At 30.2% G+C, this 42,089-nt stretch carries 42 protein-coding genes and 2 pseudogenes; 6 read left to right on the forward strand and 38 right to left on the reverse strand.

Going from position 1 to position 42,089, the window contains the following annotated elements:
• Positions 1-616 precede the first annotated feature (616 nt).
• Complete coding sequence (locus AC6CH4_RS24795) at positions 617-2,107, forward strand: sensor histidine kinase (protein ID WP_498107813.1); 1,491 nt, start codon at positions 617-619, stop codon at positions 2,105-2,107.
• 397 nt (positions 2,108-2,504) lie between these two features.
• On the opposite strand, the gene AC6CH4_RS24800 is transcribed toward AC6CH4_RS24795, so the two are convergent.
• From AC6CH4_RS24800 to AC6CH4_RS24890, 19 genes are all read right to left on the reverse strand, one after another.
• Positions 2,505-3,137: a response regulator gene (locus AC6CH4_RS24800; protein WP_498107815.1), complete on the reverse strand. Its 633-nt coding sequence runs from the start codon at positions 3,135-3,137 to the stop codon at positions 2,505-2,507.
• Positions 3,138-3,268: 131 nt separating this feature from the next.
• On the reverse strand, positions 3,269-5,182 hold the full coding sequence (locus tag AC6CH4_RS24805; RefSeq protein ID WP_498107817.1) for a TraM recognition domain-containing protein: 1,914 nt from the start codon (positions 5,180-5,182) through the stop codon (positions 3,269-3,271).
• Positions 5,172-5,504 (reverse strand): hypothetical protein, encoded by a 333-nt coding sequence (locus AC6CH4_RS24810; protein ID WP_498107819.1) that lies wholly within the window; start codon positions 5,502-5,504, stop codon positions 5,172-5,174. The genes AC6CH4_RS24805 and AC6CH4_RS24810 overlap by 11 nt, the downstream gene beginning before the upstream one ends.
• Before the next feature lie 6 nt (positions 5,505-5,510).
• Entirely contained in the window at positions 5,511-6,368 is an 858-nt protein-coding gene (locus AC6CH4_RS24815; protein WP_498107821.1) for a hypothetical protein, read from the reverse strand.
• 6 nt (positions 6,369-6,374) lie between these two features.
• A complete protein-coding gene (locus AC6CH4_RS24820) occupies positions 6,375-6,971 on the reverse strand; it encodes a hypothetical protein (protein WP_498107823.1) in 597 nt (198 codons plus the stop codon).
• A 2-nt stretch (positions 6,972-6,973) separates the two neighbouring features.
• The gene (locus AC6CH4_RS24825; protein WP_498107825.1) at positions 6,974-7,480 is read right to left on the reverse strand and encodes a hypothetical protein; all 507 of its coding nucleotides are present in this window, start codon (positions 7,478-7,480) and stop codon (positions 6,974-6,976) included.
• A gap of 4 nt (positions 7,481-7,484) precedes the next feature.
• On the reverse strand, positions 7,485-8,018 hold the full coding sequence (locus tag AC6CH4_RS24830; protein WP_498107827.1) for a hypothetical protein: 534 nt from the start codon (positions 8,016-8,018) through the stop codon (positions 7,485-7,487).
• On the reverse strand, positions 8,015-8,629 hold the full coding sequence (locus AC6CH4_RS24835) for a hypothetical protein (protein WP_498107829.1): 615 nt from the start codon (positions 8,627-8,629) through the stop codon (positions 8,015-8,017). Before AC6CH4_RS24835 ends, AC6CH4_RS24830 begins: the two co-directional genes overlap by 4 nt.
• Before the next feature lie 7 nt (positions 8,630-8,636).
• Entirely contained in the window at positions 8,637-9,248 is a 612-nt protein-coding gene (locus AC6CH4_RS24840; RefSeq protein ID WP_498107830.1) for a hypothetical protein, read from the reverse strand.
• Between the two features lie 3 nt (positions 9,249-9,251).
• Entirely contained in the window at positions 9,252-9,734 is a 483-nt protein-coding gene (locus tag AC6CH4_RS24845; protein ID WP_498107832.1) for a hypothetical protein, read from the reverse strand.
• A 2-nt stretch (positions 9,735-9,736) separates the two neighbouring features.
• Positions 9,737-12,076, reverse strand: a complete 2,340-nt coding sequence (locus tag AC6CH4_RS24850; protein WP_498107834.1) for a TraG family conjugative transposon ATPase — start codon at positions 12,074-12,076, stop codon at positions 9,737-9,739.
• Between the two features lie 5 nt (positions 12,077-12,081).
• Complete coding sequence (locus AC6CH4_RS24855; protein WP_498107836.1) at positions 12,082-12,486, reverse strand: hypothetical protein; 405 nt, start codon at positions 12,484-12,486, stop codon at positions 12,082-12,084.
• Positions 12,487-12,625: 139 nt separating this feature from the next.
• Entirely contained in the window at positions 12,626-13,468 is an 843-nt protein-coding gene (locus AC6CH4_RS24860) for a DUF4138 domain-containing protein (RefSeq protein WP_498107838.1), read from the reverse strand.
• Between the two features lie 3 nt (positions 13,469-13,471).
• A complete protein-coding gene (traM, locus tag AC6CH4_RS24865; protein WP_498107840.1) occupies positions 13,472-14,428 on the reverse strand; it encodes a conjugative transposon protein TraM in 957 nt (318 codons plus the stop codon).
• A 211-nt stretch (positions 14,429-14,639) separates the two neighbouring features.
• Positions 14,640-15,263 carry a VirB8/TrbF family protein gene (locus tag AC6CH4_RS24870; RefSeq protein WP_498107842.1) on the reverse strand — a complete coding sequence of 208 codons (624 nt, stop codon included), beginning with the start codon at positions 15,261-15,263 and terminating at the stop codon, positions 14,640-14,642.
• A gap of 594 nt (positions 15,264-15,857) precedes the next feature.
• A complete protein-coding gene (locus AC6CH4_RS24875; protein ID WP_498107844.1) occupies positions 15,858-16,955 on the reverse strand; it encodes a hypothetical protein in 1,098 nt (365 codons plus the stop codon).
• A 172-nt stretch (positions 16,956-17,127) separates the two neighbouring features.
• Positions 17,128-18,075: a tetratricopeptide repeat protein gene (locus AC6CH4_RS24880; protein WP_498107846.1), complete on the reverse strand. Its 948-nt coding sequence runs from the start codon at positions 18,073-18,075 to the stop codon at positions 17,128-17,130.
• Between the two features lie 397 nt (positions 18,076-18,472).
• Positions 18,473-20,035 (reverse strand): hypothetical protein, encoded by a 1,563-nt coding sequence (locus tag AC6CH4_RS24885; RefSeq protein WP_498107848.1) that lies wholly within the window; start codon positions 20,033-20,035, stop codon positions 18,473-18,475.
• Positions 20,036-20,232: 197 nt separating this feature from the next.
• Complete coding sequence (locus tag AC6CH4_RS24890) at positions 20,233-20,481, reverse strand: hypothetical protein (RefSeq protein ID WP_498107850.1); 249 nt, start codon at positions 20,479-20,481, stop codon at positions 20,233-20,235.
• Between the two features lie 222 nt (positions 20,482-20,703).
• On the opposite strand from AC6CH4_RS24890, the pseudogene AC6CH4_RS24895 reads away from it, so the two are divergent.
• Positions 20,704-21,503: pseudogene (locus AC6CH4_RS24895) on the forward strand (IS982 family transposase).
• A gap of 316 nt (positions 21,504-21,819) precedes the next feature.
• Here the strand turns inward: AC6CH4_RS24895 and AC6CH4_RS24900 are convergent.
• The 15 genes from AC6CH4_RS24900 to AC6CH4_RS24970 all read right to left on the reverse strand — a co-directional run bounded on the left by AC6CH4_RS24900 (position 21,820) and on the right by AC6CH4_RS24970 (position 34,916).
• The gene (locus AC6CH4_RS24900) at positions 21,820-23,616 is read right to left on the reverse strand and encodes a leucine-rich repeat domain-containing protein (protein WP_498107852.1); all 1,797 of its coding nucleotides are present in this window, start codon (positions 23,614-23,616) and stop codon (positions 21,820-21,822) included.
• Positions 23,617-25,101: 1,485 nt separating this feature from the next.
• Positions 25,102-25,494 (reverse strand): MepB family protein, encoded by a 393-nt coding sequence (locus AC6CH4_RS24905; RefSeq protein WP_498107854.1) that lies wholly within the window; start codon positions 25,492-25,494, stop codon positions 25,102-25,104.
• An 867-nt stretch (positions 25,495-26,361) separates the two neighbouring features.
• Positions 26,362-27,039: a hypothetical protein gene (locus AC6CH4_RS24910; protein WP_498107856.1), complete on the reverse strand. Its 678-nt coding sequence runs from the start codon at positions 27,037-27,039 to the stop codon at positions 26,362-26,364.
• A gap of 180 nt (positions 27,040-27,219) precedes the next feature.
• Positions 27,220-28,194: a toxin-antitoxin system YwqK family antitoxin gene (locus AC6CH4_RS24915; protein ID WP_498107858.1), complete on the reverse strand. Its 975-nt coding sequence runs from the start codon at positions 28,192-28,194 to the stop codon at positions 27,220-27,222.
• Positions 28,195-29,018: 824 nt separating this feature from the next.
• Positions 29,019-29,408, reverse strand: a complete 390-nt coding sequence (locus tag AC6CH4_RS24920; protein ID WP_498107860.1) for a hypothetical protein — start codon at positions 29,406-29,408, stop codon at positions 29,019-29,021.
• Between the two features lie 171 nt (positions 29,409-29,579).
• Positions 29,580-29,999, reverse strand: a complete 420-nt coding sequence (locus AC6CH4_RS24925) for a recombinase family protein (RefSeq protein ID WP_498107861.1) — start codon at positions 29,997-29,999, stop codon at positions 29,580-29,582.
• Positions 30,000-30,152: 153 nt separating this feature from the next.
• Complete coding sequence (locus tag AC6CH4_RS24930; RefSeq protein WP_498107863.1) at positions 30,153-30,380, reverse strand: hypothetical protein; 228 nt, start codon at positions 30,378-30,380, stop codon at positions 30,153-30,155.
• 107 nt (positions 30,381-30,487) lie between these two features.
• A complete protein-coding gene (locus tag AC6CH4_RS24935) occupies positions 30,488-30,715 on the reverse strand; it encodes a hypothetical protein (protein WP_498107864.1) in 228 nt (75 codons plus the stop codon).
• A 23-nt stretch (positions 30,716-30,738) separates the two neighbouring features.
• A complete protein-coding gene (locus tag AC6CH4_RS24940) occupies positions 30,739-31,026 on the reverse strand; it encodes a hypothetical protein (protein WP_498107866.1) in 288 nt (95 codons plus the stop codon).
• A gap of 353 nt (positions 31,027-31,379) precedes the next feature.
• A complete protein-coding gene (locus AC6CH4_RS24945; RefSeq protein WP_498107867.1) occupies positions 31,380-31,964 on the reverse strand; it encodes a hypothetical protein in 585 nt (194 codons plus the stop codon).
• Positions 31,965-31,974: 10 nt separating this feature from the next.
• Complete coding sequence (locus AC6CH4_RS24950) at positions 31,975-32,484, reverse strand: hypothetical protein (RefSeq protein WP_498107868.1); 510 nt, start codon at positions 32,482-32,484, stop codon at positions 31,975-31,977.
• Between the two features lie 792 nt (positions 32,485-33,276).
• The gene (locus AC6CH4_RS24955) at positions 33,277-33,741 is read right to left on the reverse strand and encodes a hypothetical protein (RefSeq protein WP_498107870.1); all 465 of its coding nucleotides are present in this window, start codon (positions 33,739-33,741) and stop codon (positions 33,277-33,279) included.
• Positions 33,742-33,908: 167 nt separating this feature from the next.
• Positions 33,909-34,232, reverse strand: a complete 324-nt coding sequence (locus AC6CH4_RS24960) for a hypothetical protein (protein WP_498107872.1) — start codon at positions 34,230-34,232, stop codon at positions 33,909-33,911.
• Positions 34,233-34,563: 331 nt separating this feature from the next.
• Positions 34,564-34,716, reverse strand: coding sequence for a hypothetical protein (locus AC6CH4_RS24965; protein WP_498107874.1), 153 nt, complete (start codon positions 34,714-34,716; stop codon positions 34,564-34,566).
• 44 nt (positions 34,717-34,760) lie between these two features.
• Positions 34,761-34,916 (reverse strand): hypothetical protein, encoded by a 156-nt coding sequence (locus tag AC6CH4_RS24970; RefSeq protein WP_498107876.1) that lies wholly within the window; start codon positions 34,914-34,916, stop codon positions 34,761-34,763.
• Positions 34,917-35,570: 654 nt separating this feature from the next.
• Between AC6CH4_RS24970 and AC6CH4_RS24975 the strand changes: the two genes are divergently transcribed.
• The gene (locus tag AC6CH4_RS24975) at positions 35,571-35,837 is read left to right on the forward strand and encodes a hypothetical protein (RefSeq protein ID WP_498107878.1); all 267 of its coding nucleotides are present in this window, start codon (positions 35,571-35,573) and stop codon (positions 35,835-35,837) included.
• Here AC6CH4_RS24975 and AC6CH4_RS24980 read toward each other — a convergent pair.
• Positions 35,778-36,419 (reverse strand): PKD domain-containing protein, encoded by a 642-nt coding sequence (locus tag AC6CH4_RS24980; protein WP_498107880.1) that lies wholly within the window; start codon positions 36,417-36,419, stop codon positions 35,778-35,780. The two genes, AC6CH4_RS24975 and AC6CH4_RS24980, sit on opposite strands and share 60 nt — an antisense overlap.
• 745 nt (positions 36,420-37,164) lie before the next feature.
• Between AC6CH4_RS24980 and AC6CH4_RS24985 the strand changes: the two genes are divergently transcribed.
• A complete protein-coding gene (locus tag AC6CH4_RS24985; RefSeq protein ID WP_498107882.1) occupies positions 37,165-37,314 on the forward strand; it encodes a hypothetical protein in 150 nt (49 codons plus the stop codon).
• 830 nt (positions 37,315-38,144) lie between these two features.
• On the opposite strand, the gene AC6CH4_RS24990 is transcribed toward AC6CH4_RS24985, so the two are convergent.
• Both AC6CH4_RS24990 and AC6CH4_RS24995 read right to left on the reverse strand, forming a co-directional pair.
• Entirely contained in the window at positions 38,145-38,951 is an 807-nt protein-coding gene (locus AC6CH4_RS24990) for a rolling circle replication-associated protein (RefSeq protein ID WP_498107888.1), read from the reverse strand.
• Positions 38,952-39,070: 119 nt separating this feature from the next.
• On the reverse strand, positions 39,071-39,316 hold the full coding sequence (locus AC6CH4_RS24995; protein ID WP_498107884.1) for a hypothetical protein: 246 nt from the start codon (positions 39,314-39,316) through the stop codon (positions 39,071-39,073).
• 1,318 nt (positions 39,317-40,634) lie between these two features.
• Here AC6CH4_RS24995 and AC6CH4_RS25000 point away from each other — a divergent pair.
• Together AC6CH4_RS25000 and AC6CH4_RS25005 are read left to right on the forward strand one after the other, a co-directional pair.
• A complete protein-coding gene (locus AC6CH4_RS25000) occupies positions 40,635-40,718 on the forward strand; it encodes a hypothetical protein (RefSeq protein WP_498107890.1) in 84 nt (27 codons plus the stop codon).
• A 17-nt stretch (positions 40,719-40,735) separates the two neighbouring features.
• Positions 40,736-40,888, forward strand: coding sequence for a relaxase/mobilization nuclease domain-containing protein (locus tag AC6CH4_RS25005; protein ID WP_498107886.1), 153 nt, complete (start codon positions 40,736-40,738; stop codon positions 40,886-40,888).
• 1,015 nt (positions 40,889-41,903) lie between these two features.
• Here AC6CH4_RS25005 and AC6CH4_RS25010 read toward each other — a convergent pair.
• Positions 41,904-42,089, reverse strand: a pseudogene (locus AC6CH4_RS25010) (hypothetical protein); the annotation flags it as partial.

Here is a 42,089-nt window from a genome sequence, read left to right on the forward strand (position 1 = left end):
GAAAATTTATATAATTAGGTTGCGTACAAGTGTGTGGTGTGTTTTTTATAAACAAATGTTTTATTCTTTTTATTTGCAATATATTAAAAGAAATAAACATGAAAAATTTTAAGAAAGACGAAATTTTGAGAGAAAAAATAACTGTAAGACTTCAGGAATATACAGAATTTAATTAGAAAGCGATAAAAGAAGAAAAATCCAAAAAAGAACTGCTCTTATAGAATTGCGCTTTACAGAGATTACAATAGGCAGACATCTTCCATATAAAATCAATCTTAAAGAACCAGCAAAGTTGGACCTGGAGATAATAATTTCCAAATGAAAATATTGACTACGATTAATAGAAATGAGCAATTATGTCTACCATTCGAATCAGAAGCTAAAAATCATACTTACGATAAAAAGTCCCACTTATAGCACATTAGCAGTTATAGCAGGGGAAAGCAAATTCAATCCTTCTATTTAGGTTCCTGCTAAACATATGAGTAAATTCCAATTGTAATTACATGATGGTTATTCTAGAGAAAGACACAAGACTAACAAGGTATTTTATAACCATAAGACCTTCGGATACCAATGCTAAAATTATTAAATAACAATTTTACAAAATAAATTAATGACCGATTCTTCGACAAAAATAAAAGAACTTGAACTTCAATTAATGCACTTCAAAGTTGCTTTTGACAATATAGATAGTTGTATCTTCATAAAAGATTGTAACGGAATATATACTTATGTTAACAAACTAGTTTGTGATTTATTTCAAACTCCAGCGGTGGATATAATTGGACATACGGACGAGGATTTCTTTGATTTGACAAAGTCGGACGAATTGAAGTATTACGACAAATTAGTAATCGAAAAAGGAATAAAAATTGAAATAACTGAAAACATTTTTTTTAAGGACATCTCAGAAAGTATAACTTTTAGGAGTTTGAAGACTCCTCTTTATAATAAAAATCGTGAAATTATCGGTTTGTGTGGTATTTCTAAAGATGTAAGCAATAAAACACAGGAAAAAAATAAATTAATACAAAATAACCAAATTCCAAAAAGTATTTTAGGTAATACCCAAGCTAGTGTTTTTGTTAAAGACAAGGATTTAAAATACTACCACGTAAATTCTAATTTCACACAAATTGGAAGTGTTGCTCTAAGTAAGAAAATTCACAAGGAGAGAAAAGAATTTCGTACAATGGAAGTTACTGGCAAACTCAAAAAAATTGACATGAAAGTTTTGTCAACAGGAAAGACAGTTCAGAAAAGAATATCTCGGATTGATAATTCGTGTAATTACAAGGATTACCTTGGTATAAAAATTCCCATGTTGAATGAGAATAAGAGTGAAGGTCTGTTAAATACAATTTATAATCTTTCTGAAATTACAGAAGTACAAAAAAAAATATTGAAACAAAATAGGGAGCTGAAATTGTCACTCCAACATCGTGATTTCTTTCTGAATATGGTAGTGCATGACCTACGAATACCAATTGGGTTCATAAAATTAATTTCTGAAATCCTTAAAAATAATGCCAGAAAAAAAGACATAGGTATGTTAAACTTTATTCATGATACCAGCATAGATATGATTGAACTAGTCAACAACCTTCTTGACATTTCTTTAATAGATTCAGGGACTTTGAATCTCAGAAAAACTGATGTAGATTATGTTTTATTTATTAAAGAAATAGTTAAAAAAAATCAATTTATTGCCAGGGAGAAAAACATTAAAATTAAAACCAATATTAAATACACAACAAAGTTTATAAAAATAGATGTCTTAAAAATTGAACAGGTACTCAACAATCTAATAAGTAATGCTCTTAAGTTTTCTTACTTCAATTCAACAATTACTATAAATTTTTTTGAGGAAAACAATAATATATTTACTCAGATTATTGATGAAGGTCAAGGGATCAAACCGGAGGACATTGATGATATTTTTCTGTGTTTTAAAAGATCTAATGCTATTTCTACCAACCAAGAAAAATCGCATGGATTAGGATTAAGTATTGCTAAAAAAATAATTAACGCTCATAATGGCCAGATTGATGTTAAAAGTGTTTTAAAAAAAGGATCCGTATTTACCTTTAATCTTCCTGTCTGATTGTTAGAATCCTAGTTATATTAGCTTGATGGATATGCAAATAAAAACTACACATTAAGTTCGATTACTATTTGTGATTTGAAGGTTAATTCTTCTATGTTTTTTTATTTAAAGCAGAAAAAACCGTAGCAAACTTCAACGTACACAAATATTTTGAGCTTAATTGCTCTTTAGAATTTTTCCATGATAAAATTCAGCTTTGAAGTATAAAAAAATCTTTCAGCTGCAGCATTATTCCAGCAATTTCTTTCTACGACTCTATTGGGGTTATTTTTTTATAGGAATCAAGAATATTTTTCAAACTTTTAGAAGCATACTAAATACCTGAGTCGAAATGAATCTCTTAAATTACTAACTTATAATTCCGATCACACAAACTTATAATAGTTGGCCTTGACTATTTATAGTAAACATTATATAAATTAATCAAAGCAGAAAGCGAATTGATCTCTAATTTTTCGAAAATTCTTTTCTTATATGTACTAACAGTGGATTTTTTTACGCTTAAAACGTCAGAAATTGACTTATTTCCACATCCTTCAACATATAATTTAGCAATCTCAATTTCTCTGTTGGATAATTTCTCAAATGGATTTGAGGGTTTTTGAAAGATCACCGCATCCAATATTTTATTTTGAATATCGTTGCTTATATATCTACCTGATATAAGTACATCATCTATAGCTTGTTTTAGCTCAGCCTCGGTACACAATTTATTTAAATATCCATTAGCACCAGCATTCAGATAACGTATAGCAAACATGTTTTCGTCAAAAGCAGAGAAAATCAAAATTTTTATCGTTGGTTGAAGCTTCTTGATTGTAGGTACAATAGAAAGGCTATTATCGTTCGGAAAATTTACATCTAGAATCAATAAATCAACTTTTGTAGAACTTACCAGTTTTAAAATCTCAATGTATGTAGATACTTTATTTATCGTGGAAAAGGGAAAAATACTTTTAATGAAAATAGCCAGTCCATCTCTAACTACTAGGTGATCGTCCGCTACTATAAAATTATATTTTGACATTAGTTTAAGTTTTTGAATTATATATTTTCGATGTGATGCAAAATTTTAATAGGCTAATGTTTACATTTTAAAGGTTTCATTATAAAATTCTAATGATATTTGAAGAAATAATGTTTTTTATAAAAAAAAAATTATTTTTCTTGGCTCTCTTCCTCTTGGTTTTCTTCAATTTCAGCCAATTCATTTTCAATAATAATACTTATTTCATCGGTGATTCTTTTAAAATTTAAACCAATATAAGTATCTAAATCTTCTGGTAGATCTCTATTTTTCGGTAATTCTTTCTTCTGAATATTTTGTCTTCCTTTATCAGGAACAATAGTTCCTCTAAATATTTTTCTATCTAATTCTTGTCCAAAATTATCTGCAAGTACACCAACAAATTCACCTTGTGATAATTGAGCAATTCTAGACTGTGGCAAGATATATTCAAACTGCTCGTTTATAGATATCGATGTTACATTTGTATCCATAGAAACATTTTTTATCTTTTGTTTTGACTTACCAAAAATTTCTTGCAATTCTTTGGCTGTATTACTTTTTACTGATCCACTAAAAACATTTCCAGCAATATTGAAAATGGTTTGAGCAGCTTTATCTCCATAATCTCTTTTTAATTGCTCCAAATCTTGAAAACCAAGAACTGTACACACCTTATTAGATCTTGCAGTTGCCATTAGATTATCTAAACCCATAAAATACAAAGTAGGTAATTCGTCTAAAATAAGTGAAGAAGGAGCTCTATTTTGTACATTTATTAATTTCATTAATTGTGTAACTATAAGCCCTAAGGCAGGTGCATTTGTTTTCTGTGTTTTTGGATCGTTTGCAAGAACTAGTATAGACTCTTGGTTTAATAGATTAATATTTATATCAATATTCATCTCTGGATAAACATTGTTTCCCATCACCCAAAAAAGTTCCTTAGTGGCAATTTGAGATAATGGAATACGAGCAGAGGCAGTTTGTCCAGACAATTGCTCATATGCTTTCTTTTCAAGTGCATCTTTAAATGGGGTTAAAAAAAAGGCTAATTCTGGTTCTGTTTCTAATAATTTAAAAACTTTCTCATCACTTTGCGAAGCTAATGCTATTGCATGAGGAAGTGTACAAAATTTACCACCTTGGTACAATTTTAAAAAATAGATACATGCTGCAAAATAAGAAATAGCAGATTGTGCAAAGAAATCTTTTTTTTCAATCCACTCTTTATTTAAGTTAAAAAGAACGGTTTGAGAAGCTTCAATAGCATCACTTGTTCTTCTAATTAAATCTGGTGCTATGGGATTTATGAATTGCGAATATTCAATCTCATCAAAATTGATAATCTTAAAATCATACTCACTTTTAGAATCTTTATAAAAATCATAAGATACTTGTGTCAAGGAAGGAAATTTAAAATCATAAATCATAAATGAAAATTTTTTTATCATTTGCTGTCTTATAAATTCTTCTATTATTGAATACGTTTTTCCGGAACCCGGGTTTCCCATAACAATAGAGCCTCGAAAAGGATTAATGACATTAATCCATCCTTCTTTCATTTTTATATTAACCGAGTATTCATTTACCATTTTCTTTTTTTCTTGCTTAAAAGATTCATTACTTTCATTAAATTGATCACTAGTATCAAAGTATGAAAAATAGCGTCTAAACATTATTATTGAAATAATAAAAAGTAAAGAAGAAAAAATAGTTATAAAAAAGTAAAAAAAAGGAAATATTGTAAAATAAGAACATATAAGATTTAGAGATAAGAGCATAAATATTAGTAAAAGACAGTAATGCTTATATTTCGATACTTTGGGAATCTTTTTTACATGAATTCCGGCAGAACAGATAAAAAAAATAGTAAGATACAGTATTTTAATATTAATTTTGTTTCTACATAAAATATCAAATTTTTGACAAATAAATTCTTGAGTTGATTTTAAATGTGGCATATCCAAATATAAAGTAACATCAAAAGCAACTAATAAAAAGCCAAATAAAAAACCAAAAAGAATTAAAGAATCCATTGAATATTTATCTGAACTATTTCCCATTTTTATTTTTATTTATTTGAATTAATGACTTAATAGTACAATTTACCCTAACACTTTTTTGCTTAGTAGTATAAAGTAATAAATATGCTATTGCTCCCCCTTCTTTTTTAAATTTTTTTTCCAATTTTAGATTTCCTATTGCAAGACCCATTATTGCTAACGCTACCCAAAGTGATTTGGCTATCATAATTAATGCCGTTAATGCAAAACCTAAAGTAATCACTGCTGTTTGTACACTCAATCCAAAAACTTCAGGACTAGCTTCTAAACATCTGGGGATGATGAATTTTTTTGTAATAGTAGTATTGTTGCTATTATTCATAATGATTTATTTTCTAGATGAAAGCATCGAATTTATAGAAGAGACTTTTGATGAAATTTTCGAAATTGCTGACCCAGCTCCCCCAGAATGAGGGGCCCCTAATGGGCTTCCGCCATTGATTAAAAATTCACAAAATCTAGGAATTTTAAAAAATAAAAAGATAGCTGATACCTGAACAGCAACTATAACAAAAAAGGAAGCGAAACCTTGCGTGTCTATTCTTGTTAGAATTATTAAATACTTTAAAATAAAAATAAACGGCTCCCATAAAAGAATTGCTAAAAAAGATAATGACCAATTCAAAAAAGACTTTTCATTTCCGGGAATAAGAGAAAACATTACAGAAAAATACCCCATAATATAATATATAGCGATAGTTAACGATTGTTTAATTAACATATATGTTGCTATAAAACTTCCTACAAAATAAATAAGCAAATGCAATAATTCCATGAATGGATTTACTTGTAAAACGTCATACAATCGGTCATCTGTCCGGGTCATAGAAGAATTAAATCTAGCATCAAAACCATTAATATCAATACCTGACAAATCAAGTATAGATTGTTGAATTATATCCGACAAAATCTTCATAGGTGTCAACATAAAAAGTTCAACAAGTGGGTTATATAAAATAAGTCCGGCTAAAACTAAGCAAGGCCGAACAATTATAAAAGGATCAAGACCTTTTTCAGGGTTGACCATATTCAATACAACTTTATAAACAACAAAAATTAACACTAAAATACCTGCAAATGTAGATAAATACATATGCAATCTATCGATGAGCAATTGAAACTGGTCAATAAAATCCGTTCGCATTTGAAGGATAAAATCGTTGGTAGACGCCTGTAAAAAAATCATATTTTTTTAATTTGAATTTAATTGAGAAAATAATACAATAAAAGCTAATAATTTTGTAATATTAAACTCTATCTTGCTTAGGTCAGCATAAACTTCCAGGTATTCAAGCGCTAATCTTTGAGAAGCCAATCTATAATATCCTTCGCCATCAATAAACAGAGCTCCAATACCTATCAAAGCAATTACTCTTTTTTCTAATCTTTCTGTTCGTTCTTTTAAAACCGAAAATGTTCTTACATCATGACGAAATCCAGGAGCATAATGAGCTGGTAATACTAAAACTCTTTTTGAGTCAATTTTATTTATAAGAACTCTCGAGGCAACTGCTAATGCATTTAAGCTATTGGCATTTCCAAATATAGACTTTCTCCACCTACCAATACGATCCTTCTCTTCTTTTATAATATCTGGAATTATCCTATTTGCCTCTTCATTTTTAAAAACGATAGCTGTGCTCACCATTCCTGGTATAACAATTCCACGAATTGCCCCCGCTTGCGGATCAAATACATGATTTATTATTTGTTGTCCCGTAGATTGATTCCAAATTGTTAGAAATAAAACTATAAGTACACTTTTTCTCATTTCTATATGTTTTTTCATTATTATATTGTAAGTTGTAATGCTCTATCAATAATATCTAAAAGAAGCACTTTTCTCTCACCTTCCGTCATATAATTATCTGTCTTAAACAAAGTCTTTAATTCTGTTTTTAAGGTTCTGATTTTATTCGTTTGAAAAAACTCTATTAACCGGCTCTTAGCTGCTAATTTTGATAACCCCGGTATATTGCCGGAAATGGAGCTCTTCGCTACGATATAGTTTATACATTCATCCAAAAAATCATCTGTCTCTTTTTCTTTTGATCTCATTGCTGAACTTATAGTTTCTAAACTTTTTTTATAATCAACAACAAACTTCCTTACTGTCTGAATTTCAGCAGCCATTGCTGCTACTTTAGGAAGCATTTTCTTATCTACAGAAGTAGCTCTTTTTTCCTGCGCCTGAGCCAAAGGATCAGGCAAACTAGTATAAATAGGCCCTATCGGTATCTGAATTTGTGAATGGACACTTAAGGTAAAAATTAAACATAAAAATAAATTGAATTTCATAAGCTTAAAATAAGTTAAAAACACGTTCTGAAATTATTAAATCTTCTAAGGTATCATCCAAATCTTTTTCTATTTTTTCTAATTCTGAAATAATTTCTAAAGATGTTTTTAGCAGATTTCCATTGTTAGAAAAATCATTACCAATACCATTATCCAGACTATTTAAGTAATCTGTATACATTATCCATCTACGCCTTTTTTGTTCTTTTTTTCTATTAAATAATAGAGGAACTCTATTGTTTATGCTATTAAGTCTCGATAATTTAGATCGTATATTTATAATTGAATTATTCTTTGTAAAAACAGCATTAAAAATGCTCATTAAACCATAATAAGGAGCCTGTTTTCTTATTTCGGCATTTAGTTTTGTCATTTCCTGTTTCACTTTTCTCTCAGCAGGTGTAATAAGAGCTAAAACTAAATTATTAGCAGTAGCAGAACCTTCTGCCTCCCATAAACGAACAATAATTTGGGCATGATTTGCTGTGCTTTGTAAAAATAAATAGACAAATAATATATACTTTAAATACAGTTTCATAGACCTAAACTTAATATTTCATTCAAATCACGTGAGGACAAGGTTGCTGTTTTTGCTAATAAGGATGTCAGAATAATAAATGCCGCGTTTCTTTGACCATTTTCATTTGTCCTTTTTAGTTTAGACAACATTTTTTGATCAAGAGAATACAATTCCTGCGTATTTGCATTTCTAATATTACCATTCCTTGTTAAAGCAATTTGAAAAGCAATCGCATCATTTATAGCCAGCTCTCTAATAAAATATTCATTTTTTGCTGCAGTATTGTAAAATGGTAATAAGGGACGTGTTGTTATTGCAGTTCCCAATAAAAGGTTGTTGAGTGCTAAATTCGAAGCTATTGGGACTTTCAAACTTCTGTCATGTTTATTTCTATCATATTCTCTAATTCTAGTCTCTATTTTGTCATTCTTTATATCCTTTAATCCTGTATATATAGCTGTTTGTCCTGCTAAAATAAGAGAATTAACAGCAGACTTTTCAGTTAGTATCCTTAACAAACCACTATCAGTATTAATGACAGTAACGTTTATTACAACAAATTGTGGAAATGCATGACGTGAAATAAGCATAAAAGCAGTACAAAAAAAAATTTTTTTATATCGTTTCATTGTTCTTTTACAAAGTAGTTTTAACATTTTTCATAGGCAAAGGGCTTCTTTTAGCAGTAGAAGGCTTATTTCTTCTCTTCATTGCGACGTCACTTATTTTTACACTTGATTCTATAAGACCTTTAAATTTTGAGGAATTAGATTGAAGTTCATTAGAAGTTGATTTGGCTCTATCTTTTGGAAGAACATCAATTCTTGAAGTATTTTCCCTAGTTGGCATTACTTTCAAAGCATCGGCACTCATCGCTAATGGTCTTGTTTTTTCTTTTTTTATCTTCTTTGATTTAACTTTTTTTATCTTCTTTGATTTAGCTTTTTTTATTTTCTTTCTAGCTGTTATCTTTTTTTTAACACTTTTGTAAGCTTTCTCAATCAACTTTACAATTGGCTTTTTAAATACAAACAGTAATGTAAAAACACCTAATACAATACCTATAGGCCCTAGAGTGAATAAGAGGGCTGCTGCCATAACAAGGGCTACTGTTACTCCAGCCTTTTTTAATTTTTCACCAAAAGATTTATCCTTTTTTGAATCCTTTTGGTCCTTTCCTAAATTTTCATCTTTTGTACTCTCTTGATCTTTTGAATTCTTTTGCTCCTTCTCTTTCAATGGCTTCATTTTTTATTTTCTTTTACTGAGATTTTGTTTTTCATCGGCTAGATTCAAAATATTATTTAAATTAGTTCCGAGCATTTTATTTAATGTTATTTCTTTTTCAGTTTCCCGAACTATTAAACCGTGTTTACTAATAAAATCTTGTAGATCCTCTAAAGAAAGCTGTGTGCTTCTTTTCTCTTCTAAAAATGCAGAAATACTTTTAAAATAATTGATCAACAAATCTGACTTTTTTATTTCTTTCTGATTGATTTTACTCAACAAAAAACAAAGCGCCGTTATATAAAAATCACCTTCTTCTAAAAAATCAATATTCTCCCCAAAAAGAATTATACCTATTAATTCCAGAACCTCTTGCTTTTCAGAATCTTCTAAAATAAAAAAAATAGATAAAAATAAAATAAAGCCTCCAGGAGTTGGGCAGGTTTTAAATCTTATAAGTATCAGTAAAATCTCTTTTTTTTCTCTTGTATTTAACCTATTGTTCATTTCTAATTCTTCTTATCTATAAAATTTTCAAATGCCATTTTAATATTTCCTGTTTTATTATATGTTTTGTAAATTGTTTCATTCTCATCCCCATTAGAAGAATAACAAGCATATCTTTGTGGAGAAACTTTTACTTTATAGACATTAGAAAGACTGCCCATTTTAATAAAAACCTCTCCTTTGTCTACAGCATATAATTTTGAAACATCAGATTCTGTAAAAGACAAATGCTGATAAAATTTATCTTTAAGAGATAGCTTCTTTTTATGAGAAAGCAATAGAAAAGTATCCGTATTATTAATCATGGCTGGACCAGCATCAGTACTAATAATATCATCAATATCTTGTGTAGCTATTGCTATTTCACCATAAAATTTACGAATTGTTTTATATAGATACTTAATAAAACTTACCATTTCTCCTTGTGAAAGGGGCTTCCAGCACTCATCAATAAATATTGATTTTTTAATACCTGGAAGATTCCTAATTTTATCCATTGTTGTTTCTATTAACAGCATAATTACCAGAGGAAACAATATTGGATGATCTTTTATATTATCTAATTCAAAAACAATAAATCTTTTGTGTAAAAAATCCAGTCTCACTTCAGCATTTAAAATAAAACCATAGTCCCCACCTTTATAAAAATCGACTGTAGAGAATAGAAAGCTCTTTTTGTTGAAAAATAAATTCCCTCCTACAATATCATTTTCTTCAATATATTCATAAAAAGTATTAAAACAGGGTCTAATGGTATCATCATCTTGCAAATTCTGGAAAAAATCATCTAAGTATTTTGACAAAACATTTTTTTCTTCTCTACTGGGCTTGTTATCTGAACCTTTCCATAAAAATAGAAGTAAAGAGATTAAAAACTCTTTTTTATCTATACTGTATTCTTCAAAATCAAAAGGGTTAAATTTTAAAGGATTTTCTATTTCATATTCTAGATATTCACCTCCAACAAGATGACACAACTTTTTATATGAATTTCCAATATCCATAATTATAATATGATGTCCCTGTTCATAATATTGACTTACGATGTGATTTACCAAAAAAGATTTCCCTGTTCCTGAAGGCCCAAAGATTAACCTATTTCTATTTACAATCAGTCCTTTTTTTAAAGGGCTGTCCCACAAATCTACCCTTACTGGCTCGTCATGTACAGTATCACAAAATAATACACCACTGGTAGATTTTGTTATTGTTGTTTCTAAATTTAAAAACGTACTAATGACATCTGTTGGAAGTATAAAGCGATGAACCTTATTGATATTAGAAGAATTTCCAGGGCAATTTCCTTGGAAAAAATCTTTGGACGAAGCTGTTAAATAGTTTAGGTGTATGTTTGCTTTTTGAAATTCTTTTCGCGCTAAATCAACATTATTGTCTAAATCTTTATATTGAGAATCCCACAAAAACATACTAAAATTTACTTTTGTATATGCTATTTTATTTTTTTCGCCTTCATCTAAATACTCATCTAAGGTTTCATTCGATATCTTGTTAAATCTGGAAAGACTTCTTAAACTTTTAAATTTACTGGATTTGTTTTCAATCTCTTTTTTAATATCCCCAAAATCATCAATATATACAATTTGATTATACAGATGATTACATGAAAGCCCAAAAATATAATTATGTGTAAATGGAATAAAGAAATCAGTTCTATCTGTAGAATATGATTTGTCTTTTATATATCTGGAAAAAGACTGAGGCAAATCAGTACAATTTTCCATTGAAAATATTTTCACAAAATTATCCTTAATACGAAATTCTTTGTCAAAAGATATTTCATAATCTTCATCTTCTTCAAATGATTCTGAACTAGACAAAGAGAAATAGGTATTTAAAAGCTTTATAATGTCATTTTCCTTTAATTGTTTAACCTCAAAAAAACTAGAAAGGTTTAATTTATTTACAAATGATTCACAACTTTTAATGAAGTTTATTATTTCTTTTTCTTTTGAAGATTGCTTCTTCTTAGTATTCGTTGCATTTAGTTTACTATAAGTTAAGATTAAATAGCATTCATGTTTTAAAATAGAGCTTTCATAGAAAAATTTATTATCAGATCTCGGAAGGTATTCTGTTGAAGTTGTTACCGGGCTTTTATTATCATCTTTAAAAAAATAATCTTGCTTTTGAAAAATAGTACCTGGCAACAAATTTTCAAGGCCATGGCTTATAATGTCAGAAATAGAATCTAAACTTGTTTTGTCTAATGAAAACACTTCTGACAGAGTTACTTCAAAAGCAAGACTAATATCCCCATCTTTTGAAACAATCATGTCATTATCAATCGTTAAAATAGGAAAAAAAGAAGCGAAATCAATCATATTATTTAGTTATTTAGTAATTCTTTATTTATATCTCTTAATATTGAGCCTGCTTTAAGTGTTATTCTGCTTTTTACGGCACTTACTGGATTATAGTCAGTTTTTGTTAATGGAATACTCCGAACTAATTTATCCGTTAATCTCAAAAAGGCAATTTTCTTACGACATCTGCTCAATTTTAAAGGCCCCCAATATTTAATGTTACTACATGGGTTTTTAGGGAAAGTGAACGAGAAAGAACTCGATCTGGTTTCTCCTATTTTTGTTGCCTGATAAAAAACTGCATTTTCAATAGCATATTCATTAAACTTGGGCAAACTCTTAGAAAGTTCTTTATTATATTGTTCCGCCAACACAATTTGTACTTCCCTTAAAACATAACTAACAGATACATCCGCTGTTTGAGACATAACTTTAGAAAGGCCTGTAATAAAAAATAAAAAAACAAAAAAACTATTCTTCATTATACTATATTAAAATACTACTATATCAAAATATCTTTTAGACTAAATGATTGGCATGGCATTATGTACAAGTTTTAAAACTCCATTAATATTTCAATAGAAAATCTTTTATTTTTAACACAATTTTCCCTCTTCTTCCGCCAGAATTATTTTCTGCAATATTTATTTCCAATACTTCACTGTCCGTAGGGACAAACCTATCAAATCCAAATAAAAATGTATTATCAGATTTTGCATCTATATCTTTTGTATTATTGCAAACAAAAGTTGCTCTTTTTTCATTGTATTGAATAGCAGTCTGTTTTTTCATAGATTTAAAAACATTGAATTTTTTTCTTGTCGTAAGCACAAACCTTATTGAATCTGTAGTGAAATTTATGTTAGATTCATTTTCAATTTTCAATCTTACAATAATCTTATCCCTATCATAAAATATACCATTGATTTGATACTTCATTTTATGATTTGAATATTCTCTAGAAAAATTAGAAGTTCTCGATGATAAAGAATTACAATTTTCTTTATTTAAAACATCAAAAGAGTTCAATTTAAAAGAGTCTTCAGGTTTGTATATATAGGTTTTAACTGTAGGATTTTGATTATAATCAACCCATAATGAGTAATAAAATCCATCTTTAGTCACCACTGTCAAATTCGTTCTATTAGTAACATTCCATTTTGCTAAATCAGTACATTTTATTTTAATAATATTTTTAATTTTATCAACAGAAAATGCATCAGACCCAATATCTATATAACTAATCTCACTTTTAAAAATTAAATGAGTGGTTAACTTATCCGATACATCTATAGATGAACTACTATAAGAGATACTATCTAATGTTTTTTTGCTTTGTGAATAAGAATCATTTATAGTAGATAAACCACTAAAAAAAATAGCAGTATATAAAAATTTAATATAATTCATAATTTATTTGCTTTTCTCTACTGACATCCATATTTTATAGCCACCAGCAATTTTTATTTTTAATCGATTTAAATATTCTAGAGTTTTTTCAGAACCGATTATTATAGCGGCCTCTTTTAAAGGAACTGCTCCGGAATCTCCTGTAAGGGAATTGGAATTTTTATAACTGTCTTTTACTAATTCTGTAAGCTCTCGAGCAGTATCAACAGGAATTGATCCTAATAGATTTGTTTCAATAAAAACACCTTCCAATCCATCAAAATCAAAAACAATTACCGGACGTAATAATCTCTTATCATTTTTAAAGACATTCGGGCTTATACTTATAAACATTCTTCCTGGTGAAAATTTTACAGTTCCATATAACACAGTGCTTTTAGGAATAAAAAAATCTTCTTCAAAAACTAAATCTTCTAATAAATTAATCATTACTAGCCCCCCATTTCCTATTATTTGGTTGGTGTAAATTTCTGCTTTAATTAGTTCTTTTTTTAATGATTTAGTATCTGAAATTACTCCATTAAAAACATTTTTATTTTTTGTAACTCCAAAAAAACCGTTTTTGGTTGAATTTTCCTCATTAGGTACCTTTTTGTATATGACTCTACCCGAAGTATTTTCACTTTTTTCAGTACTTTCACTTTTCTCAGGCATATATTTTTCCAGAACATCCTCAATAACCTTATCTGTTTTCTCAGGCATACCTTTCACAGATTGAAAATTATTTAAAGCAAATGGTTCCTTTCCTATATTATTTAAATATTTAGAATTTGTTTCCATAACATTTAATAATCTACTTAAATTTTCTTGGTTCTGAACCTTATTGTTATTTCCTGAAAGATCATTTTGATAATCGTTTTTATGTGAATCTCGCAAATCTTCCTGGAAGTCTTCTTTACTATAAAAACTTTCTTCTTCAGTAGCCTGCAAAGTCTCCCTAATAGAATCTTCTTTTGCCAATAAAAATGCTTTTTTAATGTTTTCTTGATCAATTTGATTGTTATAATAATCAAATTTTGAAGTAGGCGCTTCTTTTTTACTTGAAAATTTAGGAACTTCGAATTCAAACTTCGATTTTTGATCTTCTTTCGTTTCCTTAAAAAAAGTCATATAAATAAACCCCACCAAAATAGAAAAGCAAAACATAAATGCAGCAATTACTATTATTTTCTTATTCTTTTCCATGATATACAATATTGTAATTAGAGATTATCAATCCATGTGGGTTCTCCCTGGTTCTAGCAACATCGAAAAGATTACAACGAATCTGTATCTTTTTCTCTTGTTTATCCTTTTCGTTGTTTTCTTCTCCATATCTATATACTACTGTCTTCCCATAAACTGTAGCAGCATAAGGATATACCATTGAGTTTGTATTAATAGAATCTATTTCTATTTTTTGAACCAAATTATTCAGTTTTAATGAATTGTACCATCCTTCATTTACTAAAGTTTGATAATAATTTTTACCACTATTATCTATAAGATCTAATGCTTTTTCTATATTTTTTTGATAGTTATACTGATCAAGATCAAAAAAATATTTATGAAAAGTCATTAAATGATTATAAATTTCAGGCTCACGATATGTTAATTCATCTTTGATTATCTTAGCTGTATAGACCTCTCCATTTGCTCCATCTAATAAATAAACTTTTTCTTTTATTAAGGTTTTATTCAAATAAAAAGAATAAGCCAAGCTAGCAAAAACAGATAAAAATGTGACAACTAATGAAATAATTGTTATTGTTTTTGAAAATTTTAATAAACTATCTATTTTTAATAGGTTTTTCATTGATATCTTTTGTAAAATTTGAGAAGTTGTTATTAAGTTAAATTGCTACTAATTTGAAATAAATTAAATAACATAAATGGTCTTTTATTAAATTATTTAATGCAAAGGTTAGATATATAAAAGATTTTATGTGTAGAATTTTTCATTCATGTATGTAAAACTAATTCGAAGGCACGATATCATTTTACTAGAAAAAGGTTTGTCTTTTAATTAGTTTCTATCTAAAAAAAGAATTTTCCGTCAACCAACTAACTTATTCCTAAAGATAATACTCATTGTTGGATTTATTTTGTTATTCAAATATTTGGAATATATTAGAAATGTCATATTGAAATTGATTTACTTTCCTTTTTTCTTAAGCGTTTTTTAACTGTACCTGAGCTGTCATGAGGTTGATTATGTTAATCAAGATTTGAAAGCCATCTTAAGTATAATGATTAATTGGTTTATTTTCTCTGTTCTTGTATGGTTGGGATAAATTTGATATGGCAATTACTTTTGCTACTCAATCACTACATCTTCCTGAAAGATTGTATTTTCATAAAACAAAATATCCCTCTCTTTATCAAAAAGAAATAACATCACTATAAACGCTTACTTGAAAAAATGCCTCTTTAAAGAAGATATAACTCCTTCTTTTTTGCTGTCATTTTGTTTACTAACTGGAACCGTAGCTTTAGTCGTCAATTTATTTAATGGTTTAAAAAGAGCGTCAACATTACTAGCTGAAGGGGACGTAATTTTATTTAAGGAGTCTGGAATCTTAGAATCGGGAAAATGACGACTAAAAGACTTAATAACTCTTTCCACTCCCCAATCACTACTATCATCGCCAAGGCGAACTCCAGTATAGATGTTAAGTTCCAAAGGATAATTTGCAATTCCTCTTTTATCGACATATGTAATAGGAAAAATCCCTAATTTTGGATTAGCCCTAACTCCAGCCATTTTACTAAACTCTGTTATTACTTCATGATGATTTTCAGGATTTTCAGGAAAACAAACAACTCTTAAAGTGTTTCGATCGCTATGCTCATGTTCAACAAACCCATCATTTTTAGATAAAAATTCAATTATTTTTTGCGTATCCCTATGAATCCCCCTTCCAAAGGCCATACCTTTTCTTGCTTCTGAAAATTGCCTCATAGTTTCTTTATCGGAGATAAATGTGAATGTGAATTTTTCCACCGGGCTCGCTGCCATTTTATTTAATGGTTTAGTAAGAGCATCAACATTATTAGCTGAAGGCGAAGTAATTTTATTTGATGAGTCCGGAATCTTAAAATCGGGAAAATGGTCGCTAAAAGTCTTAATAAGCTTTTCCATTCCCCAACCCTCATCATCAATGAAAATTTCCCTATACCTCTTAAGTCCCGAAGGATAATCTTTTATTTCAAGATCATGAATAATAGTAATAATTCTTTTTTTCGAATTAACCATAGATCCACTCATTTTATCAAGCGCTTTTATTACTTCACCATGATTTTTAGGGTTTTTAGGAAAATAAATAACTTCTATAGTATCTACAGTAATACCCTCATTCATAACGAATTCTTCGCATTTAGAGAGGCTTTCAAAAACTTTTACTATTTCATCACTATCTTGATTTGTATTTACTTGAACTCTGCCTTCTCTAGTCTCTAAAAATCGCGTCATAGTATCGTTATCTGATATAAATGTAAATTTTGGCATAAGCTTGCGTATTTTATATATTTATTAAATTAGAAAGTATTTTTTAAGCAATCTAAATAATGCTTTTTTATTCTTCTTAGCCTTGTAATTTCTTTAAAAAGGGAACATGAAAATTTCGTAGGAAATAATATTTTAACACAACTCAAAAAACATATTTATTATTTAGAGTTACTTACTGGCAATTCTTTTTTATCAATTCATTCACTTCTGATCCATATTGTTCGGAAAAACTCAGTTCCTTAGCTATAGCAAAATTAACACATGCTTCCTTGGCTTTATTTATACTTAAATAAATTTTCCCCCTAATCATGTATGCATAAGAGTTGGACTGTAACAAATCTATCGATTTGTTAATATCTGAAATAGCTCCATCAATATTTGATATGCTCAATTTACTATAAGCTCTGTTAGAAAGTGCAATCGGATTGTCAGGATTTAATACCAAAGCTCTGTTAAAGCAAGAAATAGCGTCTTGGTGTTGTTGTTTTTTTTGATATACAAATCCAAGATTTATAATTAAAAAAACCTGTGAGGGATGTTCATTGACAATTTTATTTAAAAGCTGTTCAGCTTTTGTGTAATCTGAATGCTCTATATACAAAGAGGCTAACAAATTTAAAGCATCAATATTTGACGGGTCTTCTCTAAAAATCAATTGTAAAATAATAGCAACACCTTCAAAATCTCTAATTAAAAACTTAGTGCTTGCCAATTTTACATTATAGATCATTAATTCCTTATCTTTTACCAGTGTAACAATTTTTTGATAGTCCAAAACTGCTTTTTTATACATTTTAAGAGCGAAAAAAAATTCCGCTCTAGCATTAAGCAATAGTACCGAATTTGGCAAAATATAAAGGGCATCATTTAATGTTTGAATTGCCAGTTCAAATTTATTTAGTTTTATAAGGTATTCGTATTTATGAAAATAAAACAGTGGAGGAGCTTTAGTTCCTTCAAAATTGATAGCCTTGTTGATACTGCTCAAAGCTTCTTCTATATTTTTATTTGAAGCATAATCAATAGCTTTTTTATAATATTCATTATTTTTTTGCCCCATTGCATTTAAACAAAAAAATAATGTTAAAATACAAATATTATTTTTTAAAATCTTAATCATTTTAATTTTCCCGTTTTTGCCCTATCAGTATCTATATCTTTTAAAATTTTAAAAACCATAAATAATTTCTCCTGCCTGCCATGTAATTACTTTATTTTTTATCCTTTGTTATTTTACAATTTGCTCATATCTTTTAACAGCAGGAAAAGAAATCAATATTTAACAGTAGTAAATATTTATGTAAAACCTAATTTTATTTTCCAATATAAATACATTTAATCCAGTATATGAATTAATACCTCAATCGATATTTATAAATTCTAAGTGTAGAACATACTAATCTTTCGGTTAAATGGTAAAAGTTTCACAACTTTAATTCATTACATTTTGCACCCAAAATTTATAGGTCTATTTAATAAACTCAATGTCACTAACGTTGTTAACTTTAATCAAATATTTACCTTTTTAAGCCAGCTGGCTTAGATCTAACTTCATGTTTTTCAAGCGTTTCCTGTCCTGTACCGTTCGAATTCTGTGTATCCTTAGGTAAAGAAGGCCTTCTTCTTAATTCAACAGAAGGTACTTTGAGTGCAGTTATATCTGGTTGAACAGGTGCATGTCCATCATTTGGAAGATTAGACAAAGCTGTCTTCAACTCTGCCAAAAAAATTGGTTTATTATGATCTAATCGAGCAACATCACCTTCATTACTTTGAAGAGTAGGCGAACCCAACTCCATAGTAGGAGAATCTGGCTCCACTTGTGCAAAAAGATCTTGAGCAGTCATTCGTACTGATACTTCCTGACTTTTAATCCTCTTAATTGTAGCCATTCTTTCCACTCGTAATGCAGCTGATTGTTGTTGCACAACCTCGCTTTGTTTCGGGGTCTCTTTTGAAGTATTTTTAGTAGAAAAAAGACCCTTTGTAAGCTTCGTAATAAGGTTTGACTTAGCCGCAACCTTCTTAGGCACACTATCAGCCTGCGCTGGTTGCTCCAAGCTCTTCATATGTTTAGCAAGGGCAGCCTCCGCAGCCTTCAGATCCCCCTTCTTACCCGCTTTCTTTGCAGTATCCACAAGGAAATTAAGCTGTTCAGTCGTCGAGCGAAAGGCTTGTTTCTCAGACTTTTGGATAGGCAAATAAACATGTTCTGCCTCAGCTGCTGCTAAAGCTGCTGCGTCATTCGAATAAACTGGTTCTAACTTATCTCCAGTCGCAGTTCTATCCTTAGATCTAACCTCATGTCTATCCGAATAAATTAGATCTGCATCAAAATCAGCCGCAGCTCTCTCAGCCTCATCCGCAGCTAGAGCCTCCTCATTATTCACATAAATTGGTTCTTCAGTTACAACCTGTGCTTTTTTGTTGTATTCTAGTTCTGCCCTGTTAGCTTTTTTAACCACTTCGGCGTCTCCTACACCTAGCTTTGGATTTACAGGTATAGCTGTGGCAGATAACGGTCCATTTATCGAGTCAGCTCCATCTAATTCTGCAACTCCATTAACATTTTCTATTTTATCATCCAAAAACACGATACTTGTGTATCCTAATTCTTCAGCCAACATTTTAGCCTTATCTCTCTTTAATTCAGGAATAAGAGATGTTTCCCTATAGTCTACAGTAAATACATGACTTGGTGGAAGAAGATTTTGCAAACCTTCTATCTCTATCATATCATTAATTACTCCTTCATATCCAGATGAAGAAAGAATAATGGTGCTTCCACCCGCATTATCTGTATTAACAAGTGCTTGTACAAATTCTGGAGATTCGAAAAGCCTAACGTGCTTCTGTTTAAGGAGAGCTCTCACCCACTTTCTTGCTTCTGGCCCAAGAGGATTCTCTGTAAGTAAAGCAAGGGCCTGTTCAAAGTTATCAGTACCATCTGGAAAATCACCAACTCCATTTACGAATCCTTTTTTTACTCCGTCTACTCGTTTTAATTCTTTGCTAATTACATTGTGGTGATGTCCACGAGCTATTACGCCATCGAAATCATAAATTCTGAGTACTCCCATTTTTTTTAAATAAATAATTTGAGACTATCCGTTACTAATACCCGGTTGTTTCTAAAGCAACGATGATAAGTCTATTGGCTTTTTTATTCATTGTTACCAGTAACGACTAATCATTTAATAAAATGTGTTTTAAACTTTGTTTTTTTTATCCTGACTTCGGAGCCCCTTTAGGTGCTCCCTTGTTAAATTCCTTGTTTCTAAAAAACATCCGCGTCTGGAAGAAAAAATGTAACAATAACATTCACTAAACCTACAATAGCTAAACCTATTATAAATTTTATAAAATTCTTTTGTGCTTGATCATTTCCTTGCATGTACTGGAAAAACACTAAAAAACCACCAACTATTGCGAAAATTGCAGTAACAATGTTTAAAATTTTTCTAATTGCTCCTCCCCAAGTAATTAATTGAGCATCAATTGATTGTGCTAAAAAAATATGTAACATATTATTTGAATTAAATTAATAATACAAAGATCAATTATCTAAAATGTTTTATATGTAGAACTATGTGTGTTTAATTAGTAAAACTAATTCTACACAGATAAAGTAGTTTACTGTAAATGGTTATATATTTTTATTGAGTTATTAATTTTAATTCTGTAATTCAGTAGCTGTAAAACGGATTATGGAAGAATTTACATTAATAACTCAAAATAATTATTTTAAATTTTGGAAGTTATAAGTTCTTTTAATGTTGCTTTAAATACAGAAATTCGAGCTTGGAGAAAGCTTAAAATGTCTGATTAGACGTAGTTGCTTTAGGTTTAACATCGGAATTTATGTCTATTGACAGTGAAAATTCATTTTTTAATCTGTTACAAAATGAACAAATTTCTAATTTAATTGAAGGAAGTCAGTATAATAAGAGAAGGAAAAAATTGTTCCATTTTGCAGAAGAAATCAGGTAACATTTATATTCAAAGTTCACAGAATTTGAGAATTATTTTATAGTTGATAGTATGCCATTTGAGATTTGTAAAATGGCTCGTCATAATATGGTAAAAATCTGCAAGGATTATTTTCAGACTGCCCCAGACAAAAGTTTTTTGTGCATAGTAAAACTCTTGGTTCTATGGTTACAAACTTCATGAAATTTGTACTGTTTCTGTTTTATTTCAATCAATAGACATTACAAAAGCAAGTGTTCATTATTTACATTTATTAAAAGATTTAAAACATAAAATGTGTGATTGTATTCTGCTTACGAAAGGTTGTTTGTCTTCAACAAACAATTAGATTTGTTTGAAACAGCAATATATAATTAGAAACTCTAATGAGAATCAATCAAATTGGATATAAAAACAGCCCTACACATTTAGAAAATAAAGCAAAAGAATAGAAACATTATTCTATCAATTGTGTGATTCATTTATGGTTAGAAGAAATTATGCCAAATCTTTTCAAGGTTTTAAAACAAGAGTTTAGCAAAAATCCCTATAAATAATATTAAAACACAAATAATTTAATTGAACTTAACGGGTTATTCCATAAAAACAAGTACTCACGGACTATTTTTAAATGAGGAATACTTTTGTATTTTGACTTAAAAAATGGGAATAACTGCTTGATTTTAAAGAAGGCATCGAAAATTACATTTGAACAATTAAAAAATAATAAAAACAAATGAATTCAAATGCAGTAGGCTTCTAATGCGGATCTGGGTTCAACAATGATTTTTAATTTCCCATCTATTATTTCAAACTTGTTACTCCTCCAATCCTTTCACTCTAAAAAATCAAGACAATTTTATTAAAAACAGCTAGTTCTTTCGGCTGTAATGGCTTAGACTCTTCGCTGAGAAACATGTCGCACTTTTGACTCTCCCTGCCCTTCTGTATGATCTCGGTCAGGACTCTCCGACCGAGGCCTTTTCCTGGTAATTGTTGGGATTGCGAACTGACTCATAGGGTCTTTTTGAATCATGTCTTTTCTAAAGTCTATAAGGGCCGATTTCATTTCGGACACATATCTTTTGTATTCTTGCGCTATGTTTTCTTTCCCGGTTTTTTCGCCAAGCAACCTCTTAAGTTCTTTTTGCTGCTTAGATAGATCTCCCAGATCACGTTCGTTGGCTTCGGTTAAATACTCAGAGTATACTAAATCATTCATATTTTCTGTTTTCATAAACTCTTTCATCTCTTCCTCATATTTGGAGGTATGTTGATTCCGTACTAACTCATCGCCTGTACCTAAGTAATTCTCTTTTAGCTTTTTTATCTTTTCCTCATCCACTATATACTCACCATCAGCTGTCTGTACCAGCTTATTATCCTTAGTTTCACAAATCAAAGTAGCAAATTGCTCAATTAATTCAGGATTATCTTTTATCAAACTAAAACAAATCACTGGATAACTCGATATAGGAAGCAGATCTCTCTCTATCCCCCCAACAAACACTACATTGGGAGAAACCCTGTTCATTGCTATATGCGCCTGATCTACTTTTTCTTTGGAAAAAACTAAATTAACAAGTGCATTCACCTCTTCAATTCTATCACTCGATTTCAGACCGGGTAAACTACCTGCTTTCTCTAGAACGGCAAGTCTTTCTATCATGAACTCATCATGATTCGATAACCTGTTACCTTCCTTTCTTATCTCTCCTACATACTTTTGTTCCAGATAAGATTTAACTGGAGTACCACAGTCTCCCATAGAAATAGCCATTTCTAGCACGATAGTATTTGCTTCCTCAATCTTTGCTTTCTCCCCGGAAGCATATAGGTCTAGTATTTTCTCAAACAGCATTTTAGCCGTAGCGCCATACGAATTTCGCTCAAATTCGCTATCAACAAGAACTTTACCCAAAAACTTTTTCATCACATCTTGGGCAGATGTCACCTCTTGATCATCTCCCCCATAAGTAATGGTTGCAGGATCAAGGTCACAAGCTTCCAACCTACCTATCATCAGCGTTCGCTCCTGATAATCTGGATAAAACACCGTCAATACATCTTCATAGGATTGAACCCTATCAAGGGCTGCCAAATTAGTTCGAACAGTTACACCTTCTCGCTGTCCAATATGGTTCAAAAGGCTAATTGCTTCCGTTGAAAGAGGATTACTCTGAAATTCCAAGTTTTGAATACGTGGCAAATTAAGTAATGTTTCAGGCACCTCTGTGATTCTATTATTTGCTACTTCCAAACTGGTAAGATTCAATAGCCCGCTCAAGTGGTTAGGTAAACGCTCAACTCTACTTCCCGTTAGGTCAAGAACCTCAAGATTAGGTGGCCAACCTATAGAATCAGGCAGCTCCCGAATTTTAGTTCCAAATGCATATAATTCAGTAAGATTTGACAACAGGTACAGATCTTCAGGTAAATCAGTAATGTCGGTATCTCCTACAATCAGTCTGGTAAGGCTCGAGAGTTGACATAAGGAGTCTGGCAATTTCTTAATACCATAATTCATAAACACATTCAATTCAGTAAGATTAGGTATCATCAATATTTCAGGCATCAATACTTCTAAATCCTCCGAAGTCATCTTTGAGAAAGACAAATCTAAACTTGTTTCACCCGATGACCAGGCCCTTACTATTTTTGCGCTAACTTTTTCTAATTCTTCAAAATTCATGTATTTTTATTTAATTTTTGTATTATTGGTTTTTATAATCTGTATATCTTATTTTACGTTTTATTAACTCTTACCAAAGCTGAAAAATATTTTTAACGGAACAAACAATAAATCATTAAGATTACCCAAAATAGTGACAATAAATAGAGAACTTCTATTTGGTATATCACATAAAACAATGATCTTATTGTTTTATGTGATATACTCAGCATTTCAATTATACCCTTACAATCTACATCCAAAAATATTAAATTTGCTCTTTATTCATTGTAAAATTCTAATGTATCTAAAATTGGCTTATGTTCTTTCTTAAATATAATAATGTGATTTCCTGTCTTTACTGGTTTTCATACTCATTCGAATAGCTAAAAAAGCCACCTTTGATATTTATTATATTTTATGGCATTAATGCCTTTAAAAAGTATTGGTTCAGTTCTATATCATTACGTACAGGCAAAAAAAAATGTTAGTACATTTTTTTAACCTTAGTCACTTGATTATTTTTCTTTTCAAATTATATAACTATTTATAGATTAACAAAGTTTAAATAGTAGATATAAACATCAAATGATTTATGGAATTATATTTGTAATCTCAATATTAAAACTAGAAAACAAATAATATTATATAGAAAAAAACACTACGCAAGAGTACGCGTGTAAGCAATTTTTAACACAACTTGTTTGTCCTAAACTATTTAGCGTATTACTTTTATCTAAAAATGAGTAGTAAAAAATAGAAAATACTTGAAAAGTAACATGTTATTGATTTATTATTCAGTATTAATCCGAAAGAATTCTCTCTCCCCACTAAGCTCTGCAATTCCTTTGGCCAGTTCATACAGCTACAATAAGTTAGGAGAAAACGGTATTCTCCAGTCGGGAAAGAAGAGCCCTTAAAAAACCTTTGATCTCTGGATCATTTTTCTATAAGGCTCAGTTATAGTTACGGAAGGAACAGAACCACCGTCGCCTATCTTGCCACCTATCGCTTCGGAACTCGGTGGTGGAGACACTAGAAAGAAAAGAGTTTGAAAATGAAAGATGATGAAAAAAAGAGAAAATTCAAACAGGACAAGATACACACTTTAAATTGGAATGGGGTGGGAGTAAGGCCGATCTGAGCCCTTCGAACTATAATCAATATTTTTTTGCTCGATGAATTTTCCGTCTGTAGTGAAAATTTTCATCAAGTATTTAATTGAAGAGTCAATTGGTGGAATTTCTAATTTGCCCGTAAAAATTGGATTGGGAAAATGCTACAAATTTTGAATTCTTTATTTTTTTTTATTATATCATTGCTGTCCCTTTCTTCTGAATTATCTTATATTAGCGATTCATTATTTTCTCCGTTATCTCTTTTGCTTATGGTGTTAATAATTTGACTGGCCAAGTCAAGGTCTATAGATTGGCCATTTTTAATTGTGACAAAATATTTTGTCTGCCAATTTTTAGTTTTTTCTGCTTGTTTATTTGTCACAGTATCTCATGGCGAATAAACTCTAATTCCTCTTTTTCCATCTTTCCCGCTTGTTGAAATAATTCCTTTGTCGGCTAAAACTGATATCGGAAAAATAAACTGGCCTATATGCTCACTGTTCTTTGATGTTATTACTACAAAATCAATACTGTCTGAAATATTAAAAGGCTCTGTAATTCCATTTCTTCGTTTCCAAATGGTTACAAACTGTCCTGTTTTTGTCGGTGTAATTTTCGAAATTCTATGTTCAACTATTAGGCCATTAAGCTTAAATGAGCAAGCTCCATATTCAACACTCTCTCTATTTAGTATCAAATTTGTCAAGTTAAAACCACATTTGTCATATATCAATTCTTTTATAACCTTCAGATCCGTATAAAGTAAGTTTTCAGTTATCATAATTTACGTGTGTTTATTTCTGTTCGATTTGTTCTACAATGATCACCAGCCTCATCTACCGGCATCTATAATTCCTAGTAAATCTATAAAAATGTCTCTAAAAATGAAAATCTAATGTGTATGTGTTCTTAATTTTGGTATGGAGCTATAAATGTATTTCTGCTCAGAATTTCGAATTAGCATTGAAATTAATTATAATAATAAGTAGGGCCTTAAATGACATTCTGTTTCGTTTTGGTCAAATTGATGATTTTTTCACTACTGCATTTATTCATAAAGAATATTTCGAAGAATTGCAATTAAAATTAATAAAGCAACTAACAATCAAAAATAATTTAAAAATCTTAAAATATCTTTAAAGGATTCGAACTAATAAACTCGACAAAATAAGGGTTTATCAATCAAAAATAGCGAAGTTTTTACCAAACCACAAAAAGCCTGTAAAATCAACACCTTTATATAGCTAATTTACCATATAGATGCAAAAAAGACGTCCAAAATGGACGTCTTAACAAAAATAACAAAAATTTAAAATGTCTCGTAATGAATAAATCCAAGACGCCGTGCAAACGTATATTTCAAAAGCCGGAGCAAAAATAAGCCAAGAATTATTAGTTTAAAAATAAAACACTACGCAAATCTACACGTGTAAATAGGTTGTTTTTAACTTGCCCTGTGTGAAAAGCTTAGGCTAGTATTTGAATGTAATATGTGCGATTAAAAGGAGGGTTTTATTATTGACTAATTTTTAAAGGTATATGACCAAATTAAGCCCTATTTTCGGTTTTACCAAATAATCCCAAATACAAAACCAACATCCCATTAAGCTAATTAACCAAATCCGTTGTAGTAGCAGTTTGGTGTAGGTTATGATGATTTAAGTAAATTTTTAATTTGAGCTTCGTAAAGATCTACATCAATAACATTTGATTCAATTTTTGCCCCATTTACAATCACGCTAATTTTGAAAGGCACTTTAATATCACCATAAACTAAATCACTTATCGATAATTGAAATTCGATTTTATTCTTCGATTTCAGGGTTTCTTTGAAATAACTACTTCCACAATCTGACCTTCCATTTTTTTGAGCAGCAATCCACTTTCCATTTATGAAGAAATATGTTTGTACAAAATCAATAGTCGAATCTATTCGCGATATTTCAATATCCTCTAGAGCGCTATTTTCTAGATAACCTTTAGCATATTTATTTCCATTAACACCTTCGATATAAAAATTTTCTGCAAAATAAATACGAACGACTTCGTCTTTTTCTGTTACAGGTTTTGATGATTCATCTGGAACCCATAGACTGACGCTAAAGAAACCGCCTTTTCGTTGGGAACTATCACAATATTTTTCATTCTTGTCTAGCTCCACAGGTCTTTTGATTTGTGCAAAAGTCTGAACTGTTATCAAAAAAAAAGTAATAATTGACAAATATGATTTCATGTTTCTTAGATTATTGTTGATCAACTTGCACCTTGCTATTATCGAAACAATTAGATGAATTAATCCGGTCGTTCCACTTATTATATTTTCCATTTAATGTTTTTTTTTAATTTTCATTTATTTAATTATCTCAATACCACTGACAGTAAAAGCAAAAATGCAATTTGATAAATAATAAAAACACATCTTATTTCTAAGTGGAAAACCGTAGAACGATGGCTTTAGTTCTTATTTTTGCATTGTAATATTAAATGTTTTACACTATTCTGGTGATCATCTGATTAAATCAGAAAATTCAACAATTGTATTATCAGTTCTTATTGTTATAGGTAATGAAAAAATAGCCTCTGCTGGAATCCCTCGTTCAAATCCCGGATTCCATCTTTTTGCATTTTCTATCATGTTAATTATAACTACATCAATTCCAAAACCAAACTCTTGTACTGGTGGTAAATAAACTAATTTTCCTTCTGTATCTACTGTAAAAGAAATAGTAATTTTACCTGAAAGTTTGTTTCTCATATCTATTGGCATATTCCTGGAAATTGTATTTGAAACATATTTATAAAAGGAATTCATGCCTTTTATGGGTGAAGGATTTTGTTTTATAATAGTATAGGAATGCTCAACATTTAAATCATCAAGACTGACTCCGGAAATTAATTTACCTTCCTTATAATTTTCAATAAAAGTATATCTAAAACCTTTTCCTTTCCAGGTACCTTCTTTGAATCCGTCTTTTACTTTTCCTCCTTCCTGATATCCCTTATCTTCATATTCGTAATCACCATTTCCTACTTTTACCTTTTGCTCATTTTGAAAATTCCAATAATTAATAATTTTATAATTTGGTAATCCTTTTTCATTTTTAAAATATTCCAGTTCAGATTTTGCATTTCCATTTTCATACCAATTAAATTGTTTTCTAATTTTTATTCCATTCGAATAACTAACAGTGAGTTGTTTGTTTCCGTTTTCGTAGTAATAGATAAATTGTCCTTCTTCCTTTATATTATCCTTATCCAAAGTGGAACCGATCATTTGCAATACTTCTGACTTATAATAATCCTTAACAATATAAGTTTTTTGCTTTAAATAGTAGTTTTCAATAATTCTAATATACTTGTAATCTTCTGTTTTTCTTTCTGCCCACGTTGAATCTAAAAAAATAATTTTATGATTTGGATTTTGTGAAAATAACAATGCAGGATATGTAATTAATAACGTGAAAAGTTTTCGAAGTTTCATAAATAATACTTTTGTAAATTATTAAGAGCACTGAGTAGATTAGTTTAATGAGTTCCTAAAAACAGTAGTAAAATAATTGTGTTAAAATATAATCCTCCTGAATAATTAGCGCAATAAATTTTAAAATAAAGCTATTCTTTACCAATAATAAAAGTTCGTTTAATTTCACTCACTTTAGCTTGTTTGATAATAGTAAGCCTAGATCTCTTTAACGGATCTTTAAATTATTGACTATAATCATTTTACTCATTCAAGGTTATCACAACATTAAAAAAAAGCTCCAAAATCAATTACAGAGGACTTCCCTTGTAATATTTCTTATGATAACTATTTCAAAATTATAATTTCAACCGTACAGTATATAAATTCTAGCAAAAGTCACTTTATATTTTTATATCTAAAAAAAGTTTACTACATAGATATACATGTGTACTTAATTTATTTCTAGTTTATTTACTTATAATTCTTTACCTGATTAAAAGACGCAATTTGAGTGTCTTTATCAAACATTTATTTTGGAATTTTATTATTTAGGAACTTTAATTAAGAGAAATTTTAAAAAACATGAATTCTTTGTTCTTTAATTGTCAAAACAGCATAAATTATTTTATCAATCTTAAAAACTTCTTATCTAATATTAAAAACCCAATATATTTATTTTAATTTTTTTTATTATTCATAATGCTTTTTAAAACAAGTCTATTACAAAAATTGATAAAAAAATTACCAAAAAACAAAAAAAAACTTTTAGCACTATAAAAGGTTAATATTTAAATGGTCAACCCAACTCAATATTAATTAAAGTAATTTGTTATTCTGGGTACTTAACTAATCTTACCGCACACCTTAACAAAAGTTTCTTTTAAAATAATATTGTCGTTTACAGGAAGACTCAGTAAAAGCTCCAAATCTTGAGTAAAAAAGTTCGACATTTGTTCGGGCAGGTAACTACTTGGGACAAAGAAGAAATATTCTTCTTTGTCTCTTTTATTTAAGGCAATTTGCCTGTTAATATAGTAGATCAGCCACAAAACTTCGTTTATTCTAGTGGTTCGAAACTCATTTTCTGAAATCGTAAAATTCTCAGGATAAATCGAACCTATCAAATCTCTTGAATCAGCCCAATTGCCTGTATCGTAGTATTCATTGAGCTTCAGAAGGTTTTCTATCCCTGCTTTTAACAGTCCTTCAAATATCTTTGCTATCCGTTTCAATTGCTGATAATTTCAGATCCAATCTGTTGACCATATCTCCGTAATCTGATTTCATATCTCTGTAATCCCCTGCATCAATCTGTTGGGTAGCGAGCAAATCTCTGGCATGCGAAATTCTCTTTTCATAATCATTAATCTGAGCTATGATTCGATCTTTTCTTCAAAAACTTCTCATGTCTGCTCTTTATAACATTCCGACAAAACAGCTGTGTATATGTTTTTAATTTCAGGTATCGGGATATATTGCTTCAAATTCTTTATAAATATATCACTGGCTGTATCTGAATTTATTCTGTATCTACAGCCTGCACTACAGTGATAATATGGGTAGTATTTATAACGTCCTTTTGAAATGCTGGCCGTGAGTATTTTTCCACAATCTGGACAAAGGAAAAAACCTCTTAGCGGAAAGGGCTTAGTTGTAATTGCTTTTGGCAGATAAGTTTTGGATCTGCCATCTAATACATCTTGTACTTTATAAAATAATGATTCAGAAATTAAAGCCTCATGCTGTCCTCTGACATAACGAAGCTCTTTGTCTTTGTATTTAGGTACAACTATTTTTCCGCAATAAAGAGGATTACAGATCAATTTGACCCGCCTTTCCAATATGCCTCCTTATTGATGAAATATATCCAATATGAAATAATTATTAGTACTAGTACTGGAATCGCTATAATTAATACTGTTATTATTGCATCTTCTATTGTTGAATCTGTCATTGTCTATTTGTGTTTTTATTTTTCAAAAATTGGACTTGCCATTTTTCTCTATATATTTTTCATGTTCAGCTTTCATCGTTGTAATAACATAGTCTTCAAAGTTGATGCCTTTCAAATCAGCATTTAATTTTAGTCTTTTATAAACTTCAGAATCCGTTGCAAAACTTAAAACCCTTTCACCTGCAACCGTGGTAAATTTGACTCCTGGAAGAACTGCTTTTTCGTCTATGTTGTCTTTTGAATTTTTCATTTTTCTATTTAAATTATATGTTTTAAAATTAACCGTGAACTATATCTTGTTTTTTCATTATATTGTTTTAAGTTAAATTCTTTCGGACTATAGGGGCTTTTTATTGCTTAAAAATCGAAGTCAAATTCCTCATCTTCGACTGTTTCTTCTTCTATGTCCTTTTTTCTGAAACTATCGATTGTTTCTCTCAGGGCTTTGTATTCTTCGTTGTTTTTATTTAACTTACTCTTAATTCCGTGTTCTGTTTTCCAGAGATCGTTATTCATATCCATTTCAATACTTAAAGTAATAGGGATCAGAAATTCTGAATCAGTTGGTGTAATTGATTTTGTCATAATTAAGTTTTTAGAATTAAAAATTAGTAAAAAATGCTCTTTTGTTTCTTGTCTTTCACTTTAACAATGTCTACCAATTCAAATTCGTCATAATATTCCATTGTTTTATTGTCATGCTCTATAGGCATGTATATACTTAAAGTTTTGCCGATTAAAGGCTTGTAGTTTTGCTCAATATTTTTTTTGTGCGAAGTGACTCTATTTGGAATGTAGAAAAATGGTTTTTGACTCCATTCTAAATTTCGTGTTGGTCTACCTTTAAAATTATACGATGTAGTTTCAATTAATTTAATACCATCAATTGGCTGCACAACATCTTTTATAAGAGAACTTGGCGGTATTGTTGTGGTGGTTGGGAATTCGCTTTATCCGTAAACTTCGTGTTTTTATGAATGATTTTTTTGTGCCTCTCCGTCATTTACAAAAGAACAATCATCCTAAATAATTTTTAACGGCCTATTTGTTAAGTTTTTTACCGACAAATTAACATCAGAGCGATTCACAACAAACGTTGCATTGATTTATTCATTAAATTCCAGCTCTTTCGAGAGAGTTGGTTTTTTTAGCTCATACACATATTTTAACGAAGGTGAGCAAGAAACTAAAAATATTGACAACATTAGTGCTGATAAAATTTCCTTCATTTTTGGTTTATTTTAAATTATTAAAAGTTGCTACCTAAAGCATTATAGTATTGGATTGTTTCTTGAATAGATTCTATTTCTTTTGTAGTAATAAATCTGTAATCAACATATTGATTACCAATTAGTTTTATTTTTGCTGTCTGTGTATTACTAAGCGCCAGGAGTAATTCTCTGTAATTTCCACCAGATACATCAAACCATTCCGTAATTCCTGAGTCATTAACATCCCTTTCCATTTTATCAGGAGCGACATTAAAAGTTTTTCCATCTACAAAAAAAATAGCTTTTTTAATAAATAACCATTTGTTCTCATGGTATTGCAAAACAAATCTCATATTTGACTCTGAAAAATAGCAATATAATCCATCCGTATTCCTGTATTTCGGAGCACTTTTTGGGCTTATCCATGTGGTTCCGGTCAATTCATCTAGTTTGTAATTAAAATTTGGCTTTAATAACTTTATCGCAGTACTATCAATTTTAGGAATAGAGTCTACTTTTAAGGCAGATGAATCTACATCGATACTTGTAGTAGAAAATGGCTCTGAGTTTGATTGTTTACATGATGCTAATGATACAATTATCAGTGCTAAAATTTTCTTCATTATGCTTAATTTAGTTTTGTGAATTGATGCATTGTAACTTTGCTATAAAATCGGTTGCATATTTTTCAGTTATTTCTGTATCAACACGACTATCGCTAAAATCAAGTCTTATTTTTAATATTGGATTATCGATTAAAATTTTCACATCTTCTTTACTTAAAGTAACACCTATGAAACTTCTGCCACAATAAATACCTCCCTTGTATAGTAATTTTAGTTGGTCTCCATTTTTTAATATTAACTGAACTTGTGTCTTTTTTTCTATTACACAACCATCAGCTCCTCCATTAAAAATGCAATAAATAGATGATTCATTGTTTTTAATGTGGATGTTTTTATAAAGATTAAAACTCATTCCATATCCCTTAGTCAAAGCCCCAGTTGTCGAATAACTATCAATATTCTCAAAATCATCATGTTCGTAAGATAATTTACACTGATCACTTGAGGGTATCTTTTTAGATTGAGCATTAGTTAAAAAACTTAGTGCGATTGTAAAAGCTAATAAAATTTTCTTCATTTTTCTACTTTTCAAAATTTAATACTTTTTATTATTTATGAATTGAACAAAAAAAACGTCTAACAATTAAGTAGACGTTATAACCAAATTTTCCAAATTACTATTATCCTACAAGTATTGTGCAAATATCAGCAAGACACTCATATCTATAGACAACACAAAGACATTAAAACAACATAATAAGTCATAATTGATTTGTTTTGAAAAACTCTCTATCCCAATTTATTGAGCGGGTAAAGATTTTAAAAGGTATAACCAATTCTTATTAGCAGGTCCACAGCCGTATCCCAGTCGCCATAGTCAAAATAGTACCTCGGACCTATACCAATTCATAGTAAAAATTACTATTTGATATAGTTCTTTTTATTCCCCATTTTGGAATGATTGTAATTTGATTGGAAACTTGTGCATCTGGAACATTTGAAATAACAAACCAATCAGGGAGATAATGGATAACTAAAGCGACAAAATTAGCACTGTTGTTTTTAATAGTTTTTCCTTTATTGCCTCTTTTTTCAATGTTACAATACCATCTTGGGCTCTAAGCTTATTTCAGGTGTTAATGCATAAGTAGTTTCACAATCAGTACAGCCTCTAAACCCGACAATCATACCAAACTCGCTTCTTAAACTTATTTTATTTGATAAGCCTAATTCATTGTTTATCCAAAAAACTAAGACTCCTGTTTGACCTATAAATATAGATTTTTCTACGCCGTTATTTTGCGCAGTTGTTACGTGATGAGAAAAGCTAACATCACGATATAAAAAAATATTGTCGTTGTAATTGTATTTAATTAAAAATTAATCCTACTGAAAGATCAAAGCCTGTAATATTATATTTCTCATTTTTTTCGAATTCTTGTGTTTCAATTTCTTTCGTTTTTCTGAAAACATCAACAAAGAAGCACTTCCTTGGGTCTTTTTTTACAATCACACCTGCTCCTAATTTCGAAGCACTCCCATTGCCAGGAAAGGACTCTGATAATTTAATGTTTTTACCTGTCTGGATATTGGCAAATAAACTGTTCTCTTTGCTTCTACTAGAAAAAATACGAAAATCAATAATATATGATGGTATTGATAAAAAAGTTTTGTTGATGTTCCAATATACACTTACACCGGCAAAAAGAGAAAAGACTTCAAAAAACTTTACACTTTGTATAGTATTAAGATCAATTCCAAAACTTGCTCCTTTGTCATTTTCATATTTTGAAAAATGGTTGCCTTGATTACTTGTAATAGATATAGATGACATATTTGCATATTCAATTGTACGTCTTTTATCTTGTTTTTGCTCGTACAAATACAAAGAGAAACAAAAACAAAAGCATATACTAAGATTTCTTATTTCAATTTAATCGAGATTAACATTAAATTTACTGCCGTGCCAGCTAGTTCCTTTACGTGTAGTGCCAATGATTTTTACTCGAAAATTCTTGGCTGGACAAGAATGCTGCATCCAATATCCAGATTTATATTCCAACTATTAGAACTATCTCCTCCATTTATACAAAACTGAGCACCCCAATCAAAAGTTTTTTCCCTTACACCAAGATTTAATCCCGATATATTTAGTGATTTTTGAATAATCATTTTTCCATTTTGTGGAAATTTAGCCACGAAAGTCCTATTAGAAGGAGGTAGGGCCGAGCCTCCAAAAGCTCTCTGCAATTGTGATTTAGTTTCTGAATATAAACCATCATAAAACCATTCATTAGAATAAAAAAGATGCCCATTGCTGAGCATCTTTTTAAGAATGATTTTGAAAATACCCCATTATTATCATAACCATTTCAAATCTATGAAAGAAACAATAAAGTCGAACAAAAAACATTACGCAAGAATACACGTGTAATTGTAATAATGCTACACAATTAAAATTCAGTGTTTTACATCAATATTTTTGGTTTAATTGTGTATAAAAATGATCTTTCTTCGCGCTTTATAGCTTACTTTTTAAGCTTTATAATTTTGTATAAACAAAAAAGAGAGATTTTTACCGTTGTATGATAAAAATCTCTCTTTTAATCTATTTAATGTTTAGTTACTTTTTAAAAATCTCTTCAATCAGTTTTTCCTAAGTTTTTATAAAAACTTGCTGTTGATTAGTTAATTCTTGTTGCTTATCAATGATTTCTTGTTGTTGTTTCATCCTTTTTTGGTATCCATTTATTTTATAAACGACATATGCTGTACCAAAGCACACCGCGAGGATTAATACGGTTTTCATACTTCGGTTTTTTCTGGCTTTGTGTTTTCGGCCAATTCAACTAATCAATACCAATTCTTAATGCTCATAGACATTTCACTGTCTCCATGCGTAACGTTAATCCAACTTTCCTTTATATCAATTAAAACAGATTGTTCCAACAAACGAGTGGAATCATTCTTGAAAAGCTGTACTTTTTGAATGCTTGACTTCTGTAACATAATACTTGTGTTTTTGGGTTTGATTAATAATTGAGGCTAAATTTAAAACCCGGGCATGTAGATTTGTTTAATAGGCTATGTGTTTTTGTTAATTTGGATTATTGGTTGCTTTTATTCGGGCAATTTTTTCTTCTAATGCCTCAACTTTAAATTCCAGTCCTTCAATAATTTTATTTTTCATTTCAAGCTTTTCTTTTATTGCTTCTAATTCGGCAATTGCGGAATTTATTTAACGCAATTGATCAGGTATTTAAACGCCTGTGTGATTGAATTAGGAAAAGATATTTCCGAACTCCATAAAGAAAACTTAATAGATGGACGCCAGGGAATCCACGGTGTATTGATAATGAAAAAATCAAATAAAAATGAGCAGAGCAGGCAAAAAATACAGATTAATGATGCACTATCTCGACGGTCACGGATTAATGATCTCTATCGACAGGATCAGTAAACGGCAAATTACTTTAAATATAAAACAAAAAAAATGATAGCAAAAAAAATCCATGAAAAAGGTTTTCAGTTGGTAAACCTTGAACTTAAAGACATGCAAAAAATCGGCTCACCTAGTATGTGCGATTCGTGCACTAAACAAATGCAAAACGGCACTTTTATCTGTGTTTTAAATAAAATAATTTGTGAGACCTGTTTTCCGGAGTGGGAAAAAAGAGCCGTTACGATCAGGAAGTTGCTGTCGAAACCAGAAATACAGATCGACTATTGATCGAATTAAATAAAATGCTTTTAGTATTAAGGAAAAAGCCGGTTTTTCATCCTGAAAGATTAAAAGAGGCGACACCAGCAATTGAAGCGATGTTTAAAGAATTGCCAGACAGCTTTAAAAAAAGCAGAGGTGGAGGAATGTCATTTTTGAACATGTGTGTTGATAAAACAACATTTCTTAGACAAGTCTACATCAAGTAGCTGACCAACTTGTAATACCACACCACCCCTGCTGACACTCCAGGACCAGGAAACCGGGACATTGGTCGAGGTATCGGTAAAAGTTGCACTTCCTCCCGTTTTCACCGCTATTAAAGAAGCGGTAAAATCAGCTGCCGGAACAGCGGTAACCAGTATCGAATCCTTAATTATTTTGGTATGGCTGCCTTCGGCATTAGTTGCAGTAAGCTCAACACTGTACAGGCCGGCCTTAGTAAAAGTAAAATTTCGATTTTGTTTGTCCGGAGTCAATTTTACAACCTCATCCTTGCTGATTTTCCAGGACCACGAAGTCGGTATATTACCAGATAGGTCCGCAAACGAAACTGATTCCCCTGCTAAAACCTGTAGTATATCTTCACCTGCATGTTTGACATACAATTCACCAATAGTACTAACGGTATCTTCATATGCAGAAAGAATTCTAATACGGATATAACGGGCGGTAGTGGCTGAGAAAAGATCCTCTATGACAGCCTTGGTTTTATCCCAGGTACCTGATTTTACCAGCGTCCAGTTTACACCGTCAGCCGGAATCGTGAGTGAATAAGATGTTTTTTTCAATCAATTTATTGTTTTTTACTACTCACTATTAGAAAAAAATATCAGTGTAAATATTTAAAAATAAATAGGTTAAATAATAATTCACTTACACGCGTATTCTTACGTAACAACTTTTGTTATACTCTATTGTTAGTTTGATTAGCTTTGGAAATAGGTAATTTACTTTGAGCTGATATGGTTACAGACTCAGAGTATTTTGATAGATTTTGGCCAAAAGATGCTCAGCAATGGGCATCTTTTTTTTAAACAATCTTTTTCAACAACTTAAATCAAATAAAGAAAATTTTATTAATAGTTCTAGCATTAATACTATTAGCTGCTCGAGCGATGAAAGTGAAACTAAAAACACGAATTCAACTTTTGAAGAATTCGGTATAGCAGCGTAATTGCTGACACAATAACTAAACATGGAGCCATTCGAGGGATTTAAAAATCCCGTTAAATTTAAAATATACACGATTCAATAATGCTTCTATCAATAATCCGAAAAAAAACATATTTAAGCACCAGAGAAAAAACGCTTAAAACATCTGAGGGTCATTTGGATACGTACACTTATAAGAGCCATTTAGGTTCACTGGAGTCCTAGTGAACATGCTCTTTATCTTTTTGTTTATACATACAGAAGAAACAATCATTATGTTTTAAAATATGCAAATACCTCATAAAGGCACAATTTTATTTGTTACAAATCACCGCCCTAATTCTGAATTATCACATTTCCCCAACTTAAAATAGAATAAAAATGACAGACTCACAAATAGATATTTTTATAATGATAGGACTAATTATAGCAATTCCTCTTATGATACTTCTAGCAGTATTAATATTTCAAATCAATATAAAAGAATATAATGAAAATAAAAAAAATGAAGAAAATGAAGAAAATAAGTAAACTTCAAAAGGATTATTGGCTTATATGGCTGTAATCATGGTTAGTTGTGATAAAAACATCAATAGTGCTATACAAGCTAATAATCCGTTGGAAATACTTCTTAATTTTTGTTTCATAATTATATAAAAGTTTAATTAGTTAAAGGAGATAGGGATATATTTAAATACGAGAGAATTGTGCTAATAAAAAAAGATGCCACTCAAAGGCATCTTTTTAAAACTAAATCACAAACTGAATTTGAAAGCCATTTCTTATTCAATTCTACTATTTAAACATTTTTCAAATTTAACCATAAAACAACAAAACATAAGAAAAAACACAGCTCAACAATACACGTGTAAGTAAATTTTTAAATAACTTATTTATTTTAAATCATTTAGAAGTTGCTTTTAACTTATAATGAGTAGTAAAATCACTAATTATTCGATAAGTTAGATCTTATTCCACTATGATTTTATTTTATTTGCATCCATTTCTTACTGATTTATTTCGTAGATTATTTGATTTCTCTCTTATTAGGTATCAAAGTCCAAAATTTTCAAAAGCTCCCACGCATTGTTGTTTGTATTTAGTATATGACAATACTCAGGATTGAGGTTGATAAAATCTAAAATGATATTGGTTATATTTATTTTCATTGCTTTGCGGTCTTGTAGGTTTTCAATTAACTGGGTCGGTTCCATGATTTTATCAAAAGAATACCCATTGCGAATTAATTTGGCAATAAAAAGTTCTAAAATATCATTTTCATTATTGGGGGTTGATTTTGAAAGTTTTACGCTTTGGCAATAGTCTTGATTTTGATTTATAATTTTTCATAATTGTTTTTTTTAGTTGTTGAGTGCTTTGTTTTTGTCGTCTAATCTTTTGTACAATGGTAATGTCTGACGATTTAAGTTTATCATTTTTACATTTATCATTAATCGGTTACTATGGTCTTTTACTTCAAATTCTTTAAGTATAGCATCTAATTTTTTAAATTCTTCAATAAAACCCGAATCAGTGTAAAAATCGGTGTAGAGTTCCGATACCTGTCTGGAACAATTCCAGACCTGACATTTAAATTTATCATTGTTCTTTGTTACATATTTGGTAACATAAGAAGCAATTGATCTGATGTTATTTGAATTTAGTTCCCGAACATCAAAAGCCGAAGATGGTTTATAATTCTTGTCTCTTGCAAGAATGCCGTTTTTCTTTTGCAAATCAATCCAGTAATTCCACCACTTTTCTATTTTCCAATATTTGTTGGTAATCATATGAAAGTGTATATTTCCCTTAAACATGTCATTTTTTGTTTGCCTTTCGGCAACCCATAAATACTGAAAGTTTACACTTCTCTTTTTTACATTGTCGATAAACTTTCTTAAGATATTTACCGCCTGCTCGTCTGTTACTTTGTTTAAAAACGTAAGGGTTACAAAACTTAGTTTTTTGTGGCATCTTGCAAAACAGATTAGTTTCTTTCTGATTTTCTGTTTTGAGCGTTTGGATAAAAAGCGATGTTTGGTTTCTTTTGTTTTTTCAGCTTTTTCTGCTTTTAGTTTGTTTGTGGTGGTTGTTTCCTTTGAGGTGCTTGCTTTTGGCGTTTGCTTTTTGCGCTGAAGCGCCGAGCCTGTAAACTCCTCTTTTGGTATCCATTACGGCTAGTGGTTTCGTTTTTTTTGACAAATGACATACTTGCCTGTTATACCATCAAATTTTACGCTATCATCTATAACTTCATGTGCAAAATCATTTAGCAACTTTTTTTCGTTCAAATAGTACAGTCTTTGTCCCAAAATTCATTCTTATCTTTTTTCAATTCATTAATGGGAACAATTATAGTTTCTGCTTCATCTTCTGACTTGGTGATTTTAGCTTTGTTCCAGTTGTATTTTAAATTTTGCATTAATTCAATATTTTCGACTTTTCCTTCATAGTCATCAAATCTTTCTTTTGCCTGAGTAACTTTTTTCTCCTGACTCGCGAGCCTGGGAACTAGATGACGAATCGTTTTCACAGCTAAATCATTATATTATAGCCATACAAGCTAATAATCCTTTTGAAAACATACTTATTCTTTGTTTTATATTTATCATTTATTCATTATAAAGAAAGAATCATTAGCATAGTAACTCTATTTAACACAATGAAACTGTTTAATAAAAAAGATGCCCATTCAACGGGCATCTTTTAACCAAGAACAAACAAGATACTTGAATCGCAATTGTAGAAACGAATTCAAAGTAAATTACCTATTTCCCAAAACTAATCAAACTAACAATAGAGTATAACAAAAGTTGCTACGCAAGAATACGCGTGTAAGAAAATTATTATTTAACCTATTTATTTTTAAATATTTACACTGACACTTTTCTCCAATAATGAGTAGCTAAAAAAATAAATTAATTAAAAAAAACATCTTATTCACTCACGATCCTGTTGTTATCCGTTGTAATTCTTTCCTCATTTACATCCACGATCTCTATGGTCGATGACAATCCAAATTAGGTTATAGAAATCAGATATTCAAATCTGAATAGTAAGCACATAAAAGATCTTTCATTTCAGGATAATTTCCTGGACCACTTCATCGAGGACAATCATGGACAAGACAAACTACTACATGAATAAAATTTCTAGCTTCTTACATGTTCCTTTACTATTTAGGCAATGGTGTTGAGAATCGAGAATTTTGCATCATGGCTTTGATAATTACATATTCCGCTCTACACAATGCAAGTTATAGGTACAAAATTATCATATCACAGATATGGACTATTCTTGATCAAACCTTCATAGAAAAATTTCAGGTTTGGACCTTTGGCCGACGCTATCTTTTTGGTTTAACACACAAACCTTTAGCCCATACCACAAAGTTGTCGAACGCTACAACAGAGGCTAAACCTAATTTAAAAAAGAAATAAAAGCAAGCTAAGGAAAATTGGATATAGCCAGAGAAGTGCACATAACGACAAGTCTCATTCCTCTTGTCTTGATACCCTTAGGGACTTATAGCACTTCAACTGTCAGATTCTCCAATGCTAAAACTGCTTTCTTTTTTCCTTTTTCTTTTTAACATTTGAAAAAATGGAGGAGATTAAAATACATTCTCAAAAACTTTCAGAGCAATAGTTACAATTATAAAAACCAGTCATTCTATATAGCGCATTTTAAACTACAATGAGATAAAAGTAAAAGAAGGAAAAGCTGAATGTATCAGTGCTGCTAACTTTCCCATCGAACTCGACGGGCTTAATTTTACTTTAAAACTCAAACTCTTTGCAAAACTGGTTTAGCTTAACGTTTTCGTTAAGCGAAACGCTGTACACATTTCTTTGAATTTTGATCGTTCGGAAAACCATTCCAAAGAAAAGTTCAATGAAATTGCAAATGTTTACATGGAAAAAATCGGATTTTAAAAATAAACTTATCTGGTTTGGTTTATCAACATTATGACGCTGGACATACGCACGTTCATCTGATTACAGATAATATTCAGAGAGACGGAAAAAGGATTGACCTGCATCTACTAGAGATTAGAAATCAGAACCTGCAAGAAAAGAAATTGAAGAAACTTTTGGGCTTGTAAAAGCGGAAGGCAGAAAAACAAAAGAACAAATTCTTTTACAGTCAATTCCTGCCCATGCTGTACATTACGGAAAAACAGAGTCAAAAAAAGCAATCAATGGAGTTTTAAACAAAGTTTTATTTGAGCATAAATATTGACTCAATGCTCTTTTAAACTAGTACAATGTACATGCAGACAAAGGAAGTGAAGAATCCCAGATTTTTAAAAACAACGGGGCTACTTTATAAAATACTTGATAAAAATTTAAGAGCAGTTAGAGTACTGATTTAGGCAAGTGACTTTTACAGCAAACTGACTCTGAGATTTCTGGAACAGAGATTTTCAACTCACACAGTTACTGATCCACTACCCAAAATTTTCGCAATAATTTTAATGATGGTAGGCATAAAGAAAATGGACAAAGGAAGATAAAATATAAAAGTTGTGATAACAACAAATCCATCAATAAAAAAAGCCTCAAAACAGAGAAATACGAAATGCTGCCATGAAAGTCCTTTTCAGACGAACATATTTACCAATACAAACCCTTTGTCACAAAGACTTTCACATAAAAAACCCTCTAAAAGTACTACAGAATAGTTTAGTTTTTTAGAGAGCTGCTCACGTAGTCCAATTCTATCTTTAACGACTGTGGTTTGAACTACTAATATTTATCCAAACCAAACTGCAATAATTTTCTAATACATAATTTACCAACTTAACTCTACACTATAAGTATAAGCAGCACAGTTAGCACTATCAGGCACATGCAAAGTCACCCTGGCAGAACCCGCACCTCAGTTGTAATACCATCATATCCCAGACCACACCTGCTTTGGAGCCCGATCATGGACTATTTACACTTATGATCGTGGTGCCCGAGGGGTGATCCGAAAAATTGAAGTGAAATCTCAAATATTGAATGTAGTATTCTCAAAAAAGAAAATAGTCAATTCCTAAGGCATTGACTATTTTCTTCGATAAATTCCTGATTGCTGCTTTAGAAACAACCCGGTTAGCAAGACAGTGATGTAACTTAATTGGTCTTAAAACTCCATATCTGTCCCTTAGTCTGGCTTTCGTGGTTATCTTTCACTACAACCTGCCAAAAATACGCTGTATTGGGTTTCACGCTAACATCTGGTATCCTTGGCATGGCATTATCTGTAGCTATTTTTTCTGTTGGGGGATTTGTAGTGCCAAAATACACATCATAAACAAG

This window comes from Flavobacterium sp. GQ95, assembly GCF_059758655.1.

Excerpts from the sequence above, each read along its gene's own strand:
- AC6CH4_RS24960 (WP_498107872.1), bottom strand. The coding sequence starts at position 34,232 with ATGCTCAGCAATGGGCATCTTTTTTATTCTAATGAATGGTTTTATGAT.
- AC6CH4_RS24820 (WP_498107823.1), bottom strand. The coding sequence starts at position 6,971 with ATGAAAAAACATATAGAAATGAGAAAAAGTGTACTTATAGTTTTATTT.
- AC6CH4_RS24935 (WP_498107864.1), bottom strand. The coding sequence starts at position 30,715 with ATGACAAAATCAATTACACCAACTGATTCAGAATTTCTGATCCCTATT.
- AC6CH4_RS24835 (WP_498107829.1), bottom strand. The coding sequence starts at position 8,629 with ATGAAACGATATAAAAAAATTTTTTTTTGTACTGCTTTTATGCTTATT.
- AC6CH4_RS24795 (WP_498107813.1), top strand. The coding sequence starts at position 617 with ATGACCGATTCTTCGACAAAAATAAAAGAACTTGAACTTCAATTAATG.
- AC6CH4_RS24970 (WP_498107876.1), bottom strand. The coding sequence starts at position 34,916 with ATGTTACAGAAGTCAAGCATTCAAAAAGTACAGCTTTTCAAGAATGAT.
- AC6CH4_RS24890 (WP_498107850.1), bottom strand. The coding sequence starts at position 20,481 with ATGTTACATATTTTTTTAGCACAATCAATTGATGCTCAATTAATTACT.
- AC6CH4_RS24855 (WP_498107836.1), bottom strand. The coding sequence starts at position 12,486 with ATGTCTCAAACAGCGGATGTATCTGTTAGTTATGTTTTAAGGGAAGTA.
- AC6CH4_RS24845 (WP_498107832.1), bottom strand. The coding sequence starts at position 9,734 with ATGAACAATAGGTTAAATACAAGAGAAAAAAAAGAGATTTTACTGATA.
- AC6CH4_RS24860 (WP_498107838.1), bottom strand. The coding sequence starts at position 13,468 with ATGAATTATATTAAATTTTTATATACTGCTATTTTTTTTAGTGGTTTA.
- AC6CH4_RS24805 (WP_498107817.1), bottom strand. The coding sequence starts at position 5,182 with ATGGGAAATAGTTCAGATAAATATTCAATGGATTCTTTAATTCTTTTT.
- AC6CH4_RS24800 (WP_498107815.1), bottom strand. The coding sequence starts at position 3,137 with ATGTCAAAATATAATTTTATAGTAGCGGACGATCACCTAGTAGTTAGA.
- AC6CH4_RS24955 (WP_498107870.1), bottom strand. The coding sequence starts at position 33,741 with ATGTCATCTATATCTATTACAAGTAATCAAGGCAACCATTTTTCAAAA.
- AC6CH4_RS24915 (WP_498107858.1), bottom strand. The coding sequence starts at position 28,194 with ATGAAACTTCGAAAACTTTTCACGTTATTAATTACATATCCTGCATTG.
- AC6CH4_RS24885 (WP_498107848.1), bottom strand. The coding sequence starts at position 20,035 with ATGGGAGTACTCAGAATTTATGATTTCGATGGCGTAATAGCTCGTGGA.
- AC6CH4_RS24830 (WP_498107827.1), bottom strand. The coding sequence starts at position 8,018 with ATGAAACTGTATTTAAAGTATATATTATTTGTCTATTTATTTTTACAA.
- AC6CH4_RS24875 (WP_498107844.1), bottom strand. The coding sequence starts at position 16,955 with ATGCCAAAATTTACATTTATATCAGATAACGATACTATGACGCGATTT.
- AC6CH4_RS24870 (WP_498107842.1), bottom strand. The coding sequence starts at position 15,263 with ATGAAAAACCTATTAAAAATAGATAGTTTATTAAAATTTTCAAAAACA.
- AC6CH4_RS24900 (WP_498107852.1), bottom strand. The coding sequence starts at position 23,616 with ATGAATTTTGAAGAATTAGAAAAAGTTAGCGCAAAAATAGTAAGGGCC.
- AC6CH4_RS24930 (WP_498107863.1), bottom strand. The coding sequence starts at position 30,380 with ATGAAAAATTCAAAAGACAACATAGACGAAAAAGCAGTTCTTCCAGGA.
- AC6CH4_RS24840 (WP_498107830.1), bottom strand. The coding sequence starts at position 9,248 with ATGAAGCCATTGAAAGAGAAGGAGCAAAAGAATTCAAAAGATCAAGAG.
- AC6CH4_RS24910 (WP_498107856.1), bottom strand. The coding sequence starts at position 27,039 with ATGGAAAATATAATAAGTGGAACGACCGGATTAATTCATCTAATTGTT.
- AC6CH4_RS24945 (WP_498107867.1), bottom strand. The coding sequence starts at position 31,964 with ATGAAGAAAATTTTAGCACTGATAATTGTATCATTAGCATCATGTAAA.
- AC6CH4_RS24905 (WP_498107854.1), bottom strand. The coding sequence starts at position 25,494 with ATGATAACTGAAAACTTACTTTATACGGATCTGAAGGTTATAAAAGAA.
- AC6CH4_RS24825 (WP_498107825.1), bottom strand. The coding sequence starts at position 7,480 with ATGAAATTCAATTTATTTTTATGTTTAATTTTTACCTTAAGTGTCCAT.
- AC6CH4_RS24810 (WP_498107819.1), bottom strand. The coding sequence starts at position 5,504 with ATGAATAATAGCAACAATACTACTATTACAAAAAAATTCATCATCCCC.
- AC6CH4_RS24950 (WP_498107868.1), bottom strand. The coding sequence starts at position 32,484 with ATGAAGAAAATTTTATTAGCTTTTACAATCGCACTAAGTTTTTTAACT.
- AC6CH4_RS24965 (WP_498107874.1), bottom strand. The coding sequence starts at position 34,716 with ATGAAAACCGTATTAATCCTCGCGGTGTGCTTTGGTACAGCATATGTC.
- AC6CH4_RS24850 (WP_498107834.1), bottom strand. The coding sequence starts at position 12,076 with ATGATTGATTTCGCTTCTTTTTTTCCTATTTTAACGATTGATAATGAC.
- AC6CH4_RS24880 (WP_498107846.1), bottom strand. The coding sequence starts at position 18,075 with ATGATTAAGATTTTAAAAAATAATATTTGTATTTTAACATTATTTTTT.
- AC6CH4_RS24815 (WP_498107821.1), bottom strand. The coding sequence starts at position 6,368 with ATGATTTTTTTACAGGCGTCTACCAACGATTTTATCCTTCAAATGCGA.
- AC6CH4_RS24985 (WP_498107882.1), top strand. The coding sequence starts at position 37,165 with ATGACAGACTCACAAATAGATATTTTTATAATGATAGGACTAATTATA.